Origin of the sequence: Pseudoalteromonas sp. Angola-4, assembly GCF_028599265.1 — a bacterium.
GTDB lineage: Bacteria > Pseudomonadota > Gammaproteobacteria > Enterobacterales > Alteromonadaceae > Pseudoalteromonas > Pseudoalteromonas atlantica.
This window is the reverse complement of record NZ_JAQREK010000021.1, coordinates 1-57,671: the sequence shown is the minus strand read 5'-3', so window position 1 is coordinate 57,671 and position 57,671 is coordinate 1. Positions and strand designations below refer to the sequence as shown.

Here is a 57,671-nt window from a genome sequence, read left to right as displayed (position 1 = left end):
TGACTTGTTCGTTAGGAGAAAGCTGTTTTACCTGCGTTTGCAGTTGATTAGCAAGCGATTGCGCATTACTTAACTCTTTGTTAATTGCGAAAAGCTTAAGCTGAGCCTCTAAAAATAGTAGGTGGCTGTTTTTATATGTTACAAGCTCAGTACTCTTTAAATACATTAGCAAATGGGTACTTAGCGCGGTGTATTGTTCTTGTCGAAAAAGTAGTTCTGAATATAAGGCAGCCGCTTCAAAGTGCAACTGTTTATGCTTTGTCTGTTTAGTGACATTATAAGCGTGGGTTAGTTGTTTTTGGTGTAAAAGGTAATCTAGCTTGTTGGCTTTAATATCACTAAGCAGGCTTTGGATTGATTTTATATCAGATGAAGTTAGTGAAGAGCTATTGGCAAATGTAGCACTACTTGTTAGTAAAAATAACAGGAGCACAAAAAAGCGAAACCACACTATATTGATTTTTATTATTATATTGTTCGTCATTTATTTTTACTGAATCAACACCTAAAACGATATAACTAACTATAGCATTGCTTGTAAATAACAAGTTAATACTTTATTGGGAATACACCACCACATCCTTTTGAAAGTTCAATTTCTAGTAAGTAAGTACGAAAAGCATTATTAAAATAATGATGACACCCATTTAAAACATAACTATGACACCCATCAAAATGTTAAAATAATCATGACACCCATCTAAAACTTAATAATGACACCCATCAAAACACAAATAATAAAATAATAACGACACCCATTATAATAGTTGTATAAAACACAAGCTCGGACTACGCTTTAGCTTAAATAATGAACAGGGTTGTGTTATGGCTATTGCTCGTAAGCGCCAAATAAGTTTGGCAGATACAAAATATTATCACTGTATTTCACGTTGTGTTCGCCGGGCATATTTGTGTGGTGAAGACCCTTTTACAGGACAAAATTACGCGCATAGAAGAGGGTGGGTAGAGGATAAGCTTATCAGCCTTGCAAAGGTATTTTGTATAGATGTTTGTGCATACGCAGTTATGAGTAATCATACACATATTGTGTTGTATGTAGATGATAAAAAAGCTAATAGGTTAAACGACAAAGCAATAGCAATTCGTTGGCATAAGCTTTTTAAAGGCACTGCTATCACTCATAAATTTATACGCGGTGAGAAGTTATCGGCTACCGAACATTGGTTTTTAAACGAGAGCATAAAGCAGTATCGAGAACGCTTAAGTAGTATTAGCTGGTTTATGCGAGCATTGAACGAAAATATTGCAAGGCGAGCTAACAAAGAAGATGGCTGCACAGGGCGATTTTGGGAAGGGCGATTTAAATCTCAAGCGTTACTAGATGAAGCTGGTTTGTTAGCGTGCATGGCATATGTAGATTTAAATCCAATACGCGCCAAAGCGGCTGAAACACCTGAGGATTCGCACTTTACGAGCGTAAAACAACGCATAAAATCAATTGCACTTAAAAGCAACCAGGCGTTAAAAGTTAAGCAGCCAAAACAGTTATTACGCTTTGCAGGAAAGTCTAAAAAATACATGCCAAAAGGTTTACCATTCGAATTAAAAACGTATTTAGAGTTAGTTGAATTAACAGGCAGATGTATTCGAGCTGATAAAATAGGCTTTATTGCGCATTCAGCACCTGAATTATTGATACGTTTGAATATAGCGCCAGAGAACTGGTTAAAACTTACAACCGAATTTGGCAATGTTTTTCATGGAGCAGTGGGGCGTGTAAGTTCATTAGATAGTTATTGTAAACATCAAGCTATTAAGCGAAGGCCTAGCTATTCAAATAGTAAAAAATTATTAGCCTAATAAAACTATTAGTTAAATAGTATGCCACTTAGCTTTGCTGAGCTTTTATTGTGCTTGAAGTTTCTTATTGGCCATAAGATTATGATAAAAAGCTTAAGTATATAAACTCAAACATCTCCATTACCACTCAACATCTCAAATCAACATATAAATCTAACCATATATTTCTAACTACATTGTTAATTTATAAATAATTAGAGAGGGTGTCATAGTTATGGCTTTATTACGACTAAGAAAGATTAAAGGGATGCCATATCTATCACTATCCTCATATATTTTGGACTCGAGGGCTTACCTCGTTTGTTAATTTTAAGATGGGTGTCTTAGTTATTATTTCGCTAGGGCTTTCCTAGCCTGTTAATTAATAATGGGTGTCAAAGTTATTATTTTGTATAAATCTGTATTGGTTGACATGTAGAATGAATGCTCTACCATGTTGGGTAGAGCATTCATTCTACATGGGTTAAACACTTTGCTAAAACAAGATATAGCTGCTGCGCTTGAGGTGGCCTTTAGTCAACATGGTTTTGCTGAGCCTAGTGTGGCTAAGCTGCAAAAACTCAGTGGCGTTAGTTTGCGCACCCTTTATAAATATTACCCGTCAAAGCAGGCAATGATCATTGCTGCGCTTGAGTACCGCCATAATCGCTATATTAATTTTTTACTTAAAAATGCACCTGCTCCGGGAGTTGAGGCGGTTTTGCACATGTTTGATCAACTAAAAACGTGGATGGTGCAATTTGCGCCTAATGGCTGTTTATCTATTAATGCGTTGTCGGCGTTTCCTGAAGATGAAGCTATTAGCCTTGCGGTGCAAACGCATAAAAATGACGTAAAAAAACTGCTAGGTGAGCAAGGTTTAAATTCATCGTTGGCTAGTAGCTTGTTTTTGCTGCACGAGGGAGTGTCGAGTGCATGGCCAGTTATGGGCGATGAGGCGGTTACATCAGCAAAAAACAGTATTCTTAAATTAATATAATGGAGCAACCAATGGCAAATTTACCTAGCACAATGCACGCTGTACAGCTTACCGAGCATGGCGATTTTGATGTATTAAAGTATGCAACTAACTTACCGTTGCCATCGCTTGCACAAACCGATGTACTTATAAAAGTCATGGCGGCAGGTGTTAATAACACAGATCTTAATACCCGCACGGCGTGGTACGCTAAAAAACAAAGCAGTAAAGACGATGCAAGTTGGTCTGGTGATGCATTTGTTTTTCCTCGTATTCAAGGGGCAGATGTATGCGGCGTAATTGTGGCTGTTGGTAAAAACGTAGATCAAAGCCGTATTGGTGAGCGCGTTATTGTTGAGCCATGTTTAATTAAAGCTAATGGCGAAACGCTTAATTCGCCATGGTATTTTGGCTCTGAGTGTGATGGTGGCTTTTCACAGTTTACCCGCGTTGACTCTATTCACGCTTATAAAATCAATAGTAACTATAGTGATGAAGAGCTGGCCTCTTTTCCGTGCTCATATTCTACGGCCGAAAACATGCTGTTTCGCTCAAACCCACAGCAAGGGCAAACTGTTTTAATTACAGGCGCTTCTGGTGGTGTTGGCTCAGCGGCGGTGCAATTAGCTAAAGCACGTGGCGCTTTTGTTATTGCCATTACGAGTAAAAGTAAGGCGCAGCAGCTTGAAGAGTTAGGTGCCGATAAAGTTATATTTCGTGAAGATGATTTAATTCAAGCCTTAGGTAAAAACAGTGTTGATGTAGTCATTGACCTTGTTGCCGGCGAGCAATGGCCTGCACTGCTGGAGGTATTAAAACCAAAGGGGCGTTATGCGGTGTCGGGCGCTATTGGCGGGGCATTAGTAGAGCTTGATATACGTACTCTGTACTTAAAAGATTTAACTTTTTTGGCTGTACAGTTATAGAGCCTGAGGTATTTAAAAGCTTAGTTAACTTTATTGAACAAGAAAAAATAAAGCCTATTGTGGCGCAAACATTCCCATTGAGCGAAATTGTTACGGCGCAAAAAGTGTTTGCACAAAAACAACACGTAGGAAAAATTGTACTCACCATCCCCCATAGCGAATAGCGCGTTAAACAACAAAGCCCGTTACAAAGTAAGCGGGCTTTTTAATGGTAACAAGCTTATAAGCTTTTTTTAGGCGGTAAAGCCACGTTTGCAAATATTAGCCCTGCTACAAGCGACATAAATATTAAAAAAGTTTGCTGGCCTATATGCTCTGCATAAACAAAGTCTTGGCCTTCAATAAGCGAGTTTAAGCCAATATACGTTTTACTGCCGGGTACCAGTACAATTAAGCCTTGCATGGCAACAATGGAAGCTGGGGCATTTGCAACGCGGTTAAATAAGTTACTAAACACTCCAACCGAAAGCGCACCAACAAACGTGCCTAACGTGTAGTCAAGGTACATAGCCGAACCAATACTTGTGCCATAGGCTATAAAACCTGATGCGATTGACCACCCAGCATGTTTAAGTTTGGTTCTAAATATCACTATTAAGCTGCTACAAAGTAAAAATATAGCCAGCCACGCAGTCCAGCGCGGTAGTGGCTCGGGCTGTACAAAGTCAGTTTGGCCAAATATGGCAAAGCCAATGCCTATGCCAATAAAGGCGCCAAAGTACAGTTTAAATAACAGCATAAACGAGTCCATAACCCGCGCCGTACCCGACACCAAATGCCTAGCTGCAAGTTCTGCTAAACCAAGCGCTAGCGCTAAACCAGGTATAAATACAATAATGGCTGAAAGCACCACTAACCGTATATTTATATCGGGCGAAATATACACACTTATTGCACAAGCCAGCACTGCCGATACTATAGCAACAAGGGGCTCAAGCATATGAGCAACCCGTTTTGAGCGCCCCGACCACAGTACAAACACATATACCACTAAAGTAAGTAACGCAGACCAAATAACGTCTGTCCAGCTGGTACCCATTAGCATGGCAAATGCCCCCCCCGATGTTGCAAAAGCAATACCGGTAACAAATTTATTGTACGGGTTTGGCATGTCGTAAATGGCATCAAGCTGAGCATCAACCTCTTGTAAGGTGAGCTTGTCGTCGAGCATTTGATTAACTAAGTCGTCGGTGTCGGCAAGTGAGCCTAAGTCGTGATCGCCTGGGTCTACGCGTGCCACGTGGGTGTATTCGTCTTCGTGGCCATCAGTCCAAATTACAAACGTTACCGAAGTTGGCGACATAACAAAAGACGATTTAAGTCCTAAGTAAGTGGCCACTTCCATTAAGTGTGCTTCTAGGCGGTACGCTGGGGTGCCGTACTTATGAAGCATTTTACCTAATTTAACGATAAATTTGCGTTTTTCAGTAAAGGTTGCAGTTTTCAAATCTTGTATGGACCAGTGTGTAAATAAATTAGCTAAAAGTATAGGCTAAAACGCCCATTTGTAATGGGCGCGATTTTAAACACAAATTTGTAGGAGTCTAGTCATTTTTAATCTAATTTTTTATTTTTTTCAGCAATCCATTGCGCCATATATTGCGTACTGCGCATAGTATGGTGTTTTAACATTTGTCCGGTGAAGTTTTTTTCCCTATGCGCTTTTAAATCGTTGCTTATAGAGTCAATTTTATTAATTAACGCCGCGCTTAATTTTACTTTGTCGTACAAGGTATTAAGTAGCGTATTGCCAGCTTGTTGCGCGTGTTCAAAATCGGTTTGATTGGTGTAAAGCTCAACGGCTGCATTTGCAAAGTCCTCAGTATTATTAGCCACTTTACCAGGCCATGGTAGTTCGTTGTGCATGCCCTCACTGCCTATGTCGGTAGTTACACTGGGGGTTTGCATTACCATAGCTTCTAGCAGCTTGCCTTTTATACCTGCGCCAAAACGAAGTGGGGCTAAACATACGCGTGCGCTTTGCATTACCTCATAGGCGTTGTCGGCCCAGCCTTTTATTAAAAAACCGGTTTTAGGGTTATTAAGTGCTGTTGCTTTTGGTGGCGGGTAAGAGCCATAAATATGCAGTTCTGCTTTTGGTAATTGCTTGCGAATAAGCGGCCATATTTTTTGTAAGTACAGCACGGCATCCCAGTTGGGGGCGTGTCTAAAGTTACCTATGGTCATAAAGTGCTCACGTTGTTCAAACGATTTAGTTTGCGCAGGTAAAGCAGTTAAATCGACCATAAAAGGGAGATGATGTAATAAACTGGCTTCTACGTTAAATACACTACTAAGTAATTGCATTTCAAAGCTTGAAATAATTAAGCTTAGGTCGCAGCGCAATATTGCGGCTATTTCGCGTTTTGCTATGTCTGAATGTAAATCGCTGGTGGTAAATTCTCGCTCGCCTTTGTGCGCTTCGTGGCGCGCATTACGTAGGCATTGTAAATCTTCGGTATCGAGTATTTTAATGGCATTAGGGCAATGTTTATCTACACGCCAGCCAAATTGCTCTTCCATCATAAAGCGGTCAAACATCACTATGTCTGGGTTGTACGCTTTAACGTACTCATCAAAACTTTCGCAGTTTAGGGCAATGCTTTGACTTGTTATACCAAAGTGATCTAGGTTTACCATGTGCTCGGTGCGCTGTGCTGGGGTGGCAAATTCTACTTGCCAATTTTGCGCTTTAAACGCGTTTAATAACGACATCATGTGCGTACCCGCAGCAGACGAATTTGGCTCTGGCCATACGTAACCAATTACCAGCACTTTTTTCATTACGGTGTTTCTCTAATTTGTAGGTTTACATTTACCAGTGTTTTTACTGGTGCAGTGTTTGTTTGAAGTTGTTCTTGCAGCACTAAAATACTGCGCTTAGCAAGCTCTTGCGTGTTTATATTGGCGCAAGTAAAGCGAGGTTGCATTTCGGTAATATCAGGAATATGTAAGCAGCTTACTATATTGTTTTTTAAATGCGGGGCGGCGGCTAAAACACCATGCGCAATTATATTATTAGCGCATACAACCGCGTCAATACTCGGATTATTAAGTAATGTGCTACTAAATATTTGCTTAGCATGTAATGGGGTGCTTTTTGTGCACGTAATAGCTGGCTCAGGGGTTATATTGTGTTTTTTACACGCGCTATTAAAGCCACTTAATAAACCTTGTGCAGATAAGCTTTCATCACCCACAAACAGTATGTTTTTAGGCGAATCATTTATTAGCTGCAATGTTACTACATGGCTTGCTTTAGTGTAGTCGGGTAAAACACACGGGGCTGAGCTGTATGGTACTTCGTGCATTAGGCTAATAACATTGTAGGCAGTAGCAAGGTTGTCGAGCCACTGCGCACAGGTACTAGCCACAGGGCAAATTATAAATGCAGCCACTTTGTATTCTTTTAAATTATTTATTAGCTGCGTTTGGCGCTCTACGCTGTTGTTACTACTCACAATAATGGCCTGAAAAAAAGCTTCGCTTAAAGCCTGCTCTATATTTTTAGCAAGCAATGCCATAAGTGGGTTTGTTAAATCGTCAATCACTACAACCACTAAATTAGAGCGCCCAGAGCGCATAGCTGCTGCATCGCGATTATACACATAGCCTAGCTCATCTATAGCTTGTAACACTTTTTGTTTGCTTTTATCGGCTACTTTATTGCTGTGTGTAAGCACCAGCGATACGGTCGATTTAGACACCCCCGCACGGTGAGCAACATCAAAAATAGTGACCGATTTAGCTTTGTTAGGCATGGTATTTTAAGCGCGCAGTAGTGAGTAAATAGCTGCGTAGTGTAGCGTATATAATGCGTTTAAGTCATCTTTTAGCCCTGTAATTTAAAGCTTAATACTTTATGAACAGAGCAAAACATGTTTATATACCTTTTATAATCTTAAAAATAACAAAAGGATAAAAACATGAACGCATTTAGGCTGTTAGTTGCCTTTATTTGTTGTGTTGTAATAATGCCAAACAGCTATGCTGAGCAAGGTTATCAAACACCTTCGCCTGAGCTAGCCGCTGTGGTAGATGCCAAATTAGCACCCACTAGTTTTTTATCGAGCGATGGCCAATGGCTTGCTTTATTTGAGCGTAAGCGCGTAGAGACGCTTGACGAGCTTGCTAAAGATGAGCTTAAACTTGCGGGTATAAAGCTAAACCCTGCTAACTTTTCACGCTCGCGTGTTAGCGCTAAATACAGCGCGCTTGAGCTTAAGCATGTGCAAAGCGGCACCGTTATTAATATTAATAATTTACCAAACGGTATTATTCGCTCGCCTAAATGGTCATCTAACAGTAAATATTTAGCGTTTGTTGTAGAGCAACAAAACCAAGCAAATTTATGGCTTTACAGTGTAGAGACAAAGCAAGCAAAAATGCTCTCAAGCGCAGCGCTTAACTCAGTTATTACCGCTACGCCTTACCAATGGCTGCCCGATAGCAGCGCACTGGTTGCAAATTTAGCGGTTAATATAGGTAAACCCGCGTTAAAAAACAGCAGTCAAAATGTAGTGCCTGTTATACAGCAAAGCACAGGTGAAAAAGCCCCCGCGCGTACTTATCAAAACTTATTAACCAGCCCGTTTGACGAAGCACAGTTTAAATTTTACGGCCAAGGGCAATTAGCTTACGTATCGCTTGATGGCAATACACAAGCCATTGGCAGCCCTGCATTATTTAAATCGTTTTCGGTATCGCCAGATTCAACCAATATATTAGTTGCTGCGATAAACGAGCCGTTTTCGTATCAAGTACCGTACAGCCGTTTTGCCAGCACTTGGCAAATATGGGGAATGCGCGGTTACGCATTAGCCGAACTTGTAAAACAACCGCTTGCCGATAACATTCCACAAGGCTATGACAGTGTTCGCACCGGCCGCCGCGATTTTGAATGGCGCGCGGATCAAGGCGCAGAAGTTATTTGGGCCGAAGCGCAAGATGGCGGCGACATGAAAACCGATGTTAAGCACCATGATCATATTTACAGCCTACGCGCGCCGTTTAAACGCGAGCCTAAGCTGTTTGCTAAAGTAGAGCGCCGCTATGCTGGTATAGTCTGGGGCAATCAAAATATTGCCATGCTTAGCGACTGGCGCTTTAGCGACCGCCAAGTGCGTACGTATGTTATCCAGCCACGCAATGCAGATAAAAACCGCGTGCTTTTTTCTGAGCGAAGCTATAACGATGCGTATAAAAACCCAGGTAGCTTTATATACGAGCGTAACGATTTAGGCGCCAACGTTATTAAAATTGTTGGCGGGCGTTATATGTATCTGCGCGGTAACGGCGCGTCTGAGCAAGGTAATATTCCGTTTTTAGACCAGTACGATGTAAAAACGAATAGCAGCAAGCGTTTATGGCAATCACAAGCGCCATACTACGAGCGTGTTCGTGCATTGCTTGACGACGAAGGCGAGCGCTTTATAACTGTGCGAGAGTCTAAAACCGAGCAACCTAACTTTTTTATCCGTGATTTAGATAACGATACTCTTACGCAGCTTACTAATTTTGCTCATCCGTACCCAGCATTTAAAGGGGTTACAAAAGAGCAGTTACGTTACAAACGCGATGACGGGGTTGAGCTTTCGGGCACGCTTTATTTACCACCAGGTTACGATGTAACTCAAGGCCCGTTACCCGTACTTATGTGGGCGTACCCACTTGAATACAAAGATAAAGCCGTAGCATCACAAGTGCGCGAATCGCCATACGAATTTACTTACATTGGTTATTGGGGCCCTATGCCTTACCTTGCTAAAGGTATTGCCGTATTTGACGACCCTAAAATGCCTATTGTAGGTATTGATGGCAGCGAGCCAAACGATAACTTTAGAAAGCAGCTAGTTTCAAGTGCGCAAGCTGCGGTTGATGTGCTGGTTAAAAAAGGCATTGCCGATAAAAACAACATTGCTATAGCAGGGCACTCGTACGGTGCATTTATGGTGGCAAACCTATTAGCGCATAGTGATTTATTTAAAACCGGTATTGCTCGCAGTGGTGCTTACAACCGTACCCTAACGCCGTTTGGTTTTCAGGGTGAAGAGCGTGATTTTTGGCAAGCACAAAGTGTGTACGCTAACATGTCGCCGTTTTTCCATGCTGAAAAAATTAACGAGCCAATGCTAATGATCCACGGCAAAGAAGATCCTAATTCTGGAACTTTCCCAATGCAAAGTGAGCGCATGTACGCCGCCCTAAAAGGCTTAGGTAAAGATGCTCGCTTAGTAATGCTCCCTTACGAGGCACATGGTTACCGCGCACGTAAAAGCTTATTGCATGTACTGTGGGAGCAAGAGCAGTGGCTAGATAAGTACTTATTAAGTGATTCTGTTGAAGAGCCGGTAGATGTTACTACTGAGCAAGTAGCAGAGCCAATACCGATTGCTGAACAATAGTAGATAATAGGTAACCAATAGCGCGGCTACTTTAGCCGCGTTTTTTGCTTTTAATATAGAGAGAAAAAATGATTGATGTTGCAGCGCTTGCCGTTTTTATTCCTACCTTCTTTTTTGTATCTATCACACCGGGTATGTGTATGACCCTTGCCATGACATTAGGTATGAGCATAGGTGTAAGGCGCACATTATGGATGATGATAGGTGAGCTGTTAGGGGTCGCAAGTGTTGCTATTGCTGCGGTATTAGGTGTTGCAAGCGTAATGCTAAATTACCCTAATGCGTTCGATATTTTAAAATGGGTAGGCGGTGCATACTTAATTTATATAGGTATAAATATGTGGCGCGCAAAAGGTAAAATGTCGATTGATACACATAGCCCAAGTGATGTAAGTCGCCAGTCGCTATTTACGCAAGGTTTTGTTACTGCCATTGCTAACCCAAAGGGCTGGGCGTTTATGATCTCTTTACTACCGCCTTTTATTAGCGTTGAACACGCACTCGCCCCGCAACTGTTAGTGCTTGTTTTAGTTATTATGATAAGCGAATTTATTTGCATGTTAGCGTACGCCACAGGCGGTAAAAGCCTACGTTTATTTTTAAGCCGCGGTGATAATATAAAATGGATGAACCGAATTGCAGGCAGCCTTATGGTGCTAGTAGGCATATGGCTGGCATTAGGGTAATTAAATAACAGTTGATATTGTCAATTAACTTGCTATAGTTGACTTTGTCATCTATTTTAAGAGAAATACCTGTTTAATGAATACGGCTACTTTAGTAAATTCTGCGCTCGTAGAGCCTAAAAAAACACCGATCACTTATAAAATAATGGCGATGGTAAGTATTATTGTTTTTGTAGGCGGCAGCTTAACAGGTATTATGACTTACACAAATGTAGGTATAACTGAGCATTTTTATATGGATTGGTTTACCTCGTTTTTAAGTGCGGTGTTGGTTATGGCCCCTGTGGGGTTAGCAATGACAGCCCTTATGAATGCCTTGGTGGCTAAGTTATTACCAAAAGCAAATGAGCTAAAACGTAATTTAGTGATTAGCGTTTTTATGGCGCTTACCATGGAGTCGCTAATGGCGTTTGTAACCGCTAGTAACAATATAGGTTTTGCCAATATGCGCTTATTTTATTCAGCGTGGGTAGAGGGGTTATTAGCCGCGCTACCCATTGGTTTAACATTAATGCTTGTTATGTCGGTTACTGTAAAACCTAAATTAGAGCGATTTTTAAAAAGCTAAAGTGCGCTTTTTAAAAACGTTGCCGTGCGGCTATGCTCAGATTGAGCCACATCTTCTGGTTTACCTTGAGCAACAATTAAGCCGCCTTCGTCCCCGGCTCCTGGGCCAATATCAATAACCCAATCGCTGTTACTGGCTATTTGCATATCGTGCTCAACCATAATAACGGTGTTGCCCGCATCAACTAAGCCATTTAACTGCGTCATCAACATGGCTACATCTTTTGGGTGTAGGCCGGTGGTTGGTTCATCTAAAATATACAGCGTATCGCCGCGCTGCGCACGTTGCAGCTCTGTGGCAAGTTTAATGCGCTGGGCCTCTCCGCCCGAAAGCTCAGTAGCCGGTTGCCCTAAACGTAAATAGCCAAGGCCTACTTGTAAGAGCGCATTTAGCGCACGTAAAATAGCGGGTTCATCGGCAAAAAATGTATGCGCTGACTCCACCGTTAAATTAAGCACATCGGCAATGGTTTTATCTTTATAGGTAATGTCGAGTGTTTTTTGGTTATAGCGCTTGGCGTTACACACAGGGCACGGCGAATACACGCTAGGTAAAAATAACAGCTCAATGCTTACAAAACCTACGCCTTCGCAGTTGTCGCAACGGCCTTTTTTCACATTAAACGAAAAACGACCTGCATCGTATTTACGCGCTTTTGCCTCTTTAGTATTGGCAAACAATTTACGTACGTGATCGAACAAACCAGTGTAAGTAGCAAGGTTTGAGCGAGGCGTGCGGCCAATGGCTTTTTGATCAACCGTTATTAGGCGCTTTATATGCTCAAGGCCCTCGGTAATTTTGCCATGGGTTGGTGTTTGGAGTTCTTGATCAAGCAAGTCGGCTTCATCGGTAGGCATTGGCGGCGGCGTTTTTTGTCCTAAAGCATCTTGAATAAGCTCGACTAAGGCTTGGCTTACTAAGCTTGATTTACCTGAGCCAGAAACCCCCGTAACACTTGTAATAACCCCAAGCGGAAATTCGGCACTGATGTTGTGTAAATTGTTGCGCTCAATACCACTTAGCTTAAGCCAGGCTGCTGGCGTACGTTGTGTTTGATGATTTGGCTTTGCGTTATTGTTATGCTTAAAAAGATACTGACTTGTATGTGAGTTGCTCACTTGCTCTAAGCCTTCAACTGGGCCGCTGTAAACAATATTACCGCCATGCGAACCCGCATTAGGCCCTACATCAACCACCCAATCGGCGTGGCGAATTACACTTGTATCGTGCTCCACCACAAATACTGAGTTACCAGCCGCTATTAGCTCATCTAGGGCGCTTAAAAGTGCTTGCGTATCGGCTGGGTGTAAACCTGCCGAAGGTTCATCTAGCACATACACAACACCAAATAATTTTGAGCGAATTTGCGTTGCAAGCCGCAAGCGTTGTAATTCCCCAGCTGATAACGATGGCGTAGTACGCTCAAGCGATAAATACCCTAAACCAAGCTTAGTGAGTGCTTCTACGCGTTTGATAATGTCGCTTGTGATGCGCTTTGCCACAATGGCTTTTTCGGGGTTGGCTGCGTTACTTTTAGCGGGGTTATTGGCAGCAATGCTGAGTTTTTCTGCCAGCTCGCCAAGTGTTAACTGCGAAATTTCGCCTATATCAAGGCCTGCTACTTTAACCGATAACGACTCTTTTTTAAGTTTTTTGCCTTCGCACTGCGGGCATTGTGATATTTGCATATACTGCGACACGCGCTTTTTTGTGCGTGGGCTTTGGGTACTGGCAAACGATTGTAAAACAAAGCGTTTAGCACTTATAAATGTACCCATGTAGCTGGGGCTTTCTTCATTTTTAATAGCCGCTTGGGTTTGCTCAAGCGTGTACTCGGGAAACACGGGCACTGTGGGTGTGTCGTCGGTAAATAAAATCCAATCACGGGCTTTTTTAGGCAGGGTATTCCACGGTTTATTAATATCGTAACCTAACGAGGTAAGAATACGGCTTAGGTTTTTACCTTGCCAAGCTGGCGGCCATGCTGCAATGGCGCGCTCTTTAATTGATTTAGTAGGGTCGGGCACTAACAGCTCTTCGGTTACGTTAAATACGCGGCCAATACCATGGCACTTTGGGCAGGCGCCTTGTGGTGTATTTGGCGAAAACGCATCGGCATACAGTATACCTTGCCCTTTGGGGTATTCGCCCGCGCGTGAGTAAAGCATTCGCAGCGCGTTAGAAATAGTGGTTACGCTACCGACCGATGAACGTACCGAGGGTGCGCCACGTTGTTGTTGTAATTCTACCGCGGGTGGCAGCCCTTCAATCGAATCTACATCGGGCTCATCTACTTGGTCTATTAATCTGCGCGCATAAGGCGATACCGAATCAAGATAACGATGCTGTGATTCGGCAAATAATGTTCCAAAGGCTAGCGATGATTTACCCGAGCCCGATATACCAGTAAAAACAACAAGTGAATTACGGGGCAAGTTTACATCCACATTTTTTAAGTTATGAACACGCGCACCTCGTACTTGAATGCTGTGCTCTGGGTTTAATAAAGCCGATTGCGCATTACTAACCTCATGTGAATTTTTAGGTGTGGTTGCCATGTAATTTACTCCTGTTTAATAACCATGTGTTTATTAACGTGCCGCAAAGTATTAATACTAATGGGGAGTCACTGAATGAGCGCTTAGTTAGTTTACTGAGCGTTTAATAGAGTGTTTACATAATAGGTAAAAACTGCGAGTATAAATTTCAATCAATCAAGCAAAGTCGAAATTTAAAAGGACGTTTAATTGTGGCAAAAATTGTAGTTAGCTTTTTATTTTTATTAGTACTTTGCGCCAATGTGTGTGCAGCGCAAAATAATGTACTAAACGTTGACCGAGCCATACCAAATAGCATGCACTTGTCGTTTCCAAACGATAATAATATAACGCCTAAAAAGTCTGACTTTTCTATTGCAAACTATGTACTTATGAGCAGCGAAATAGGAGAGCGCTGGGCGGTTATTACCCTTACTAATTTAGCCTCTGGTAAGCGAGAGCTTAATCAAGAACACGTATTAGCGCTGTTTGCAGATGGCAGCAGGCTAACACCAAGTGAATTTAAATTAGGCTTTAAAGGCAATCAAACACAGTCGGTAACGGTATCGTTTGCTGAGCATACGTTTCCTATTTTAAGTGTGTATACCAGTAATGATCAGTAACATGTTTTTAGATAAGTTAAATATGTAGCAATTGCTTTAGTTTATCGGCACCGGCTCTGCTGGTGCTTAGCTCAGATTTAATATTATCATTTACAATCACCATTAGCTTGCCGTTAAACCAACGCTGTATTTCTTTAATGTGGTCAACGTTAACTAAATAACTTCGATGAATTCGAACAAAATTATGTTCTGCTAAAGCAAGTTCAAGCTGATCGAGCGTATCGCTTAAATGATGAAATGTATCGCCATTCCACGCCAAACTATTGCCTTGCTCCGATTTAATAAATTTAATGTCACTTGGGGAGAGTAAAAATATCCGCTCACCGTTTTTACTAATGAGCTTATTTATGGTGTTTTTGGTTAATGTAAAGGTTTGCTCGTTGGGTTCATGATTGACTAGCGTATGGGCACGTTGTTGCTCTAGTTGCTGCTGCGCTTTAGCGAGAGCTTTTTTTAATCGAGCAATAGGAAAAGGTTTTAGTAAGTAGTCAGTTGAGGCCTGCTCAAAAGCTTCAATTGCAAATTGGTCATACGCGGTTGTATAAATAATAATGGGCTGGTAGTTAAGTAAATCAATAAGCTCTAAGCCATTGATTTCAGGCATTTGGATATCAAGTAATACCACATCAGGAGTCAGCTCATTTATTAAGGTAATGGCCTCTTTGCCATTTGTGGCCATACCCACTACTTCAACATGCTCCATTAAACTCAATTGATGGCTTAATTTTTCGCGAGCGGGAAGCTCGTCATCGGCAAATAATACGCGCATTTTAGTTACTGTATTTGGGTGGTTTTTGCTGCTCATAGTGTTAGCTCCAACGTAACCACTGCACCATTATTATTGCTCAGTAGTACCTTACTTTTACCAAGTTGTTTAACGCGTTTTAGTATGTTTTTCATTCCTACACCACTGCCATGGCCGTGTTTTATTACCTCGCTCGAAAAACCCTTACCGTTATCGCTAATTTGTATTTTAACGCCGTTAGGTAGCTCACTAAGCGTTATATTAAGTATTAACGACGTTTGTTTGGCGTTATGTTTAATGGCGTTTTCAATAATTGGTTGAATAAGTAGCGGGGGTAGCGATATGTTTTTAAGCGTATTGGGAATGTGGTAATTAACTTTGAGTTTATCGCCAAAGCGGGCTTTTTCAATATTTAGGTACTTTTCTATTATTGTAAGCTCTTGCTGTAAAGGTATTTGTTGTTGCTCTGCGGTGTCGAGGGAATACCTTAAAATATCAGCCAGTTCATGCAGTACTTCATCGGCTAAATCAGGGTTTGTATGAATATAAGCCGAAATTGTATTTAAGCTATTAAACATAAAATGTGGGTTTAGTTGGTAGCGCAATGTAGCAAGTTGCGCTTGTTTAAGCGCGTGTTTTTCGGCTGTTGCGCGTTTTTTGTTTTCAATAAAAATACTGGTAAAGTAAATACACGAGCCCCAAAGTAAGCCGTTAAAAACAACAAACACCCCCATCGATTTGTGCCCATCAAAAAGCTGTGTGAGTACTATATCAGTAAGCACATTACCAAGTGCCATAAATACAACTGCTATTAACCATTCATACGCTATTGTGTTAATGTGTTTATTGCGCAGGTAAAAAATAACCGCTGCCGCACTCCAAACAGGAACCCAGTAAAAAGTAACAAACCACACGGTAGCAGCAAGTGCACTACCCGCAGTAAAAGGCGCAGAGTTAGCAATTATCAGCCCAAGGGCATAAGCAATATCTACAACAAGTAAAATAAAAAAGCTGTATTTATAAAAAGGATGTTTGAGCATAATAGGTGCTTCTTTTTGTAAGTGATTAAACCATAACAAAAAACAGTCAAAACCCAAAGAGTTTGTGTTTTGACTGCTACTCTTTTAAAAGTAAGTTAGCTCTTTGATTTGTAGTGTATTTTTTAATGGCTCATTGCTTGCGCCTGGCATTTTACGCCACATTAGGTTTACTCCAGTTAATTGAGTGGCCGACCACGTAACTGGGCTACCAAAGCCAAATTGTTTAAATGTAGTGAAAGGAATATCAAGTGTTGTCCACTCATCGCGCGGTTTTAAAAGTACACTAAAGTGATCCCAATCTTTTACATCACTATGATAAACAGACAAAGCAAAAGGCGTGGTTGAACCTTTATACGTTAATCGAATCCCTTTAAATGATGAGGCATCAGCCGGCGATGTAAATTTTATTTCAGCGCCTGCCCACGCGCCAAAGCTGGTTGGCTGTGTAATGGTTGTATCAATAGTTAAGCTGTTTTTATGTGTGGTAAGTGTTGCCACAGACTGACCACCCATTACCGAGTCGCTCAAGGCCTGCCATGGTGTATCACCGGTAAAATCATCAATAACATGTTGCGCTTGGCTGCTTTTTATTACTTCATTACAAGCGGGGCCTTGAGGCTTTATGGCTTTGTTTTGCGCAATTAAGGCTGGGCGGTCTACTTGTATACCTGATTTGTAAACCTCTGATATGGTGTGAATGTGGTTTATATCATCAAGCGGGTTTTGCTTAAGCAGTACAAAGCTTGCCTCAAAGCCATTAGCCAGCTTGCCAATGCTCTTGGCTTTATTAATCGCTTTTGCGCCGTTAACAGTGGCTGCATTAATTATTTCACCATTTGTAAGGCCCGCTTTTTTAAGTGCATCTAACTCGTTGTGTAACCCAGTACCGTGCAGCGTGTAAGGGTTTCCGGCATCAGAGCCTGTGCCAATAGTAATATTAGCTTTATGTAACTTTTGTATATTTGCATAAGCGGTTTTACGCTCCTCCCACGCGTGCTCTTTCCATTTTGAAGGTGCAGGCACGTTGTCAAACAAACATCCTTGAAGCTTTTCGGGAATGGTTTTTAGTAACTCGCTTTGTGAGCTAATAGAATGGTTATGCTTTTCATCGCTATGGTTATGATACACCGCAAGGGTAGGAATGTAGGTTACATTATGCTGTTTCATTAGCGTAATAAACTCATCGTCAATCGCTTCGCTATTAATACCGTGCGCTAAAGCCGTTGCACCGGCCTTAATAGCGCGTTTAGCATCACCTAGTGTAGAAACATGCACAAAATACGGTAAATTAGCCGCTGCAGATCGTTTACCTAGCTCGCTTAATTGGCTATCAGTTAATGATTTACCCACACCGCCAAAGGTTTCAATAACCGCTTTAGTTACATGTGGCTTAGTGCTTATATGTTTTTTCCATAGTGCAGCTATGTCTTCATCTTTTGCAATTTCGTATGCGTGGCCGCCAAACTGCGTGCCATGCCCACCAGGGTTGGTAAACAAAGTACCCGCATAAAAAAGGTTAGGGGTTAGTTGGGCTTCTTTTAATTGCGCGGCTTCGTTTAGGGTTTGCTCAAACGAAAACAAATCAACAATGTTTGTTACGCCTAAATACAAATTAGAATTAAAGTGCGCTTTAACCGGCAAATACTGAAACTCAGTAAAGTTACTACCCGATGAACCCAAATGTACATGTAAATCAATTAAACCAGGTATTGCATATTGGTTGTTGGCGTTAATTGTTTTATCTGCGTTTTGTAGTGGGTCAGTCGCTTTAGTAATACTTACTATTTTACCCTCGTCAATATACAGCGAACTCGGCACAGAAAAGCTTTGCGAACTACTTTGGTATAAACGAATGTTGTCGACCCGCAGGTCAATGGCATACGCACTAAAGTGGCTTGCTAAACTCAGTGCTATAATTGTTTTTGTAATAATATTCATGACTATATTCCTTATCAAAATAGGTGTTTGGCGTTTTGTTGATAAGAAACTTAGCTCGCTTTTTAACCTGCTTCATTAATGTTTATCTGAATCGACATTATTAGAGGTTGAACCGACACAAAAGTAAATAAGCGTTGTGGTGGGGTGCTCAAGCTAACTAAATTAAGTTTTTAAAGGGCCGTTATGAGCGAGAAGCAGACGGTCGAGTAAACTCATTTGTGGACAAAAGTGAGTTTCACAAAATCGAGCATTAGCTACTCCTAAATAATTTTAGGTATGGACAATCGGCTTAGCTCTATTCCTTCGATCACTAGTGCGTACTACTTTTGGTGTTACCTCTATCTCAAGTTCTTTAAACAATGCAGCTAGCCAAACAACATTGCCGTATATTTCTTACGGCAATTGATCTATAATTGTGTTATTTCTATGTAAACAAACTAAATATTGAGCACATAAAAATGCTATGTAGTCTAAAGGTTAGAGGTTTCCGTAACTTCGGCGAAGAGTTTGAGATAAACCTACGCACCGATAAGTCATATGAATTTAACTCACACGCTGTAGAAAATGGCGTTGTAGGCAGTGCTGTAATGTACGGTGGTAACGGTGTGGGGAAATCGAATCTTGGGTTGGCGATTCTTGACCTTACATGTCATCTATTGGATAGCCCTAACATAATTCCATCACTGCATCTCAACTACTTAAACGCTAGTATGGATGAAGGATCGCTAGCTGAGTTCATATACACATTTGAATTTGATGGTGTAGAAGTTGTCTATCACTATGGTAAAGAAAACTGTGCTGAAACAGTTTTCGAAAATCTCTATATCGACAAAGAAAAAGTCGTTTGTATTGACCGTAGGATATCTGCGCTTGCTTCCTATAACCTTGTTGGCGCTGAGCATCTAAAGAATGATTTCACGGGTCGTAAGATATCTCCTATTAAATTCCTTGAATCAAATGCACTACTCGAACCAACCAAAGAGTCAGCAGCTTTTTTTCAATTCATCGAATTTGTCGAGGGAATGGTGTTTTTCCGTACCCTAACCAAAACGACAGAGTTTCACGGAAAGCCCCTAGAGACCAAACGAATTTCACAGCGTATTATTGAACAAGATAAACTAGAAGATTTTGAAGCCTTCCTTAATAAATCTGGAGTTGAGTGTAAGCTAATTCAGACTGGTGATGCAGGTAAGGAGCAAATCGAGTTTGATTTTGGTAATAAAAGTATAGAGTTTTCACAGATTGCTTCTACTGGTACAGTATCGCTTGGTAATTTCTACTACTGGTATCTTAAAATGTTGAATGATGAAATTACATTTGCTTACATTGACGAGTTCGATGCCTACTATCACTTTGCCCTATCCAAACGCATAGTAAAACTAGTGTCAAATACATCGTGCCAGTCGATCATCACTACTCATAACAGCACTCTGCTCTCTAACCATGTGCTCCGCCCTGACTGCTATTACATCCTAGATCAGAATTCTTTGAAGCCGCTAAACAAACTAACCGATAGAGAGCTACGCAAAGCACACAACCTAGAGAAAATGTACCGTGCAGGGGCATTTGATGAGTAGCAATGTCTTATTTGTTTTTGAAGGGGAAAAAGCAGAGCCTAACATTGCACGAAATCTAAGGAACACAATATTCGATAGAGACAACAAACTCGTAGTTCAGACTGCTTACGGCATGAGTATTTATAAGTTGTTTCGCGAAATAACAAAAGATAAATATTTTGATACCTACGAGTTCATTTACGAACAGCTAGAAAATAGGGAAAACCCAACAGATGATGATCTAGCTGTTATGGAGATAGAAGATCCGGAAAACATAAGTGAAATATACCTGTTTTTCGACTACGACTGTCATTGCTCTAACGCTGACGACAATAAAATTCATCATATGGTTGAGCTATTTAATAATGCTCAAGATAAAGGTTTGCTGTGCGTAAGTTACCCAATGGTGGAGGCTATACGCCACCAAAAAGGTAACGAAGTCGAATACCTTACTCACGAGACAACAGATCTGGCTAATTACAAGAGATGGGTAAATGCAGCACCAGAAATGGACAAACAGTTTCTAAATTGGGGGCTTTATACTCAAGATACTTGGAGTAGCATTGTCAAACAGCACTTATCAAGAGCAAACTGCTTGCTCACTGAAGTTTTAGAACTTCCAACATCACCAATTTGTATGGTAACGCTGTTTGAGAAACAAATGGAAAAACATAGACCACATAACCAAGTAGTAGTAATCAGCGGTTTTCCTCTCATGCTTTTAGAGCACTACGGTAGTGACACATATCAAATATTAGGGTTAGCCGATTAGCCACCCAAACCGGGGCGAATAGAACAAAAGGGGTCAGAGACAAAAGGGCATATCTTGACTTCATACATCAAAGTTTACCTATGACCGCTTATGGCACAGACTGTGTAAAAACTAATTTTTAATAAATTGTCTTGGGTATGTTCTTAGTTTGAAACCATTTAAGATGGTTGCGATCGATTTTTTCTCAGTATCGCAATTTTCTCCGCGCGAGCGAAACTGCTATGGCAACGCTACTCTAATTGCTTTACTTAGGCCGTTAACTCCCATAATTGTTATCATCCTTCTGAAGTTGTAAGCTAGGACATGAAGACTTATTTCTGTCCCCACGCTTTTTAAACCTCGTGTTAGTAAGTGGGTAGCTCCCATCCAGAGTTTAATTGTGCCAAAGGGGTGCTCAACAGTTTGCTTTCGATGAAGCATCAATTCAGGTTGATTCTTTAGCTTTTGAAGCATTTCTTCTGTCAGAATCTCATGCACCCACCGTCTTATTCGCCTAGGATCTTTTTTAGAGTTAGTGCACTGACTTCTTATTTTACAATCTCGACAAGCAATGTGATTGAAGTAAACATCAAGGTATTTACCTTGCTCAAATACCTGCATTCGATTTTGAAGTTCATTACCAGCGGGGCATAAGTAAATATCTTTATTTGCATCGTATTTGAAAAGTGAGCGGTTAAATATCCCTTTCTTTTCAGAGGACGATGTATCCGTCTTGGGCATGATTGGCTCTGCACCCAAATCGATAGTATCTTTTATATCGGGCTGACTGAAGTAACCTTTATCTGCTAATACCCTTATATCTTTCTTGCGCAATGCTTCTTGTGCGAGTTTCGTCATTGACGCAAGCTGGCCTCTATCTGGCACGTTGGTCACGTCATGCGCCACTATGAGGTGATGCTTGGTATCAACCGCACTTTGTACATTATAACTCACAACTCTTGTAAAACCTTGAGTTTTCATTAAACGTGAATCAGGATCAGTAGTGGATATTTGCTTATCAGGATGAGCTTCAACTTGTTCTTTAATCTCGTATAGTTTTTTTAACTGGCTGCGAAAGTCAGCTAGTCTCTCTTTTGTGGCTTTAATTTTTGTGACGTTAGCTTGCTCTTTATCGGCTTCATCAAGTAATTCAAGATAACGTTCAATGTTCTTTTCGACTCGGTCGATGTGAAATTTAACTTTGCTTGGCGTAAAATTATTGCCTTTGTTGTTGCTAGCTTTAAATTTACTACCATCGATGGCAACAACGGGTTTCTCAAACATATTCAGGCGACGACAGACTTCAACAAACGTTTTGCATACATTTTTTATACCGCCTCCGTTGTCTTTTCTAAAATCAGCAATCGTTTTAAAGTCGGGTGCCAACTTATCAAGTAGCCACATCAGTTCAATATTGCGTTGGCATTCGGTTTCTAATCGGCGGGATGATTGAATACGGTTGAGGTAACCATAAAGATAAAGCTTTAATAGTGTGGCTGGATGATACTTAGGGCGGCCTGTGGACTTTAAGGTTAATCCTTTAAACCCCAATTCAGCTAGATTTAGTTCCTCAATGAAAACATCAATCACTCTGACCGTATTATCTTCACTGACGTAGTCTTCCAACGATTCTGGAAATAACGTTGATTGGTTACGATCTTCACCGCTTATAAACTTTGACATATTGCCTCAACCCTCGACTGAATCAATAGTCTTATTATATAAATATCAGTATATTAAGTGAACTAAATGTATAGATTAATCGATCATAAGCAGCAGATACTTAGACCAAAAGGTGATCAGAGTTTTCACACAGTCTGGGCACTCTTCAGCCACTCGACAACATAAAATGTGATAATAATTGGCAAGGTATTTTACTGTGTCGGATGGCGCTTCGCTTATCCGACCTACACTTACACAAGTCGCTTATTTGGATTCACCTACTACCCAAAATAAAACGCTCATTCAACACTAATACCTTGGCTTAAAAGGTACTCCACTGCTGCATTAGTATGGGGCTTAAATGCCTTCCAACGCCCAATTGCTTTATTGTTAAGTGGTTGGCGTACTTGCACTTTACTTGCAGTAGATACCGGCGCGGTGTTTAAGTGAAAGTCTATACACTGTGCTTGCCACTCTAAATTACAAAAGCTAACTAGCTCTTTTATTTGCTGCTCGGGCTGGGCGACTAGTTCTTCGTATTTTACTAATTTTATATTGCTATGCAGGGCGCTAAAGTGCTGCATGAGTTTATAAAAGCGGCTGTAAAATTTGGCAGTGTCGAGTAAATCGAGCGAGTACGCGTAGTAGGGGTTATTTATAGTAAATAGCTGGCGGTAGTTACCAATGCAGGTGTCCATTGGGTCGCGTAGCATGCAAATAATTTTCGCGTTTGGCAGGGCTTTGGTTATTAAGTCGATATAAAAAAAGTTAAACGGGAGTTTATCTATAAAGTGCTTATGGCTGCCGGTGGTTACGCGAGTGGCGTTTAAATACGTTGTCCCAAGCTGATTAAAATCAAGCTCATACGCTTTAGTGAGTGTTTGAGTATCGAGCACATGCGGTGTTTGAGTTTGGCTTAATTTTTTAACGCTTAGGCCAAAGTCTTGTAATTCACCGGCTGATTGTACGTCGCTGTGGCTCGATAAAATACGCTCAACCAATGTGGTGCCAGAGCGGGGCATACCTAATACAAAAATAGGCTCTTGCGTTGGGCTGCCGTGTGTTAGCGCGTGTTTATGCTGCTCACTTAAATGTTTAATGTGTGCAAATAATGCGACTGAGCTTTTATGATCAAAAGGCTGTATAGCGCGTTTAGTGGCTTTTCCTTGCTCTAGGCTGTTAAACGCATCATCAAACTTGCCTATGTCTTGGTACTCTTTTGCAAGTGCGTGGCCAATGTGTAATTTTGCATCGGGGTGTGTTACTTGCTCAAACACGTTTTTTAGGCCTTCAATATGGTTATTTTGCAGCGACGCTTTGGTTAAGTCACTTAATGCAAAGTGGCTTTGGTGATGCAGCGGATTGAGAGTAATTGCGCTTTCAAAGGCAGTTTTGGCTTGTTCAAATTGGCCTAAAAATTTAGCGCTTACCCCTAAATTATAATAAAACTGTGGCTGCGGTTTATTTGCATGGTTAGCCAGCTCAATAGCGCAGTTAAAATAGTTTAGTGCCTCTTTGTGTAGGCCTGCTTGCGTAAGTGCAACACCTAGAGTGTCGGCATCAAGACTTTTTTTTATTTGCTCAACGGGTATCGCTAAAGCGGTGTTTTTGGCTTTGGTAAGCTCACCTGTTAATGCATAACACTTTGCAAGCTGCGCGGTGTATTCAATGCTTTTGCCAAGGCTAAGGGCTTTTTCTATTAGCTTTATGGCTTTATGAATTTGCCCTACGCGTAAATTAACCATGGCCAGTAAAAAGTAGCCATCGGCAAAGTCGCTTTTTTGAGTCACTAATTCAACTAACGCTTTATGAGCAAGCTCAATATTGCCTTGGTTTAAATGTTTAATAGCACTTTGATGAAGATGTTTTAAATTTGGCTGCATTGTTTAATTTTTATTGTTTAGTTGCGCGTTAATAAAGAAAAAAGGCTCAAATAAATTTGAGCCTTAAAACATTGTTTAAAAGTGACTATAAATTATATTTCAAATTTGTAGTTAAATTTAACGCCTACCGTAAGTGGGCGATTTATATAGTGGCCGTAGTTACGTTGTATGTCGGCGCCATTTGCTGATGTTATGTCTGCATCTGAACGACGTACTGATGTAAATGCATATTTGTTGAATAGGTTATCAACATAAAGAGTTGTTGACCACTCATCGGCTGTTAACTTAGCAGAAATATTACTTAAGCTGTAACCTGGCAGGGTTTCACCGTTGTCATGCAAACCTACTTTTGAAATTACATCACTTTGTGCGGTTAAACCGTAGTTAATATCAAGGGTTTTATCGCTAAATACATCTGTTTGGTAGTTTACACCCATTGAGAACTGATGCTCTGGCGAGCCCGGTAAGCGGTCGCCGTCTTCTGCGCCATCGGTGCCATCAGCATTAAATAAAAATGGGGCGTCTGAGGTTAGCTCTGCTTTAGTGTATGCGTATGTTGCGTACACGGTAAACGAGTCAGATAAAATAGCACGGGTAGATAGCTCAATACCTTTTGCGTTGGCAGAGCCTGCGTTAGATAAGTACGGTAATTGGCCTACATCTGTTGCGCCTGCAATTTGCGCATCTTCCCAATCTACATTAAATAAAGCGGCGTTAAAGTGTAATTGGCTTCTAAACCAGGTGCTTTTAAGGCCTAGCTCGTAGTTTGTTGTGGTATCTGCATCAAAAAGCCTTTCGTCAGCGTTACCACACCCTGTTTGCTGGTTTTCAGGGATAGGATCAGGGCAAACAGCTAGAAGGTTGGAACCGCCAATTCTAAAGCCTTCACTTACTGTTACATAACCCATTACTGAATTAGTAAACTGGTATTTAGCATTAAATTTGAATAAGTTACCGTTATCGCCTGCTTCGTCTTTTTCGTAAGCAACGGTGATTGCATCAGGGTCTGCATCGCCATAAAGTGTATTTGCAAGCGGGAAGTCAAATGCTGCTTGCGCCTCTACATCGTATTCGTAAAAACGTGCACCAATGGTAATATCTAATTTTTCGGTAACTTGGTAGCCAACTTCGCCGAATAGCGCAGACTCAGTGACTTTACTTTTTGTAAGCTCTAAGTATTCTAATGAGTCAGGTCTTAGCTGAGCGCCACCAAAGTTATCGATAGCGAATTGGTCAAACCCAGGCGTAAACTCTCTACTTGATGCTTCGGTTTCTGTTTTGTTGTAAAAGCCACCCACAATCCAGTTAAAGTCGCTGTCGCTTTGAGACACTAAGCGAATTTCTTGAGTGAAGGTATCTTCTTCGTCAATTTCACGTGTGTATGATGAAAACGCAGGGAACTCTTCATAACCGTAATCTAGGCGGATAAGTAAATCGGTTTGGTCACGTTGGCCGTCAGCATCAAAGCTTGAGATACCGGTTGCCGATACAAGTTCTGCAAAACCTAGGTCGGCTTTTAGCTCAAGGCTTAGTAGTTGATCTTCTTTTTCGCGCGGCTCTTCATAACGATAAGCCGACTCGTATTTACCTACAATATCGCTTAAACCGTTATCATCGTTTAGGCTGTTGTAATGAACAATTGAACGGCCTTCGCTGTCTTGGTTTTGGTAAAAGTAATTAAGTGTCCCTTCAAATGTTTCGCTTGGTTTCCAACGTACAGAAATACGGCCTGTGGTAGTTGTTTCGCCGTTAGCATCTTCAACATTTTTAATATTGTTGTTTACTTCGTCGGCGTTGCTCCAATCAGGGTCCGGTAACGATACACCTGGCTCACGCACTGTGTAAGCATAATCAATAAAGCCTGGGTCTTCGTATACGTTTAAGCTTGCACGTACTGCAAGTTCATCTTCAATAAGTGGCAGGTTTACTATAAAGCCGCCTTCGCCGCCTAACGAGTCACTTTCTTGGGTTTGAAACATATCGCCAAATATTTCTACTGTTGTAAAATCAAGCTCTGGCTCTTTAAGCATGTAACGAATTGCGCCGCCTAAAGTACCCGCACCATAAAGGGTACCTTGTGGCCCAATAAGTACTTCTACGCGCTCTATGTCGACTAAACGCATATCAACTGACACTGGAATTTCGTTAACGTATGTGGCTACGGTGCCGCCGTCTGATGATGGACCCGACGAGTTAGTGTTTAAACCACGTACTATAATTGGTGAGCCTGAGCGACCACCTTGATCGGTAATTGTTAAACCAGGTACCCAACGCGCTACATCGGCTAATTCGCCAATGTTTTGATCTTTCATTACATCGGCATCAAGTGCGGTAATGTTTAGCGGTGCATTTTGTACAGATCCGCTGCGTCTTGTTGCTGTAACTTCGATTACTTCGAGTGATTTGTTTTTAGCGGTGGTTTCTTGTTGTGCCACAGCCGAGTTAGAAAATAAAAATGCGCCAGATACAGCGCTCGAAACAGCCAAGGTTAGCAAGCTTGGTTTAAACATAAAAAGTGATCCCCAGATTCAAAATTTAACACCAGTTAATATAAGTTAATCAGTTTATCAGGGAGTTAAAGTGGTGGGAATATTAAAATTGAATTTTAATTCACTTTTTTGGAATAAATATAGCTGGTTGCACAACAAAAAATTATATAAATATGTATAACATCCAAGTAATTGGCTAATTAAGGTACAAAGAAGCATATTTTACTCGTTGAGCAAATGTAAATAGCCATTCATTTTAGTGAATGTATTAATACGGTTAAAAAACCTATAAGACCCTGTTGAATGTTTTGCTCAACGATATTTATTCTCGTTTTGACACTATAAAAGTGAAGTTTGATCCCCATTAACCCTTCATACCGTAAGCTATAGCATTTCGTACTAAAGTACGCGTATTTAAGGAATATTTATGAGCCAATTATTCTCACCTTTAAAGCTCGGTGAACTCACTTTAGACAACCGCATTATTATTGCGCCTATGTGCCAGTACTCAGCAAACCAGGGGTCTGCCAGTGATTGGCACACTATTCATTTAGGGCAATTGAGCTTAAGTGGTGCAGGGCTATTAATTTTAGAGGCCACCGCGGTAAGCCCAGAGGGGCGCATTAGTTACGCCGATTTAGGGCTTTGGAATAACGAAACCCAGCAAGCACTGGGCAAAAGCTTAAAAGCGCTTAGGCAATACAGTCCTATGCCTATTGGCATTCAGCTTGCGCATGCAGGGCGAAAAGCATCTACTGAAAAACCATGGGATGGCGGTGGTGCAATTGCACCTAGCGATGAAAACGGCTGGCAAACACTTGCGCCTTCTGCCATAGCCTACGATGACAATGCCTACCAACCAAAGGCTATGACAAAATCGGATATAACCCAGCTAATAAACGATTTCGTCAGTGCAGCAAAACGCGCTGATGAGCTAGGGCTTGATTTAATTGAGCTACATGGTGCGCATGGTTATTTGTTACACCAGTTTTTATCGCCTCTTTCAAACAAGCGTGATGATGAATACGGGGGCAGTTTGCAAAACCGTATGCGCCTTGTGCTTGAGGTGTTTAAAGCAGTAAGAGCTGAATTTGCAAGCCATAAACCGGTAGGCATTCGTATCTCTGCTACTGATTGGGTAGAAGGTGGCTGGGATTTAGCACAATCTATTGAGCTTGCTAAAGCGTTAGATAAGCTTGGCTGCGATTTTATTCACGTAAGTACAGCAGGGCTAAGCCCAGAGCAACAAATACCGGTTAAACCTAACTTTCAGGTACCATTTGCAACCGCTATTAAAGAGGTAGTAAGTATGCCGGTAATAGCCGTAGGTTTAATCACTGAGCCACAACAAGGCGAAGATATTATTAGCGAGCAGCAAGCCGATGGCGTAGCACTAGCGCGAGGTATTTTGTATAACCCGCATTGGCCTTGGCATGCTGCAGCGCAGCTTGGTGCAACCGTTAATGCGCCTAAGCAGTACTTGCGATCTAGCCCACATGGGCAGCCTTCACCTATTAAGTAACCCACATTTTTACATTTACCATGGCTACCCACTGCATTTATATGCAGTGGGTTTTATTATTTATTAATTAGAGTTATTTATGAACCAATCACGTGCACAGCCAGTGCAAATAAGTAATACCTTAGTGAGCATTATTGCTCTGTGCTGTGGCCTTATTGTGGCAAATATTTATTATGCCCAACCTATTATTGAGTTATTAGCGCCCGATGTGGGTTTAAGTGCGCACAGCGCCAGTTTTATTGTTTCGCTTACACAAATTGGCTATGCAATGGGACTGTTTTTTTTAGTGCCATTGGCTGATTTAGTCGAAAACAAACGCTTAATGCTCATTACCTTAGCCATAACATTTTTAAGTTTAATAGGCGCAGGCTTAGCGCAAAGCCCAAGTGTAATGTTGCTATTATGCTTATTGGTGGGGGCGAGCTCTGTATCGGTGCAAGTATTAATACCGCTTGCTGCGCATTTATCGTCAGATGAAAAACGCGGGCAAGTACTGGGCAATATAATGGCGGGGTTGTTACTGGGTATTTTATTAGCCAGGCCAGTTGCAAGCTTGATAGCCGATCATTTTGGTTGGCGAGCCGTATTTTACTTTGCCGCAGGCTGTATGGCATTTATAGCCAGTGTTATATATTTTGCAATACCGAGCAGACAACCGGCACACAATACAACGTACTTTAAGTTATTAAAATCGCTTAAGCAGCTAATAATACAGCAGCCAGTGCTGCGTCAGCGGGCATTGTATCAGGCGCTTATGTTTGCCTCTTTTAGCTTATTTTGGACCAGCGTACCGGTTGTATTAGCCAGAGAATATGGTTTATCGCAATCGCAAATCGCCTTATTTGCTTTAGTAGGCGCAGCTGGTGCTATTGCAGCCCCTATTGTTGGGCGTTTAGCCGACAAAGGTTACACGCATCAGTTATCGTTACTTGCCAAAGTGATTGCTGCTGCGTGCTTTTTACCCAGTATATTTGAGCTTCCGCACGGTATTATTATTTTAGCGCTTACGGGCATGTTTATTGATTTTGCTGTGCAGGCAAATATGGTGCTGGGTCAGCGGGTGGTATATTCATTAGAGCCGCAAAGCCGAGCTCGCTTAAATGCCATATACATGACCAGTATTTTTGTTGGCGGAGCGCTTGGCTCGTTAATGGCAAGCCCACTCTACGAAGCTGGTGGCTGGGAAAGCGTGGCGTTAGTGGCAGCGGGTATGCCAGTTATATCACTAGTCGGCTATTTAATGACAAGTAAAAAGTAGCGCGATACAAGTTATAGCGAATTTTGTTATTTAAAAGGCCAGCGCAGTTATGTGCTGGCCTTTTTATAGAGGCGATTATTGTTTTTTAACATTCGAAAATGAGCTACCCACCGAGGCTATAATCACCAATAAAATAGCCAACCATTGCCACAAAGTTAATAACTCGCCAAGTATAATAAACCCAGCAAGGGCGGCAAACGCAGGCTCTAAACTTAGCATAATACTAAACCCTTGAGCGGGCATATTACGCAGTGCAACCATTTCAAGTGTATAGGGCAGTGCGCTTGATAAAATAGCAATGCCAATGCCCAGCGGTATAACACTCCATGTAAATGCACTGCTTTGTAATATGCCGCCATAAGGTACAAGTACAATGGCTGCTACGGTCATGCCGAGTGCGACCGTTGCGCCGCCTGAGCTTTGTGTGCCGGTTTTTTTGCCAAATAAAATATAGGCTGCCCAGCAAGCACCGGCACCTAGAGCGAGTATTACGCCAATTGGGTCTAGGCTTTCTTGGCTGCTCATATCGGGCAGTAACAGTAAAATACCCGCAATTGCACACGCCACCCAAAATAAGTCGCGCTTAGCGCGTGAGCTAAATAACGCCACCGCTAATGGGCCGGTAAATTCAAGCGCCACACCAATTCCTAAAGGGATACGTTCAATAGCGTAATAAAATAAAATGTTCATTCCGCCTAGGCTTAAACCGTATACCACAATTGATAACCGATTCCCCTTAGCTGGTAGGTGTTTCCACGGTTTAAATATTAAACACAAAATAAGTGCAGAAAAGCCAAGCCTAAGTGCAGTAGTGCCTTCGGGGCCAATAACAGGAAATAACTGCTTAGCAAATGAGGCGCCAGATTGAATTGTGATCATTGCTAAAATAACGCACACAAGCGCGAGCAAAAAGTCTTTAGTGGATGATTGCATTGTTTTCCTTGGTAACAATCGTCTAGTTTTGCGCAGTGTATCTGTTTTTTATTGGCTAAGTAATAGCTTGTATGGCATACACATTAAATTTGGGAGGGAGTGACTAATATGTGCGATGAATTAGCGTAGCTGATTATGCATAACTAAAGGCAAACGCTGAGTGCCTCAAAATAAAAAAGCCAGCGAATAGATCGTTGGCTTATAAACGTTTAGGTCGTTTTAGTGTGTTTTGCTAGCACTTTTAACTAGGCCATCTAAAGAATAAAGGCCACGTTTTTCATCATTTTTACGTTTGATTTCTTCAAGCGCACGCGCTTCTACAGCGTCAAATAATGCATTAATTAAACGGTTAAAGTGTTTATGCATTGCGGTACGTGCGGCGCTTGCGTCGTGTGTTTGCAGCGCATTATAAATAGCGGTGTGCTCATCCATTACGCAATCGTTATTGTTTTTACACACACTGCCATAATCAGCCACAATTTGTGAATTGTTTAAACGTAAATCCCATAAATTTGCCACTGCATACTCAAGGGCTTTGTTACGTGTAGCACGCGCTATAATTTCGTGAAACTCGCGGTCTGCTTGTTCTACATATAAGCCTTTTTCCATGGCTATTAGCGTTTGCTTTAATTGAGCTAGTTCTTCATCGGTGATTGATTGTGCGGCAAGTGCGGCTATTTCACCTTCAATGAGTGCGCGAGCTTGTGTTAGCTCAAAAGCGCTGATCTCTTTTGTTTTTACAGATGTTTCTTGTTGTTCTATTACATAAACGCCTGAGCCGGTTTTAACCTCTACGCGGCCTCGTACTTCTAATGCAATAATAGCTTCACGAATTGTTGGGCGGCTTACGTCAAACATGTCGGCAAGTTCTCGCTCTGGTGGTAAACGACTCCCAGCAGAAAACTCTCCTTGGTTTATCAAAGCTTCAACTTTATCAACAATGCGCCAAAATAAGCGACGGTTTCCCATATTCTACCTTTATTACCTTAAGGAATAGCGGCTAATAGGCTCAAATAGCCTAAACCTACTGTTATTAGCAGAGGTTACCCCAAAATTCACTATTATGTCAAAATTCTAAAGTGATGTAACGGTCATATAATATTATAAATGGGTGTTAACCTATTTATGTTACCAATTTAGTATAAATTTTAATAATTGGCTAGCTTGATTGGTCATGTTTTTGTGTGCTAAGTTAACTTTGCTCATTTATATAAGCGTGCTTAGAGCAAGCTAATTTTAATGGATTGAAATGTGTGCAATCTAGGCGCGGGTTAATGGTGGTGAGAGGTGAGTAACCTAGTTCGCCTAATAACTGGCGCTGCCTTGGTTAAATGGTGAGTAGATTTATGCAAATTAAACCATTAAAAATCTACACGCTTTAATAAAGAGCCTGTGTAATTTAGCTGTACCTAATAAAAAATAAGTAAGCGCATAATTACAACTAGGCTCTTGCCTTGATTGCCCACGGATGGGGGTCAACTTTAGTCCGCTGCTGCGTTTTTATCATTAGGGTAAACTACCCCAAGCTGCTTTCTTGCGGTATCAAGTACGTTCATTACGTCGCGGGCAAGCTGATGTGTATTAACATCTGACTCTAGTTTTTGCGCGTTTATGGTTTGCATAAAGTGCGCAACTTCGTATTTCATAAAGTGCTCATCAAATTTATCAGAAATAACCTCAACCTCCCCGTTATTGGCAACAAACTCTATGTGTTTTAACTGCGACACGGCATGTATTCGTAAGCGTCCGCGCTCACCTTGTATTTCGGTGATGTTATCGCCTTGAGAAATTTTAGAGTAGCTAATAACGGCTTGTTTATCATCGTAATTTAATAATACGTCGCCTGCACCATCTACGCCTGTATCTAATAGTACCCCACTGGCACTCACGCGCTGTGGAGCGCCCCAAAGTGCTATAAGTAGGTAAAGCGGATACACACCTAAATCGAGCAAAGCGCCATTGGCAAATTCCGGTAAAAAGGTATTTGGGCGTTCGCCGTTTTTGTATTTATCGTAGCGTGATGAGTACTGACTGTATTGGCCAATAAACTTACGGGGTTTACCAATTTTACTCAGCGCATTTTTAAGTCGCGCAAAGTTTGGCAAATGCGTGGTCATCATTGCTTCCATGTAAAGGCGTTTATTGACATTAGCTGCAGTTAAAATAGCATTTAGCTCTTGGCTATTAGCGGCTGAAGGTTTTTCGCCTAGTACATGTTTGCCTGCTTCAAGGCACATTACTGCATATTGCTTGTGTAGGCTATTTGGCGCTGCAATATACACCGCATCAACATCGGGGTCTTGGCATACCTGCTCAATTGAGGTGAAAATTTTTACATCGGTATTGGGGTAATTAGATAAAAAGGCTTCGCCGCTTGATTGCTTGCGTGAGCACACACCGTATAAATTAAATGCAGGTAACGTATTTGCTGCGCTTAGTAGGGTATCACTAATAAAATTTGTACCGACAATGACAAAGTTCATGCCTGCTCCTTAGCTTAAATAATAAGAGCCGTTACTTTAACATTTTTTTTGCCCTGTATGCGCGTGGAGAATACCCAAACCAGCGTTTAACACTTGCGCATAAGGTTGCCTGTTCGTGATAGCCTAAAAGCATTGAAATAGTGCTGATAGAGTATTGTTTTTGAAGCAAGTAATGCGCCGCTAGCGCCCGGCGTGTGGTGTCTTTAAGTTTTACAAAGCTGGTGTTATGTTTAGCCAATTCACGGTGCAAGGTACGCGGGTGCATATTAAGTGCCTCGGCAATAGTTTGGTTTGAACACTGATAAATAGGCAGCATTGGCCTTATTAGTGCGCTTACTTGGGCAGGTAATGACTGACTATGTTCGTTGCGTTTAGCTAAAAAATTAAAGGCCGCGTCGGTTTTATTAAGGTTATTGTGGTTAAGCTTTATCGATAAGTCGGCTTTGTTTATTACAATGCCCGCACTGTTGCGGTGCTCTATTACTTTACAGCCAAAATAGGTTTTGTATGCGAGTGTATTAGTTGCCAGCTTTTGCGGTAAAAACACAGTGCGAGGCTTGCACTGATTATTACTTAATTTTTTAATTATGCTCATGGCTAAGCCAAGCGTGAGCTCTATGGCTTGGTTTATTTGTGGTAGGGGCTTTAGGTTAAATTCAAACGATAAAAATAAGCTCTCGTCATTATCTAATGAGTGCGTTGTTAAGCACAATGCGGGGCTGTGTAAGTGTAAATATTTAACCACCCAGCTAAGCGCTTCTTCTAAATTAGTCCCACTTTTAGCGGCTATGGCTATGTGGCCTAAAATATCAAAGTTTTGTTTATTTGCTAATTTAAGCCCAAAGCTTGGGCAGTTAAGCGTGTGGCTGCAGTACTCTAATAAATTTGCATAGCTCAAATAGGGTAAATATTGGTTTTCAAGGTTATTAAAGTCGACATTGACCTTACAGGTTTTCATTACGCTTGCTGGGTCTGCGCCAAGTTCTTTAATTAACGAGTCTATTGAATATAAAGAGGTGGCACGTATTGGGCTGCTCATACACTGGCGCTGTAAATTAAAGAAGGTGTCTAAAAATATCAAGTTTTTAGGATTTAATCTATGCACTATAGAGCGAATAGCTTGCTGCAATAAAACTGCTTATTTACAACTGCATGGATGCACAAAGCAGAAGCAGCTACCAATAAGAACTAAATAGTGATGATGCAAAGGCACCTATGAGTAACCACACGTTTGATTATATTATTATTGGCGCAGGCAGTGCAGGTTGTGTGCTGGCAGCGCGTTTATCAGAAGATCAGCATATAAGTGTGTGCCTAATAGAGTCGGGCGGTAGCGATAAGAGCGCTTTAATACAAATGCCTGCGGGTATTGCGGCCAGTGTGCCATATGGAATAAATAGTTGGCATTACAACACGGTACCGCAAAAGGCGCTTAATAACCGATGTGGCTTTGTGCCGCGGGGTAAAGTGCTTGGTGGGTCAAGCTCTACTAATGCCATGGTGTATATACGCGGTAATAACTACGATTACGATAACTGGGCACAAAATGGCAACCTTGGGTGGGACTACAAAAGTTTATTACCCTATTTTATAAAAGCCGAAAACAATAAAACGTTTAATAACGCGTTACATGGCACAAAAGGGCCATTGCATGTGCAAGAGCTGACTAAGCCAAGTGCGCTAAACTCTTGCTTTTTAAAAGCGTGTGTTGAGCAAGGAATACAGTTAAATGACGATATAAATGGCGCTGAGCAACATGGAGCACGGCTTTCGCAGGTTACGCAACATAATGGTGAGCGCTGTAGTGCTGCAAAAGCGTATTTAACACCGCACTTAAACAGGCCTAACCTTAGCGTGTTTACCCACAGCCACGTTAATAAAATTATAATCAAAAATAAGGTTGCCCACGGCGTAGAGCTTGAGCACGGCGGTAAAATTATTACATTAATGGCCAAAAAGGAGGTGCTTTTAAGCGCCGGTGCAATTAACTCTCCGCAAGTGTTAATGCTTTCAGGAATTGGCCCTAAAGCGCATTTAGCAGCGCATAACATACCACTGGAACATGCACTGGAAGGAGTAGGGGGTAATTTGCAAGATCACTTAACCGTGGTGCCTTTGTGTAAAGCAAATACAGCAAAAGGCACCTTTGGGGTAAGTGTAAAAGGCGCTGCAAGTATTATTAAAGGGTGTGCGCAGTGGTTTAGTAAACGCAGCGGAATATTAACCAGTAATTTTGCTGAGTCACATGCGTTTATTAATGTGTTGGATAATTCGCCTGCGCCGGATATTCAACTTGAGTTTGTAATTGGGTTGGTGGACGATCATAGTCGCAAAGTTCACCTTGGCCATGGCTATAGTATTCACAGTAGTATTATGCGCCCCAAAAGCCGAGGGACAATAAGGCTTGCCAATAGCAATCCACGCAGTGCGCCGCTTATCGACCCTAATTATTTAAGCCACCCTGATGATTTATCGCTTATGCTTGCAGGGCTTAAAAAAGCGCTGCGTATTATGCAAAGCCACGCCTTTGATAAAATTCGTGGCAACATGGTTTACCCGCTTGATGTAAATAACGACGACCAGCTTATTGAGTTTATTCGCCAAACTGCCGATACCGAATATCACCCTGTGGGCACCTGTAAAATGGGCACCGACAATATGGCGGTGGTTAATAGCAAACTACAAGTACACGGGATACGCAGCTTAAGGGTTATTGATGCCTCAATTATGCCTACCATAGTAACAGGTAACACAAACGCACCTGTTATTGCCATTGCTGAAAAGGCCGCTGATTTAATTAAATTGAGCTATAAAGCAGGGTTATAAGGTGCGGTTGTAAAAGTCAGTAAGCCACGCCTGCCAGTCATCTTCTAACTTTAGCATTTGTTGGTGCTTTTTAGCGTTAAGGTGTTTGTTTTCATCTTCGGTGGCAATAAAAGGGCCTACCCGACAAAGCGAGCAATGATTTTCATCTAAATACGCAGGCTTTGTAAGGTGAGTGCTTAGTTCGTCAGATTGCGCCAAGATTGCTTTAGGCGTAAACACATAAGTGATGCCACTGGTGTCTTTTACGTGTTTGTCACGGTCTACGTTTCTTATTTTGTAACCATCAAACTGGTTAATATCAAAAGGCATTTGGCCCGCGTATTTAGCCTCAAGGCCATTACTTAAGCTGCCTTCAATATTCCACTCGCGATAGGGTTTTACATCTTTTGAGGTTATGTAGCAAAGCATAGGGCCGCTTTTGTCGAGTGCGTATTTGTTAGCGTATTTAATAAATTGATGTAGTAACGCGCGATTAAGCACGTTCATGCTGGTTTTTTGAGTGTTGCTTTCAAATGCTTCGCGCCCTACAAAGGCTGGAATAAGCGGAAACTGAAAAATAACCACATCAAAGCTGTGCTGGTGCGCAGCTAATTTTTGCCAACATAAAGGGTCCGTTACATCAAAGCAATTAATAACCTCAACATGACACTTTTTTAAACTACTTAGCGCATTGTGCTGGTATTTTTGCTCTATGGTTTTGGCGCTATCATAAGTAGATGCGACTAACTTTGCCGGTTTTATATGATTAACCACCGCATTAGAGAACGATAGATCGCCATCGCCTACGGTGAGAATTCGCCAATTAGGATTTAAATACATAACTTAATTAGATTTGTGAGTGTTTTGATCTGCACTTTGAGTATTTTGCGCTGTATTAGCACCATGCAAACGATGAAACGCAAGGCGTGTTTTAAGCCCTTCAATGGCTATTTGTTTTAAAATTAAATTAAAGGTAATTAAAATAGCAAACACAATATGAATAGGGCCATGTGTAAAACCCGCCTCTGGGTTATAAAGCGTAAGCCCAAACAACATAAATAACACCACTAACAGTATTTCTATTAATTGGTTTGAGTAAAAGCTGAGCCGGCCTTCATTTTTGTGATCTTTTTTAATACTAATAGCGCAAAAAAACGGAATAACTTTAATTTTAAAAGCGGCGTTTTTTTCTACGTAGTTTTCGCCAAGCTCGTTAAGCTGCTGGCGTAATGTATCAATCATGGTGCGTCCTTAAATAGCAGTGCGCGGATGTTACACTATTACGCCTAGTAGGTTAAGCAGCGCAAGGTTATTTTGGGTAAAGGCTCATACCAATGGTGAGTATGTGACACACAAATACCACTGAGGTAAGAATAAAGCGCATTTTTTGATAATCGCGATGGTAGGTTTGCCATTGTGGTGTGGCTTTTTCAAAGATAAGAACTAACCAAAAACTAGCCCCTAACCAAGCAAGCGCCCACTCCAGCGGAATAAACGATAAAAATGGTACGGGTATAACAGGCACAACCGCTTTAATTGCATCGCTGTAGCTTTGCATCCCAGCGCGCCATAAATTGCCCGCCATAAATGCCAGTATGGCAATGCTGTAAAAAGTAAAAAACTCCAAGTTAACGCTATTACTGCCAAACATAAGCGGCCACGCTACACAGCCCAAAAAGGGTAGTAACCCCAAATAGCCAAGTTGAATATGATTAACAAATTTTTCCATTACAGCATGCCTTATGTTGTGTGTTTTTTAGCGCGGCTATTGTAGCAGTATTCTTAGCACTTACAGGTAATAAATCGTTTACGAATAGAAGAGCTAGAGAGTTCAATCTTAAAAATCGATTGTTTTAATCTAAACAATCAATTTTATTTAGTTTACCAATGGGCTTATTGTATTAATCAAGCCAACGCGAAAGGCCACACATTTTGGCTGCGTTGAGTAACTTTAAAACACTTTAAATATAAATGAGGAATACTATGAGCACTTCATTGATCAACACAAAAATTCAACCTTTTAACGCAACTGCATACCACAATGGTGACTTTGTAGAAGTGTCTGAAAAAGACGTACTAGGTAAGTGGTCAATCTTCTTCTTTTACCCTGCAGATTTCACGTTTGTATGTCCGACTGAGCTTGGCGATGTTGCTGATTACTACGAGCAGCTACAAGAAATGGGTGTAGAAGTTTACTCAGTATCAACTGATACTCACTTCACGCATAAAGCATGGCATGACACGTCAGACACTATTGGTAAAATTAAATTTCCAATGATTGGCGACCCAACTGGCCGTATTACTCGCAGCTTTGGCGTTATGATTGAAGATGACGGCCTAGCACTTCGCGGTACTTTTGTAATGAACCCAGAGGGCGAAATCAAAGTAATCGAAACGCATGACCTAGGTATTGGCCGTAGCGCTAAAGAGTTAGTACGTAAAGTTCAAGCTGCACAATACATTGCAACTCACGACGGTGAAGTTTGCCCTGCATCTTGGCAGCCAGGTGAAGACACACTTGCTCCTTCACTAGACCTAGTTGGTAAAATCTAAATACAGGTTTACCCACTTTTATGAGGGCAGGTAACTGCCCTTAAACCAACATCATTTCGTTTGTTGGTGCCTCCTATCTCAACTCGGACTCATTAGCACATGCATTAGTTGGCATGGGAGGCTTGCTGTTTAAATTTTCCTAAAAAGGGTTAAGCCATGTTAGATAACAACATTAAAAATCAATTAAAAAGCCATTTTGAATCGCTTACTCAACCTGTTGAGCTGCTTATTGCCTTGGATGACAGCAAAAAATCAGCAGAAGTAGAAAGCTTAGCAAACGATTTAGCCTCGCTAAGCGATAAGTTTACGGTAGTGAGCAACCCTGATACCAGCGCACGTCGCCCGTCTATGGTTGTACATTCACCGGTTAAAAATACCCACATTACGTTTGCTGGCGTACCTATGGGTCACGAATTTACAAGTTTAGTGTTAGCGCTTTTACACACTGGCGGACACGCAAGTAAAGCAAAAAGCGAAGACATTGAACAAATAGAATCACTCAATCAAGAACTTAATTTTGAAGTATACATAAGCTTAAGTTGCCAAACATGCCCGCAAGTAGTGCAGGCGCTAAATACAATGGCAGCAACAAATAGCAAAATTAAAGCAACAATGATTGACGGCGCACTCTTTCAAGACGAAGTAGAAGAGCGCAATATTTTAGCAGTACCCGCTGTGTACTTAAATGGCGAACCGTTTAGCCAAGGTGCATTAAGCCTGACCGACATTTTAAATAAAGTAGACACTAAAGGCGCGGCTAAACAAGCTGCAGCATTAAGCGAAAAAGACGAGTTTGATGTGTTAGTAGTAGGTGGCGGACCTGCGGGTGCCTCAGCCGCTATTTATTCTGCTCGTAAAGGGTTAAACACCGGTATAGTTGCCGATAGATTTGGTGGCCAAGTTGCCGATACGTTGGCTATCGAAAACTTTATTTCGATTAAAGCCACTGAAGGTCCAAAGCTTGTTGCTCAGCTTGAAGAGCATGTTAAAGAATACGATGTAGATGTAATGCATAACCAACGCGCAGCAGGGCTTGGTCGCGGTAGTAATGGTTATGAAATTACCCTTGAAAACGGGGCTACTTTAAAAGCTAAATCGCTTGTTTTAGCAACCGGTGCACGCTGGCGTGAAATGAACGTACCTGGTGAGCAAGAATATCGCGGCCATGGCGTAGCTTACTGCCCACACTGTGATGGTCCGCTATTTAAGGGTAAGCCTGTTGCCGTTATTGGTGGTGGTAACTCGGGTATAGAGGCGGCTATCGACTTAGCTAACATTGTAGAACATGTAACGGTACTTGAGTTTGCTGACACGCTGCGCGCTGACGAAGTACTTATCCGCAAAGCGAATAGCTTAAGCAACATCACTATTATTAAAAATGCGCAAACCACTGAAGTAGTAGGTGATGGTAAAAAAGTAATCGGACTTAATTACACTGACCGTGTAACAGGTGAGGAAAAATCATTAGCACTTGCAGGTATTTTTGTACAAATAGGTTTGATCCCTAATACCGAATGGTTAAAAGAGAGCGACCTTACACTAAGCAAGTTTGGCGAGATAGAAATTGACGCTAAAGGCGCAACCTCATTACCGGGCGTTTACGGTGCGGGTGACGCGACAAATACGCCGTTTAAGCAAATCATTATTGCAATGGGTAGTGGTGCAACAGCAAGCTTAGGGGCGTTTGATTACTTAATTCGCCATAGCGAGCAAAGCAACCAAGACCAAAATGCAGCTTAATAGGCAAACCTTCTCTTGATGTAACAGCAATAGGTACACCCAAAAGCTGTTTGTTAACCCAAGCCGCCCTCTCCAAAGGCGGCTTTTTTAATGCTTATAGCAATGCGCTTAATTATGTATTGGCATTGGTATTATTCTCCCCAACTGCACTGAATCAGAGTTACTGCGGTTTGAGTGAGAATGCACTGAACTACTTGTTATTTAGCGTGCTATGCAAGCTTTTCGGTATGTTCGAGCGCGTTAGAAAGCGCTTTTTCTATGTGCGGAAGCTTAAACGGCTTAGAGACAAACATATCCATGCCTGCTTGCTGGCAAGCTAGTTTATCTTGCGACGATGTATTAGCAGTTAGCGCTACAATGTAGGTGCTTTCGCTAGGGCAAATACGTTGCGCTCTCAGCGTTTTAGTGGCTTCAAAACCATCCAGGATTGGCATAATGCAATCCATAAAAATAAGGTCGTAATGCTTTTGCTTACACTTAAAAATAGCGTCTTGGCCATCAATGGCGCAGTCGGCTTTTACGTTTAACTTATCAAGAGAGGCATCAAGCACACGGCGGTTTATATCGTTGTCATCAACAATAAGTACACTGAGCGAGTGGCTGTTTAACTCAATTTTTGATTGAATGTCGTCTATTATTTGCTCTTTACCAAGCTCTAGCGGAATATTAATACTAAACGTTGAGCCTTTTTGTAGTTCACTCGTCACCTTTATTGTGCCGCCCATGTATTCTACAAGCTCTTTTATAATTGCTAGGCCAAGCCCTGTGCCCCCTTTATTATTTTTAGCGTCAACCTCTTGTGTAAACGGCGAAAATAAAGACTCTAAAAAGGCAGGGGTCATTCCGCGACCAGTGTCAGAAACAGTGATACCAAGAGATAACGCATCGTTATTATTTATGAGGTGTGTTTTAAGTTTTACATGGCCTTGCTCGGTAAATTTTAATGCGTTACTTAATAAGTTAGAGGTAATTTGGCTAAGGCGTGTACTGTCGCAAAAGGCCCAGCAGCTATCATCAATTGTATTATCTATGATTAATTCAACATGGGTTTCTTTAAATAACGGGGTATATAAAGAGGCTAAATCACTAAATATGGTTTTAAGCAGTACGTCGGTTGGCTCTAGTTTTAATTCACCATGATTAATTTTAGAAAAATCGAGTACTTCGTTGATAATGTTTAGTAAAATATCAGCGCTGCGTAGCGCTATTTTTATTTTTTCGTCTCGTTTTTCAGTGTCTTTTTCATCTATTAGGGTGGTGAGCATGCCGGTTATGCCATTTAGGGGGGTGCGTAACTCGTGGCTAATTTTAGCAAATAGCATACTTCTATCTTCTAACATATGCTCTGCTTCGGCTTTTTTCTTTTTTAGCGCTTCTCTAAGTAAGATTGATTCGGTAATGTCTTGAAATGTACCAAATAGCCTTATGCAATTACCTTCGTGAAACTCGGCTTCTCCAAAAGTCGAAATCCAAATTTCTTGGTTTTGTGCAGTGATAACCTCAAGCTCTAAATCCCACTTTTCACCTTTGTTTATGGCGTTTTCTACTGCTTGGTCTATGGCTTCTCTGCTGGCGCCCTCTTTGTAAAACTCAATCGCGTTATCAACTATTGGCTGATAGTCATCGGCTACCTGATGAATGCGTTTAGTTTGATTACTCCAATAAACTTTGTTCTCGATTAAATCGACCTCCCAAGTGCCGATATTCGCGATGTTTTCGAGCTTTGACAGGGTGTAGCTATTTTTTAAAAGTTGCTCTTTGGTGTCTATTTTTGCAAATTCAGATCCTAACCACTGAGCAAATAGCTCAATGTAATCGTAGGCTTCGTCGCTAAATGCAGGTGACTCGTTAGGCGATGAAAAGTTAACAGTGCCAAAGGTTTTATCGGCTACTTTTATAGGTGCGCCAATGTAGGACTCAAGTTGAAAATTTATGTAACAAGGGTGAGTTGCAATCGTACTTTGTGAGGCTTTATGAAATGAAAGCGCCGAGCCCGCAGATAACGTATGGACGCAATAGGTGCCATCTAGCTCAAATTGTGTACCGGGTAATAAGGCGTTATCGGGTGTTAGAGCATGTAATACTGTGTACGTATTAGCATCAATTTTACTAATTATTGCTACATCAAGGCTGAACACTTCTAGGCCAAACGCGAGTAGGTTTTTAATTTTAGAATTAAAATCCAGAGTTTGGTCTGAGACTATATCGTGAAAACGCCTTAAAAAGTTCACCGCAATTACCTTAATTGTATTTTATATCGTTATGCGTATCGGCAGATAGGCACATTTATTTATATGTTTTTAACAGTTTATACCAACAGGCGTAAACCGTTGAGCAATATATTGAGTAATGGGTGTTAGGCTATCAACACGCGAACTTAATTGTTTTGCTCAATTAGCAAACTTTTCCCATTAATAGGTAGAATTAGGCGTGTATTCTGGGTTTATGTCGCCGCCTACTTCTTCTGGGTCTACATCGTTTATAAGTAACACTTCGCGCACGGCTTCAATATGATCAAGCACTGTTTGATAGCGCTCGCCATATTCGTACTTTGTTACTTCAATTGCTTGCGGCATGTAAGTAAATGCAATTTTTAGTGCGTGTAACGCCTCTGGATTGATTTTATCGCTCATAAATTTCTCTCATTTTATCAATGTATAGTGCTTTGTTTTACAGCTGCTAAAAGAGCCTGCCTAGGGGCAATTAGCTTTTTGCATATGCCCTAACAAAATAACAATAATTATAGAGTTTGTTGACTGTTAAAGTTAAAAATTTGCCTGTTTAGCCGTTATTTTAATTCACTAAGCAGTTAATCACTGATCAGCATGATAACGCAGTTGTTTTGGGATTATTTAAAAACATTTTTAGCTCATCATATTTGCCTACCTAAATACCAAGTATGCTCAAAAAATGTAATTTTATAAATAAACAGGCATTGATTATGCGAATAAAAGGGAGCTTGTTAGCTTATTAAGTAACGATAATATGTTGCATAAATTTACAAATGCGCAATATAATGCAAATAGTTGTTATTTGCATGTGTAGGTGTGCGCGCCTGCTATTTATTAAATGAGCTAAAAATGAATAATAAAAAAACCTTTAGCGCTACAAAGCGTCGCCATTTAATGGCGTGCGTATTGGCATTGGTAACCGCTACGGTGATGATAACCGGGATGACTACCTATTTGCCCTTACAAATGAGTGAACAAATTTTACTGCCTATTTTACTGTTTCCAATTATTTGGGTTGGGCTTTTTATATATGCCTACATTAGCGAAAAAGCATGGCAGCCATTTTTACTCATGATCACTTTGTGTTTAGTGCATGGAATTTTAAGTTATTTTGCATTAATGCAGGGGCAAGGATGAAATCAATTACTTTAAAAAAGCTATTTTTATTACATAGTTGGGTGGGCGTAGTAACCGCCGTTTTATTGTTTGTTGTGGCATTTACCGGCGCGTTAGCAGTACTTGCAAGGCCTGAGCTAAAAATTTGGGCCAACCAATCACTGCAGCAAACTCAACATATTCCTAATAGTGAAATAAGCACATTAGTTAATACATACCACGCTCAAGTGCCCAAAGAGTTTGGTGAAAACATTCATGTGTTTATGCCAACAGGGCATAATTTTCACTTACTGGCTTTAGTATTTGAATCACACCATGGTGATGAAAATTACCAGCAAGAAGTACTTCGGGCATTTGAATTTGACCCAGCAAGCTTAGCGTTGGTAAATACCTACTATGGCCCAAGTAAGCAATATTATGCCAATAGAAAAACAGATGCAGCCAGCTACATTGGTGAGTTTCACGCTGACTTACATTTAGGGCGACCTATAGGGCTTATTTTAACTGGGTTTTTAGGTTTAACATTATTAGTAAGTACGGTAACTGGCTTATTTATACATCGTAAATTAATTAAAGAGCTGTTCACCTTAAGGTGGCTTAAAGGCTTTGATGTAACCATAAGTGACGGCCACAAAGTAATGGGCATTTGGGGCAGTATTTTTAATATTGTAATTGGCTTTAGCGGCGCATTTTTAGGGCTCGCAACCGTAATTTTACTACCTGCAGCAGCCTTTGTTAGCTTTGGAGGCGACCAAGATAAGTTGATAGAAACTTTTACAGCTATTCCTGAGCCAATAATTAGTTATGTAAATCAGCCAACTAACATAACCGCTATTTTAAGTGATGCGCAGCAACGCTACCCACATGCAGTTATTTTAGATGCCACGGTAATGGCGCATAACGATGCTAACGCACAAGTGTATTTACGCCTTTTAGGAGGCGAAGCCGTGGCTTCTCAGTTGTTGCATTACAATGGGCAAGGGGAGTACATCACTTCAATGAGTAGTTTTGGCGATATAGCCGGGGTATCAATTAAAATTATTGCAATACTCTTCCCACTCCATTTTGGTAATTTTGCTGGCTTATTTGTCAAATTACTTTGGGTAATGCTTGGCTTAGCATGTGCTTTAATGCCACTTTCAGGCATGATGATGTGGTTAGCAAAGCGTACCAGAGGCAGCACACCAACACTTAGCGCTGACGCGTATGCAAGGTGGAACCGCTTTATTATAGGCAGTTGCGGTGGTTTAGTGCTTGCTTGCTTGTTGTGTGTTATTCCCTGTGCAAGTACTTTTAAACTATGCCGTGGCTGGCGCTGAGCACAATGCTTACTTTGGGCCGGTATTTTTTTACGCGTGGTTAGTATGGCTAGTAATTGCAGCATTTTGGCAAAACTATAAAAACTACTTTAGAGCAACCTTGTTGCTTTGCGCCTTATTCTTAATAAGTGTTTTACCACTTAATAGTGTAGTGGGCGTTAATAATGTTATTAACGCAAACAGTACCCTAGTGACATTTACAGATATTAGCTTTTTAATTGTTGGACTGGCGTTTTTATGGGGATACTTAAAAACAAAACCTAATGCCATAGCACTTGCAGAGGTAAAAGCAGCATGAGCACCGTTATGATAGTTGTTGCGCTAGCGTGTTTACTGGCCGCTTTATTATTAATGAGAAGTAAGCACTACAAAGTAGCCTATAAGTGGCTGTATTGTTGGGCTTTAATAGCTATTGCCTTAGCGTTTTTTATAAATGTTTACGCTGTGCTAGCGGGCATTGTATGCACCATTGCAGCGTTTACTGTAATGGGCATACTGGTTGCGCTTTCTAAAGGGAAACAACACACTTAGCTTAAAAAGGCTTTGGCTGTATCAATTCCCATTTTGTACCCATCGTTAAGGTGTTTAACATTTTTGGTTGTGCGGCCCACTCTAAATTGGGGCGGTGGAGCAATAATATTGATTTTGCAATCTTCAGGCGGGTTATTAATAAAATCTATGCTGCTGTTATAAACATGCGCTCTGTTAATCGTGCTTTTTATTAAAGCAGGGTAGTTTTTATAAAGTTTTTTAGTTAACCACTGCGATTTACTTGGCTTTTTTCTATAGCCTAGTGGCTGAGAAAGCACCACGGTTATTTCTTGAGCGCCCATTTCGTATGCTTTTATTACGGGAATAGAGTCTGCTACGCCGCCATCGGTCATCGCAATATCATTAATTATAGGGTAGTTACGATACGCAATTGGAATCGCGCACGATGCCTTAAGTTGCTCTACCATCACATCACTACTTGCTTTAAGGTAATGGGGCTGCCCTGTGGTGATAGCTGTAGAGACGATATAAAATTCGTGAGCCGCCTTTGCAAAGGCTTCTGTATTGAGGGGGATTTCTTTAATGGTTGCTTGCCACAGCCAATCTAAATCAAATAAGTGGCCGCCTTTGATAAAGCGCGCTAAGTTAATAAATTCAGGCCGACACGAAAAGTCGGTAATAACATGGTAATTTCGTTTAGGTTGTTGGCATAAATAAGCGGCTATATTGGTAGCGCCAGCAGAAACCCCAAAGTAATTAGTAAAAGGTTGATAGCGCTGCGCTAAAAACTCATCCAGCACGCCGGCGGCAAAAATACCGCGCATTGCACCTCCCTCAACCACTAAAGAATGTTTATTGTTATTATTAATCATACTATTGCCTCCCTGTTGATGATATTACCAACTAACCAGGTAAAGCGCGATAAAATGCTGAAATAATTATACCCATTTGCCACATTACTTTATTCACTTAAGGGATTAAACTTGGCGCTAACGGCGCTAAAAATTTTGATATAAACAGACCAATAAAGAAGCTTTTATCCTGTAATCAATGTGGTTTAGTATTTAAAACTAAATCACTTAATTAAGCTATTTGGTATTAGTGCACTGTTTGGCTTAGAAAAAAGCGTTTAGCTGCTAATGTGTTTTGTTTAATCGTAAGTGTTGGGGATTTCTGATAAAGTATTTATTAATACAAGGCTTTGTTAATATTTAAGAATCGTTATTTATGACTGACTCAAGTGTAACCGTATTTAGTAACGTGCAAAATAAGTTAGGTGAAAGCCCGCTTTGGCACCCTTTGCTTGAAACGCTATTTTGGGTAGATATAGAAAAAAACCTGCTGCTAAGTAAGTGTTTAACAAAGCCTGACTCACTAACACAAGTTGAAATGCAAGATACGGTTTCGGCTTTAGCGTGGCTTGATAAAGCACACCTTATTATTGGTACCAGTACGGGTATTTATAAATACCATATAGCTTCTGGGGTGCGCCAAACGCTTACATTTTTAGAAAATACCCAGTCCACACGGCGCTCTAACGATGGTCGAGCCGACCCTTGGGGTGGTTTTTGGCTAAGCACTATGGATAAAAACGCCCGCTCAGGCGAAGGTAAGATTTACCGTTTTTATCAAAATTCGCTTAATTGCGTGGTGCAAGGTTTAACCATTCCCAACGGGTTATGTTTTGATAAAGCGCGCTCACGTGCTTATTACTGCGACTCAAAAGCCAGCTGTATTTTTACTTTAAATGTAAACCCAGATAGCGGTGAGCCTATATTACCCGCCCAAGTTTTTTATCAATTTAAAAATACCAAAGTAGACCCAGATGGCTGTGTGATTGATGCCCTTGGCAACTTATGGCTTGCGGTATGGGATATGGGCTGCGTTATGTGTTTATCGCCAGATGGGGAGGTTTTAAACACACTGCCACTTGCTGCAACAAAACCTACAAGCGTTGCGTTTGGTGGCAATAACGCACAGTGGCTATTTGTAACTTCTGCAGATGACAGTAATGTAAAAACCAACCAGTCATTACAAGGTAATGTATTTAAAATAACAGGCATAAAAAACGGGCAGCTAGAGCCGCCCGTTACTTTATAATAGATTTAGTTATGTAAATTGGCATACCTTATTACGGCCTGTTTCTTTTGCGGTATAGAGTGCTTGATCGGCTTTACTTATAAAGCACTGTGGCGTGCTATTTTTATCAGGTGTGGCTGAATAAAAACCGATACTTAATGTTAAGTACTCACTTACGGTAGAATTATTGTGTTTTATGCCTGCCGCGTTAATTGCTTGTTGAATTAAGCGGGTAAATTGTTGGCAGTCTTGCTCATTAGTTGCCGGTAAAATGACGGTAAACTCTTCACCGCCATAGCGCGCGGCTAAATCGCCTTCGCGTCGGCATTGCGACTTAAGCGCAGCTGCCACCTTAACTAAGGCTTCATCGCCTTGTTGATGGCCGTAGCTGTCGTTGTAATTTTTAAAAAAATCTATATCGCACATAATTAAGCTAACGGGCTGCTTAGCACGTGCGCAGCGTTTAATTTCGCTCTCTAGTGCTTTGTCAAAACAACGTCTATTTGCAATTGTGGTGAGGCTGTCAGTATTTACAAGGTGGTTAAGCTTTTGATTTGCGGTAATTAGCTGTTGTTGAATATGCTGAAGCTCTTGCTTGTAGTTTAAGTTTTTAAACGCATTAGCGATTATTTCACCTACTAGTTTTAACCTAATTAAGTCTAAGTCTGTCCACTCACGTTTTTGCTTTACACAATCACAACCAATAAAGCCTACTAGCTCCTTATCGTAGCGAAGGCCAATACACAGTACCGATTGAATACCTTCACGCTCAAGTTCTTGTTTTTCTTTAGCCGCTTTTGCTGGGAGGCTGGCAACATCATTTACTTTAAATAAATGTGTTGTGCCCATTAAATTAGCAAAGTAGGGGAGAGAGTTTTTTGGTATGTGCTGTAGTTGATCTTTAAATGGCTGAATCCCTTGGTTAACCCACTCATGGGTGTTACGCATTGACTTACCATCGTCAGAAAATTTAAATAAGTAGCTCCTATCGGCATGGCATACAGTGCCAATGGCTTTAAGCGCAAACTCTATATGAGTATCAATATCGTCAATTTGAATATCTATTAAGTCGGTAGAAATTTTTGAAATAATTTTATCAAAGTTATATTGCGCATCTTCGTTGTGTTCAATTATCTCAAACGTAGCAATGTATAAGTGACTATTTAGCGAGGCAAGTTTGGCGTTTAGTAATAGGCCGTGTGTTTGTTTTTGTAAAAATACGTGGCAGTTAGTATTTATAACTAAGTATTTTTCAAACAATTGCGCAACAGTAAATTGTTTTTTACTTTCTGGACTACTTAACGTGAGGTGCTTAAAGTCTGCATCTTTTAATGTTGGCTGTGAGGGTAAATCAAATATACTCTGCGCTTGAGTGTTTGCTTTATAGGCTTGTGTTTTAGCATCATAAAGTACAACGGCAAACGGAATAAGCTTTATAGTACTCCACATATCTTCGATTGGTTTTAAGCCCACTCATTGCTCCAGTTGATTTTACATACAATTTAATTGTTCCTACTATGTTATTTAGTACAACTTTAGCTATTTTGCTAAGTTTTTAGTGCGTTTAAGAGGGCTTCGTATTACAATTGCTACTGTATATCATTACCCTTTTCTACTCTAAGCCACCTGACGGCTTATTTGCATTTTAAGTATAGGTTTTTCAAGCATTTCATGACAGAAATCACTACACACCAGGCGTCTCGTCGTCGGTTACTTATCGCTTTAGCGATAACATGTTCATTTATGGTAATTCAGGTAATTGGCGCTTATTACGCTAATTCGCTTGCTGTACTTGCCGATGCAGGGCACTTATTTGTGCATAATAGCTCGCTATTTATTGCCCTTATTGCCTCAAGCTTAGCAATTCATTTTGCTAAAACCTATAACGATGGCTATCAACGCGCTGAGCTCATTGGTGGTTTAATTAATGGTTTACTGTATTTGGCAATAAGCTCCGTAATTTTATATGAAGGTGTAGAGAGAATTTCCCATCATAACGATGGCCATGATTTAGCAATAAACAGCTTTTTAATGTCGAGTATTGCCTCTGTAGGGTTTTTATTTCATGGTGCTGCAGCGTGGGTACTTTATAAAGGCCGCAAAGCAAGCATTAATGTGTACGCTGTATTTTTACATTCGTTTTTTGACATTATATCGACCATTTCTACATTTATAGCTGGCGTACTTATTTATTTTACGGGCTGGAGCATTATTGATATTTTATCGAGCATGCTAATTGCCTCGTTTGTGTTATTTACCGGCGGTAAAGTGATCACGAGCTGTATTAAGGGGCTGTTCTTTAATAACGCTAAGTTGCCTAAAGTGAAGGATATTGAGCAGTCAATTACCGATTTAGAGCATGTGCATAACGTACATAATGTGACGGTGTCGCGCAAAGACAGCGATATTATTGTCGGCGCTCACGTGGTGTTAAAAGAGCATTGTACAATTGAAAAGCACGATGAAGCCTGCCGCTTAAAAATAGAAAAACTCCTCGCTGCGCGTTTTAATGTTAAAAGCAGCGTACTGCAAATAGAAAGCCACGAATGCCAGCATATTCATAGCTAACTTTTTATTAAAGTGTGAATATGCTCATGTGTTTCGGGGTTTTGTAATTGCTCTGCACGCATTGGTTTTGCAAAATAATAACCTTGTAAAACATGACAACCTAACCCTTCTAAAAAGGCTTTTTGTTGCTTAGTTTCAACGCCTTCGGCTATGCAATAAAGCTCCAAGTTTTGAGCTAAAGTGTAAATGGTTTTGATGATCGACTCATCACTTTTATCAATCCCAATGCTGTTAACAAAGCTTTGATCTATTTTAATGACATCAATAGGGAACTGGCTCAAATAAGTAAGTGATGAGTAGCCGGTGCCAAAATCATCGAGTAACAGCTTAAAACCAGCCGATTTTAACTTTTGTAGTTGCTTTGCGGCTTTTTGCTTGTCTTCTAGCAGTATGTTTTCTGTTATTTCTAGGCGCAGTTGTACTGGGCTCATTTGATGCTGTTTTAATATATTGGTCAGCTTGGTTGCTATATTCGTCCTTAAAATGTGCTTTGGCGACAAGTTAAGTGAAATATAAAATAATGGGTTGCTGGCCAATGTAGGGGCTAGCTCAGTTAGCGCGCGCTCTAAAGCTTGCTCAGTTAATGCTTCTATCAGGCCTGTTTCTTCAGCAATAGGGATAAATAATGCCGGCGAGACAAATTGGCCGTTATTTTCCCAGCGCATAAGTAACTCAACTCCATTTATTGTTTGTGCGTGCGTGTCTATTATGGGTTGGTAGTGATTAAATAATAGATTATCTTTCGCGGCGTCTTTTAAATCGTTTTCGAGGATGAGCTTTTGCTTTATTTGCTCGTTCATCGAGTCGTTAAAAAACTTAAACCCGTTTCGGCCAGCTTGCTTTGCATGCATCATGGCTACATCGGCGTTTCTGATCAGTAAATCGGTCGAGCTGGCATCAAATGGGTATAAAGCCACGCCAATACTGGCTGATATATTAATAGAAAAATCTTCGATAATGACCTTATTGGCAAGTTCTGAGCTAATACTTTTGACTATGTTATTAAGTGCGGCTATGTCTTCTACGTTATCAATAAGCACTAAAAATTCGTCACCGCTTTGGCGGCCTAGCGTGGCATTACTTGGCAACATAGCGCTTACTCTTTGGGTGATATTACACAGTAGTTGATCTCCCACTGCGTGGCCAAATGTGTCGTTTACCGGTTTAAATTTGTCTAAATCTATAAATAGTAAAGCGCTTTGAGTGAGCTGCTGGTGAGCTTTTTTAATCGATTTACCAATTTTTTGATGCATTAAACTGCGGTTAGGTAATTGTGTTAGGGGATCGAAATTGGCTAAATAGCGCAGCTCGTCTTCTGCCTTTTTTTGCTCGGTTAAATCCGAAATAACAATCACATAGTAACTTATGCTATGTGTATCTTTAGCAATTGCAGTGGCACTTATATGTATGGGGTGGTGCGGGTTAGTTGCAGTTTTAATAACGGCATCAGTTCGCCAATTTTGTTTTGCTGTTAAGCTTTTTAATGTGTTGGCATAGCTTTTACATTGCGCTTTACCTATTGCATTAACAAATACTTTTAAGCTAAGCGGATGTTTATGAGTTTGCGAAAAGGTTTTTATAAAACTGTTATTTGCAGAAACCGGCACCAAGTTATTATCTAAAATAAGCAGCCAGTCGTTTATTTGCCCAAACGCCTCACCTAAAATGTTGGCTTGCTGCTCATTGGCACGTTGCTCAGTTATGTTGGTATATATGCCAGATACAGATATCGGTTTATTTGTTTGTTCGTCATAAATAATTTGCCCTAAATCTTGATACCACAACCAATGGCCAAGCTTATGCTTTAACCGATAAGTTGCTTGCCAGTGCTCATGCTTTTTTTGTTTGGTAAAATTTAACCAGTGCGAAATAACCCGTGGTTTGTCTTCAGGGTGAATTAAAGTTAAATAATGTTTTAATGGAATACGGTTGGGCAAATTAGTATACCCAAGCTCACTCCCCCGGTTTGTATTTACCGAATCGTCGCTGTAATGGTAATCCCAAATGCCACTTTTATTGTTACTAAGCGCAAGCTCGGTTTGTTTTTGCGAGTGTATAGTCGCTTTTTGCGCATTAGCTATGGCTAGTTGTCTGCTTCTGTATTGCCAAAACAGTAAACACAGCACAGTTATAATAATTAAAATATAAGCCGCATACGCATAAGGAGACTTCCAAGGCGCGTATGCCACATTAAAATTTAACAGCGCCGGCTTTGATTCAGTCGCACTATTAAAGTTATACGCGCTGGCCTTTAATTGATAATTACCTGGTGGGAGCTTTGTAAAAAATATTTTGTTTGCTTTTAAATCATCATACTCTAGCGAAGTAGGTCCTTGAAGCGTAATCTTGTAACGTGTTTCCGCGCTATTTTGAAAATCAAAATTAGAAAAGCTGACCTCCAAACCCATATCCTCATGTGTTAATTGCAATGCAGAGGTGGCAAACTGATTTGGCTGATAGTCTAAATCGCGCGACATTAAAGTAATATCGGTTATTGAGGTTGTTGTTTGCGTGCTTTGCTGTAAAAACTCAGCGGGGTTAAACGAAATCGCACCATAACTGCTGCCAAACATTACAGTGTTATTTTTAAGCGTAATTGCCCCTAAAGTGCTAAATAAATTAACCGATAAACCATCTTTAACCGTAAAAACTCGCAGCCTTAACGTATCGGTATTTAAGCGGTACAAACCATTTTTACTGCTAAACCATAAATAACCATACTCATCGCTAATAAGTGAATAAATAGACTGCGTTTTTAAGGCGTTACTTACGTTAAAGTGGTGCTTTTTTTCAAAGCTCTGCGCATCAATACCCACTAGGCCTTCGCTGGTTGTTGCTAACCATAAAATGTTATTTTTATCGGTTAACCAGTTTTCTACTGTATGGTAATTTTGGCTGTCTTTTTTGCTGGTTTTATAAATAGTGGTAAGAGTGTTTGTTTGCTCGTTAAACCGGTAAAAGTGGGTAGTTGTACTTAATACAAATTCATTTGGGTAATCATCAAAAGGTCGATGAAAAGTATAGGCCTCTAAAGGGTTTACATGTTGTTTTAACCCGTTAATTTCGCGCGTTAAGCCTGTTTTGCCATTGTACACATAAAAACTGTGATCATTATAAAAAGCGAATGTGTCGGGGGCTACCTCAGACAAACCATAAATAACCGCACCTTCAGACAGTGCGTTATTTAAATCTTTTTTTGCAACGGCAGTGCCTGTTTCTTTGTCAAATAAAATTAAACTGTAGTACCCCGTTAGCCATAAATATCGCGAAGTGGAATCTAAATGCGCTTTATTAATTGCAAAAATAGCGTATTCACCATAAACCGCTTTAGGGTCTTGTGAGGTTAGGTAGTAGGTTGCTTTGTTTTTAGCATTTACATGGGCAAGGCCATTATCGGTGCCGTACCACATAGTTAAATCATCGTCTTGGTAAATACTGTTTATATAGTTGTTTTCGGGTAGGGTGGTTTTGTTAAAGCGCCGTGTGTTTATTGACCAAGTAAGCACGCCTTGAGTGCGCGACGCCAGCCAAAACACGCCACTTGAGTCGACCATTAAATCGTTAATAGTATTTTCGGTAATATTAAATTTACTTTGATCAAAGCTAAGAATTAACTCAGTGGTGCCCTTTTCTCGGTTAAATTCGAACAAGCCATGCTCTGTGGCAATAAATTCGCCATAGGGTGTATTGCTGTAATCCCAAATATTGTAATCAGCAATCACGCTTTTAGTGCTTTTATCTGCAGCTGCTCCTGCTGAGCTATTTAAACTTAACGCGTACATGCCCTCAACGGTGCCAACTAATAATCCTAGCGCGGGGTCTACAGATAAAAACTTAACATTACTGTTATCGACTGTTTGTTTATCGGGAGTATGTAAATTAAGAGGGGTTAATGACTCTGTTTTTAGGTCGTAGCTAAATAAACCCGTTTGTGTGCCTATAAATAGCGTATTTTTGTAATATTTTAACGCGCGCACCACGCTGTTTTCATTGCCTATAGTAAACTCTAAAGTAAGTGAATTTGTTTTAGAGTTAAGTGAATACACGTTGTTTAAAATGGCAAGGTAAAAGGTATCTTGGTGCTGGGCTATCGCTTCAATAGAAGCGAAACTAGCTGTATTACCTGCAAGATTGCCCGAAAATATATTACGAGTAGTTAACGTTTTTGGGTTAACTAAATAGGCACCGGCAAGCTCAGTAGAAACAATTATATTGCCTGCATGCGTTTTAAATAGTGTAGTGATGAAGTTTTCGTTAAGAGTAAATCCGCCATCAAAAGGGGTTATCGTGTAGCCGTCAAATCGATTAAGCCCTTGCGCTGTAGCTATCCAAATATAGCCTAAATCATCTTGCAAAATTTTAGTTACGTAATTTTGGGATAAACCTTCATCGGTAGATATTCGTTGTAGTTGTTGAGCATAATTTGTGGAGGCAGATACGCTAGTAATACAAAGAAAACATACAGTGGTGAAGAGAAAAAACAAAATACTCAATCGCACTAATAAACTCGCTCTAGGGCAGGGGATATACATATAAAAGTTAAATATAGCACATTTTTTAAAATGTGGATTACAACTTATAACAACTAAATTAAAGCACTAATTTAGTTATTTATAACCATTTAAGCTACGCTTACTAATTATAATTACTTAAAAACGGGGTGTTATGGTTAGTCACAAAAATTTGTCTGCAGATAACAGCGTGTTATTAGTGATAGATATTCAAGATAAGCTATCTCCCGCTATTATCGAATTTTCTGATTTACTAGAGTGGGCAATAAAAATTGCCAAAGTAAGCGGCCTTTTTAAAATTCCTAGCATAGTGACTGAGCAATATCCTCAAGGGCTTGGTGGTACACACAGCCTTTTAAAAAACACCCTTATAAACGCACAGACTGTTGAAAAAACACATTTTAGTGCGTGTAATGAGCCTGCATTTAATGCTGTGTTTACAAAGCTTACGCGTTCACAAATTATAGTAATAGGCACAGAGGCGCATGTATGTGTTTTACAAACCTGCTTAGATTTAATAGCCCAAGGATTTGAGGTGCATGTAGCGGCAGATGCTGTGGGGTCACGTAATACGATGCATAAATCGCTAGCTCTAGAGCAGTTACAACAGGCAGGGGCAATAATTACAAGCGTAGAAAGTATCATTTTTCAGTGGACAAAAAACGCAGCATTACCTGAGTTTAAAGCGGTTTTATCAATTATTAAGTAAAGTTGGCAGGCTAGGCTATATTGATAATTAAATGTGGTCGTAATTATTAGCTAATACGTACAACCTCTGATTTTGTTTAAAAAAATTTTAATAATTAAAGGTATTTATGAATAGTGTAAGTCGTTTATTCACCATAATATTTATTTTTTTGTTTGTAGAGTCTATCGCCCTAGGCTTGTACTTTGGGACACTTACACAAGCATTTATAGTCGGCCTACCTTTAAGTTTAATGCCTATATGGTTACTTAAAACTCAGAAAAATAACCCAATCACAGGTCATGTTGTTGCTGCGGCAATTATGATGTTTTCTTTTTTGCACATACAACAAGCCTTTGGGTTAATAGAAATACACTTCGAAATATTCATCTTAATGGCCATGTTGATTATGTTTGTACAGTGGCAGGTGTTTATTACGGCCATTATTTTTGTGGCCGTTCATCATTTAAGCTTTTACTTTTTACAAACACAAAACACCGGTTTTTATGTATTTGACCCTGACAGACTGGCGTTTACTACGGTGCTTATACATGCCGGCTATGCAATAGTAGAAGTGTTTGTAGCAGGCTATATTGCTAAAACACTACAACAAGAGCGCAGAGCTGGCGTGTCTTTAACCAAAGCGACCGAAGCCATTATGCAAGACCCTGAGCATATACAGCTTTCGCTTAGGGCCGATGATAAAAATAGCAATGCAGTAGCGGGCTTTAATACTTTATTGGGTTATTTATCAGATGTAATTAGGCAAGTGCAAACGCAGTCTCTTTCACTGCAGCAAAATTCACAGCAATTAATAAACGTACACGATGAGCTAGCAAGCGGGGCAGAGCAAAGAAAGCAACAAACTAATGATATAGCAGACTCTGGTGCTCAAGTTGCACAGGGCTTTAGCTTAGTTGAGCATGAAAGCGAAGTATTAAAGCAGCAGGTAGATAACATTACTCAAGCTGCAAATAGCGCCTTAAATGACGTTATGCAAACAGACACTAAAAGCACGGAGCTACTTAATTTACTTAATCATACAGAAGAGCAAATAAATCATTTAGTGGCCGCTGGCGATGTAATATCAGGGTTGTTGAATGAAATATCAGGCATTGCAGAGCAAACTAACTTACTTGCGCTTAACGCAGCCATTGAAGCCGCAAGAGCGGGTGAGCATGGCCGCGGGTTTGCAGTTGTAGCCGATGAAGTCAGAACGCTTGCTACAAGCAGTAAAGCCACGACAGATAAAATTGCTTTAACATTAAAAGATTTAGTTACAAACAGTAAAACGTCAACTCAATCTATGAGCCAGTGTGTCGATTTTGTTGTTGATTTAACGCATATCAGCACCACCATGAAAGAAAACATAAGCGCCATGAGTGAGCAAATAAAAGCCGTCAGCCAAAGTACTCACTCTGTAGCGCAAGTTGTTGCTGAGCAAGCTGTAAACACAAAACAAATAGCTTCTAGCACAGAACAAATGCAGCAAAGCCAATATCAAGATACCAAAGTGGTAGAAAAACTAACCGCTAAAGTACAAATGATCGACGTAAGTATTGCGGTATTAGAGCAAAGCATTGCTAAATTTAAGTAATTCATCCATTAAAACGAGTGCAGTGATTGCTCTGTGGTTAGTATTGACGGTTTCTGGTTTAGTTTATTATCAATATAATCAGTTGCGCGTTTTTGACAGCTATGGCGTGCTTGAACAACCAGGGTGGTTTACTAAATTTAAACAACACATAGGGTTTACAGCTGCAAAGCATAATTCGTTGATTATCGTTACTGACCCTGACTGTGGCTGCACCAAGCAAGCCCAGCCTCATTTAAAACAGTTGGCTGCGTTTTCTAAAGCGCATGATTTTACGCTTATCAATATTGAGCAAACAGCCTCTTTACAAATACTGCTCCCTGCTACACCGGCTGCCGTGGTGATTAACGATAAAGGTGACTTTGTTTATGCCGGCCCACTTTCTCAAGGGCTTGGCTGCGCGCAGGGCAGTGGTTTTGTTGAAACGGTTATAAATAATCTTGTAGCTGGATTTAACAGCGAACTGTTACTTAATAAAACCAGTGGTTGTTACTGCACTGCTTAATATTAGTGAATAATGAATCGCTTCCTAGATTTTCAATTTCAAAAACGTATTTCATTATTGACTCAAGGTAATGCTTAATGACAGACAAATTTAATAAAGTATACAGTGTGAGTGTCGAGCTTGATGAGTTTCTCTTACTTAATGAAACGGGGGCGAACAAACAATTCAATTGACCGAGGGCCAGTTGTTAATGTTCGACGGTATGAGCATGAGAGACAATTGGAGAGAGTTGGGCGTTGATTGGTTGCTAGAGCCTAGTACAGCTCACCAAAATTTAAAAAAACCTGATATAGCCGGTTTGTGTGCCTCAACAATTGTAGTATCCCCTAAATATTCACCGCTATTCTTAAACGATTTTAGCAACAATGTTGAGCTGCTTGAATGCAATTTAAAAGGTGAGAAGTGGTTTGCATTTAATGTTGTAGGCTTTGACAAAGCCCTTAGTGAAGAACACTCCATCCGAAATATTAAAAATGGCACTACACTGGAATCACCTCTACAGCTCAAACTGAATAATATGTCAGACACAGCTAACAATAAGTTTAGCAATCTGCTAATCTAGGAGGTAGTGTTTAGAAATCTGTGTCATTTCAGTATTATTAAGAAAACAGGAGTGACACATGACTCAATCTTTCGACTTCAACAAAGCATTAGCTGAACTGCAAGCTGGTAAAGGTCTTACTGGCGCAG

46 protein-coding genes and 1 pseudogene (1 of these 47 running past the window's edge) are annotated in these 57,671 nt (G+C 40.7%); 24 read left to right on the top strand and 23 right to left on the bottom strand.

Going from position 1 to position 57,671, the window contains the following annotated elements:
* On the bottom strand, nt 1–484 hold the start of the coding sequence (locus PSH48_RS18370) for a tetratricopeptide repeat protein (RefSeq protein ID WP_273612069.1). Its footprint begins 890 nt before the window's first position; the window shows 484 of its 1,374 coding nt (coding positions 1–484); it begins with the start codon at nt 482–484; the stop codon falls past the left edge of the window.
* A 341-nt stretch (nt 485–825) separates the two neighbouring features.
* On the opposite strand from PSH48_RS18370, the gene PSH48_RS18365 reads away from it, so the two are divergent.
* From PSH48_RS18365 to PSH48_RS18355, 3 genes and pseudogenes are all read left to right on the top strand, one after another.
* A complete protein-coding gene (locus PSH48_RS18365) occupies nt 826–1,821 on the top strand; it encodes a transposase (RefSeq protein ID WP_273612068.1) in 996 nt (331 codons plus the stop codon).
* 472 nt (nt 1,822–2,293) lie between these two features.
* A complete protein-coding gene (locus tag PSH48_RS18360) occupies nt 2,294–2,800 on the top strand; it encodes a TetR/AcrR family transcriptional regulator (RefSeq protein ID WP_273612067.1) in 507 nt (168 codons plus the stop codon).
* 11 nt (nt 2,801–2,811) lie between these two features.
* A pseudogene (locus PSH48_RS18355) lies at nt 2,812–3,869 on the top strand (alcohol dehydrogenase family protein).
* A 56-nt stretch (nt 3,870–3,925) separates the two neighbouring features.
* Here the strand turns inward: PSH48_RS18355 and PSH48_RS18350 are convergent.
* The 3 genes from PSH48_RS18350 to PSH48_RS18340 form a co-directional block, all read right to left on the bottom strand.
* On the bottom strand, nt 3,926–5,152 hold the full coding sequence (locus tag PSH48_RS18350) for a threonine/serine ThrE exporter family protein (protein WP_029773039.1): 1,227 nt from the start codon (nt 5,150–5,152) through the stop codon (nt 3,926–3,928).
* Between the two features lie 107 nt (nt 5,153–5,259).
* Complete coding sequence (locus PSH48_RS18345) at nt 5,260–6,489, bottom strand: glycosyltransferase (protein ID WP_273612066.1); 1,230 nt, start codon at nt 6,487–6,489, stop codon at nt 5,260–5,262.
* The gene (locus PSH48_RS18340) at nt 6,489–7,466 is read right to left on the bottom strand and encodes a LacI family DNA-binding transcriptional regulator (RefSeq protein WP_273589433.1); all 978 of its coding nucleotides are present in this window, start codon (nt 7,464–7,466) and stop codon (nt 6,489–6,491) included. The genes PSH48_RS18345 and PSH48_RS18340 overlap by 1 nt, the downstream gene beginning before the upstream one ends.
* Before the next feature lie 165 nt (nt 7,467–7,631).
* Between PSH48_RS18340 and PSH48_RS18335 the strand changes: the two genes are divergently transcribed.
* The 3 genes from PSH48_RS18335 to PSH48_RS18325 all read left to right on the top strand — a co-directional run bounded on the left by PSH48_RS18335 (nt 7,632) and on the right by PSH48_RS18325 (nt 11,363).
* Nucleotides 7,632–10,109, top strand: a complete 2,478-nt coding sequence (locus PSH48_RS18335; protein WP_273612065.1) for a S9 family peptidase — start codon at nt 7,632–7,634, stop codon at nt 10,107–10,109.
* A 68-nt stretch (nt 10,110–10,177) separates the two neighbouring features.
* Complete coding sequence (locus tag PSH48_RS18330) at nt 10,178–10,795, top strand: LysE family translocator (protein WP_024032743.1); 618 nt, start codon at nt 10,178–10,180, stop codon at nt 10,793–10,795.
* A 76-nt stretch (nt 10,796–10,871) separates the two neighbouring features.
* A complete protein-coding gene (locus tag PSH48_RS18325; RefSeq protein ID WP_273612064.1) occupies nt 10,872–11,363 on the top strand; it encodes a DUF2798 domain-containing protein in 492 nt (163 codons plus the stop codon).
* Here PSH48_RS18325 and uvrA read toward each other — a convergent pair.
* A complete protein-coding gene (gene uvrA, locus PSH48_RS18320) occupies nt 11,360–13,921 on the bottom strand; it encodes an excinuclease ABC subunit UvrA (protein ID WP_273612063.1) in 2,562 nt (853 codons plus the stop codon). The two genes, PSH48_RS18325 and uvrA, sit on opposite strands and share 4 nt — an antisense overlap.
* A 191-nt stretch (nt 13,922–14,112) precedes the next feature.
* Here uvrA and PSH48_RS18315 point away from each other — a divergent pair, with 191 nt between their 5' ends.
* Nucleotides 14,113–14,523 (top strand): hypothetical protein, encoded by a 411-nt coding sequence (locus tag PSH48_RS18315; protein WP_273612062.1) that lies wholly within the window; start codon nt 14,113–14,115, stop codon nt 14,521–14,523.
* Nucleotides 14,524–14,539: 16 nt separating this feature from the next.
* Here PSH48_RS18315 and PSH48_RS18310 read toward each other — a convergent pair whose 3' ends face one another.
* The 3 genes from PSH48_RS18310 to PSH48_RS18300 are packed head-to-tail and all read right to left on the bottom strand — an operon-like array spanning nt 14,540 to nt 18,246.
* On the bottom strand, nt 14,540–15,328 hold the full coding sequence (locus PSH48_RS18310; protein WP_273612061.1) for a LytR/AlgR family response regulator transcription factor: 789 nt from the start codon (nt 15,326–15,328) through the stop codon (nt 14,540–14,542).
* Nucleotides 15,325–16,365, bottom strand: coding sequence for a sensor histidine kinase (locus PSH48_RS18305; RefSeq protein ID WP_337946972.1), 1,041 nt, complete (start codon nt 16,363–16,365; stop codon nt 15,325–15,327). Before PSH48_RS18305 ends, PSH48_RS18310 begins: the two co-directional genes overlap by 4 nt.
* A 27-nt stretch (nt 16,366–16,392) precedes the next feature.
* Nucleotides 16,393–18,246 (bottom strand): CIA30 family protein, encoded by a 1,854-nt coding sequence (locus PSH48_RS18300; protein ID WP_273612059.1) that lies wholly within the window; start codon nt 18,244–18,246, stop codon nt 16,393–16,395.
* Between the two features lie 458 nt (nt 18,247–18,704).
* On the opposite strand from PSH48_RS18300, the gene PSH48_RS18295 reads away from it, so the two are divergent.
* Together PSH48_RS18295 and PSH48_RS18290 are read left to right on the top strand one after the other, a co-directional pair.
* Nucleotides 18,705–19,823, top strand: coding sequence for an AAA family ATPase (locus PSH48_RS18295; protein ID WP_273612058.1), 1,119 nt, complete (start codon nt 18,705–18,707; stop codon nt 19,821–19,823).
* On the top strand, nt 19,816–20,574 hold the full coding sequence (locus tag PSH48_RS18290) for a hypothetical protein (RefSeq protein WP_273612057.1): 759 nt from the start codon (nt 19,816–19,818) through the stop codon (nt 20,572–20,574). The genes PSH48_RS18295 and PSH48_RS18290 overlap by 8 nt, the downstream gene beginning before the upstream one ends.
* A 219-nt stretch (nt 20,575–20,793) precedes the next feature.
* On the opposite strand, the gene PSH48_RS18285 is transcribed toward PSH48_RS18290, so the two are convergent.
* From PSH48_RS18285 to PSH48_RS18275, 3 genes are all read right to left on the bottom strand, one after another.
* Entirely contained in the window at nt 20,794–22,236 is a 1,443-nt protein-coding gene (locus PSH48_RS18285) for an IS1182 family transposase (protein ID WP_273612056.1), read from the bottom strand.
* Nucleotides 22,237–22,514: 278 nt separating this feature from the next.
* Nucleotides 22,515–24,098 (bottom strand): tetratricopeptide repeat-containing sulfotransferase family protein, encoded by a 1,584-nt coding sequence (locus PSH48_RS18280; protein ID WP_273612055.1) that lies wholly within the window; start codon nt 24,096–24,098, stop codon nt 22,515–22,517.
* A 92-nt stretch (nt 24,099–24,190) separates the two neighbouring features.
* Nucleotides 24,191–26,608 (bottom strand): TonB-dependent receptor, encoded by a 2,418-nt coding sequence (locus tag PSH48_RS18275; protein ID WP_273612054.1) that lies wholly within the window; start codon nt 26,606–26,608, stop codon nt 24,191–24,193.
* Between the two features lie 406 nt (nt 26,609–27,014).
* Here PSH48_RS18275 and PSH48_RS18270 point away from each other — a divergent pair, with 406 nt between their 5' ends.
* Nucleotides 27,015–28,109, top strand: coding sequence for an NADH:flavin oxidoreductase/NADH oxidase (locus PSH48_RS18270; protein ID WP_273612053.1), 1,095 nt, complete (start codon nt 27,015–27,017; stop codon nt 28,107–28,109).
* A 79-nt stretch (nt 28,110–28,188) separates the two neighbouring features.
* Nucleotides 28,189–29,367, top strand: coding sequence for an MFS transporter (locus PSH48_RS18265; RefSeq protein ID WP_024032731.1), 1,179 nt, complete (start codon nt 28,189–28,191; stop codon nt 29,365–29,367).
* A 75-nt stretch (nt 29,368–29,442) separates the two neighbouring features.
* Here PSH48_RS18265 and PSH48_RS18260 read toward each other — a convergent pair whose 3' ends face one another.
* From PSH48_RS18260 to PSH48_RS18245, 4 genes are all read right to left on the bottom strand, one after another.
* On the bottom strand, nt 29,443–30,300 hold the full coding sequence (locus PSH48_RS18260) for an EamA family transporter (protein WP_273612052.1): 858 nt from the start codon (nt 30,298–30,300) through the stop codon (nt 29,443–29,445).
* A gap of 219 nt (nt 30,301–30,519) precedes the next feature.
* Nucleotides 30,520–31,269 carry a FadR/GntR family transcriptional regulator gene (locus tag PSH48_RS18255; RefSeq protein ID WP_004587131.1) on the bottom strand — a complete coding sequence of 250 codons (750 nt, stop codon included), beginning with the start codon at nt 31,267–31,269 and terminating at the stop codon, nt 30,520–30,522.
* Nucleotides 31,270–31,781: 512 nt separating this feature from the next.
* Complete coding sequence (locus PSH48_RS18250) at nt 31,782–32,783, bottom strand: Gfo/Idh/MocA family protein (protein WP_273612051.1); 1,002 nt, start codon at nt 32,781–32,783, stop codon at nt 31,782–31,784.
* A 31-nt stretch (nt 32,784–32,814) separates the two neighbouring features.
* Nucleotides 32,815–33,822, bottom strand: coding sequence for an AraC family transcriptional regulator (locus tag PSH48_RS18245; protein WP_273612050.1), 1,008 nt, complete (start codon nt 33,820–33,822; stop codon nt 32,815–32,817).
* 176 nt (nt 33,823–33,998) lie between these two features.
* Here PSH48_RS18245 and PSH48_RS18240 point away from each other — a divergent pair, with 176 nt between their 5' ends.
* Complete coding sequence (locus PSH48_RS18240) at nt 33,999–35,609, top strand: GMC family oxidoreductase (RefSeq protein ID WP_273612049.1); 1,611 nt, start codon at nt 33,999–34,001, stop codon at nt 35,607–35,609.
* Here PSH48_RS18240 and PSH48_RS18235 read toward each other — a convergent pair.
* The 3 genes from PSH48_RS18235 to PSH48_RS18225 all read right to left on the bottom strand — a co-directional run bounded on the left by PSH48_RS18235 (nt 35,604) and on the right by PSH48_RS18225 (nt 37,317).
* Complete coding sequence (locus PSH48_RS18235) at nt 35,604–36,428, bottom strand: class I SAM-dependent methyltransferase (protein WP_096042841.1); 825 nt, start codon at nt 36,426–36,428, stop codon at nt 35,604–35,606. The two genes, PSH48_RS18240 and PSH48_RS18235, sit on opposite strands and share 6 nt — an antisense overlap.
* A 3-nt stretch (nt 36,429–36,431) precedes the next feature.
* Nucleotides 36,432–36,830 carry a hypothetical protein gene (locus tag PSH48_RS18230; protein WP_029774450.1) on the bottom strand — a complete coding sequence of 133 codons (399 nt, stop codon included), beginning with the start codon at nt 36,828–36,830 and terminating at the stop codon, nt 36,432–36,434.
* A gap of 67 nt (nt 36,831–36,897) precedes the next feature.
* On the bottom strand, nt 36,898–37,317 hold the full coding sequence (locus PSH48_RS18225) for a DUF3429 domain-containing protein (protein WP_054981772.1): 420 nt from the start codon (nt 37,315–37,317) through the stop codon (nt 36,898–36,900).
* A 254-nt stretch (nt 37,318–37,571) separates the two neighbouring features.
* On the opposite strand from PSH48_RS18225, the gene ahpC reads away from it, so the two are divergent.
* Nucleotides 37,572–38,141 carry an alkyl hydroperoxide reductase subunit C gene (ahpC, locus tag PSH48_RS18220; RefSeq protein WP_004587118.1) on the top strand — a complete coding sequence of 190 codons (570 nt, stop codon included), beginning with the start codon at nt 37,572–37,574 and terminating at the stop codon, nt 38,139–38,141.
* A gap of 156 nt (nt 38,142–38,297) precedes the next feature.
* Nucleotides 38,298–39,881 carry an alkyl hydroperoxide reductase subunit F gene (gene ahpF, locus PSH48_RS18215; protein WP_273612048.1) on the top strand — a complete coding sequence of 528 codons (1,584 nt, stop codon included), beginning with the start codon at nt 38,298–38,300 and terminating at the stop codon, nt 39,879–39,881.
* Nucleotides 39,882–40,090: 209 nt separating this feature from the next.
* On the opposite strand, the gene PSH48_RS18210 is transcribed toward ahpF, so the two are convergent.
* Nucleotides 40,091–42,112: a hybrid sensor histidine kinase/response regulator gene (locus PSH48_RS18210; protein WP_273612047.1), complete on the bottom strand. Its 2,022-nt coding sequence runs from the start codon at nt 42,110–42,112 to the stop codon at nt 40,091–40,093.
* 180 nt (nt 42,113–42,292) lie between these two features.
* Nucleotides 42,293–42,514: a hypothetical protein gene (locus tag PSH48_RS18205; protein WP_055014458.1), complete on the bottom strand. Its 222-nt coding sequence runs from the start codon at nt 42,512–42,514 to the stop codon at nt 42,293–42,295.
* 447 nt (nt 42,515–42,961) lie between these two features.
* Between PSH48_RS18205 and PSH48_RS18200 the strand changes: the two genes are divergently transcribed.
* Genes PSH48_RS18200 through PSH48_RS18185 form a run of 4 tightly spaced genes read left to right on the top strand, consistent with a single transcriptional unit; the run spans nt 42,962 to nt 45,078 of the window.
* Complete coding sequence (locus PSH48_RS18200; protein WP_029774445.1) at nt 42,962–43,249, top strand: hypothetical protein; 288 nt, start codon at nt 42,962–42,964, stop codon at nt 43,247–43,249.
* Nucleotides 43,246–44,547, top strand: coding sequence for a PepSY-associated TM helix domain-containing protein (locus PSH48_RS18195; protein WP_273612046.1), 1,302 nt, complete (start codon nt 43,246–43,248; stop codon nt 44,545–44,547). Before PSH48_RS18200 ends, PSH48_RS18195 begins: the two co-directional genes overlap by 4 nt.
* Nucleotides 44,510–44,845, top strand: coding sequence for a hypothetical protein (locus PSH48_RS18190; RefSeq protein WP_273612045.1), 336 nt, complete (start codon nt 44,510–44,512; stop codon nt 44,843–44,845). Before PSH48_RS18195 ends, PSH48_RS18190 begins: the two co-directional genes overlap by 38 nt.
* On the top strand, nt 44,842–45,078 hold the full coding sequence (locus tag PSH48_RS18185) for a hypothetical protein (RefSeq protein ID WP_273612044.1): 237 nt from the start codon (nt 44,842–44,844) through the stop codon (nt 45,076–45,078). Before PSH48_RS18190 ends, PSH48_RS18185 begins: the two co-directional genes overlap by 4 nt.
* On the opposite strand, the gene PSH48_RS18180 is transcribed toward PSH48_RS18185, so the two are convergent.
* A complete protein-coding gene (locus PSH48_RS18180) occupies nt 45,075–45,911 on the bottom strand; it encodes a patatin-like phospholipase family protein (protein WP_273612043.1) in 837 nt (278 codons plus the stop codon). The two genes, PSH48_RS18185 and PSH48_RS18180, sit on opposite strands and share 4 nt — an antisense overlap.
* Before the next feature lie 355 nt (nt 45,912–46,266).
* Between PSH48_RS18180 and PSH48_RS18175 the strand changes: the two genes are divergently transcribed.
* Complete coding sequence (locus PSH48_RS18175; RefSeq protein ID WP_273612042.1) at nt 46,267–47,139, top strand: SMP-30/gluconolactonase/LRE family protein; 873 nt, start codon at nt 46,267–46,269, stop codon at nt 47,137–47,139.
* 9 nt (nt 47,140–47,148) lie between these two features.
* On the opposite strand, the gene PSH48_RS18170 is transcribed toward PSH48_RS18175, so the two are convergent.
* Nucleotides 47,149–48,591: a sensor domain-containing diguanylate cyclase gene (locus PSH48_RS18170; protein WP_273612041.1), complete on the bottom strand. Its 1,443-nt coding sequence runs from the start codon at nt 48,589–48,591 to the stop codon at nt 47,149–47,151.
* Between the two features lie 198 nt (nt 48,592–48,789).
* On the opposite strand from PSH48_RS18170, the gene PSH48_RS18165 reads away from it, so the two are divergent.
* Nucleotides 48,790–49,686 carry a cation diffusion facilitator family transporter gene (locus PSH48_RS18165; protein WP_029774437.1) on the top strand — a complete coding sequence of 299 codons (897 nt, stop codon included), beginning with the start codon at nt 48,790–48,792 and terminating at the stop codon, nt 49,684–49,686.
* On the opposite strand, the gene PSH48_RS18160 is transcribed toward PSH48_RS18165, so the two are convergent.
* A complete protein-coding gene (locus PSH48_RS18160) occupies nt 49,683–54,218 on the bottom strand; it encodes an EAL domain-containing protein (protein ID WP_337946971.1) in 4,536 nt (1,511 codons plus the stop codon). The genes PSH48_RS18165 and PSH48_RS18160 overlap by 4 nt on opposite strands.
* A gap of 133 nt (nt 54,219–54,351) precedes the next feature.
* Here PSH48_RS18160 and PSH48_RS18155 point away from each other — a divergent pair, with 133 nt between their 5' ends.
* The 4 genes from PSH48_RS18155 (at nt 54,352) to PSH48_RS18140 (ending at nt 57,543) form a co-directional block, all read left to right on the top strand.
* The gene (locus PSH48_RS18155; protein WP_273612039.1) at nt 54,352–54,906 is read left to right on the top strand and encodes a hydrolase; all 555 of its coding nucleotides are present in this window, start codon (nt 54,352–54,354) and stop codon (nt 54,904–54,906) included.
* 106 nt (nt 54,907–55,012) lie between these two features.
* Nucleotides 55,013–56,479, top strand: a complete 1,467-nt coding sequence (locus PSH48_RS18150) for a methyl-accepting chemotaxis protein (RefSeq protein WP_064387029.1) — start codon at nt 55,013–55,015, stop codon at nt 56,477–56,479.
* Nucleotides 56,463–56,981, top strand: coding sequence for a DUF6436 domain-containing protein (locus tag PSH48_RS18145; RefSeq protein WP_273612038.1), 519 nt, complete (start codon nt 56,463–56,465; stop codon nt 56,979–56,981). The genes PSH48_RS18150 and PSH48_RS18145 overlap by 17 nt, the downstream gene beginning before the upstream one ends.
* Before the next feature lie 208 nt (nt 56,982–57,189).
* Complete coding sequence (locus PSH48_RS18140) at nt 57,190–57,543, top strand: hypothetical protein (protein WP_240452972.1); 354 nt, start codon at nt 57,190–57,192, stop codon at nt 57,541–57,543.
* Nucleotides 57,544–57,671: the final 128 nt, after the last annotated feature.

Bases quoted from the DNA above. Each gene is read 5' to 3' on its own strand.
- PSH48_RS18180 (WP_273612043.1), bottom strand. From the start codon at position 45,911: ATGATTAATAATAACAATAAACATTCTTTAGTGGTTGAGGGAGGTGCA.
- PSH48_RS18185 (WP_273612044.1), top strand. From the start codon at position 44,842: ATGAGCACCGTTATGATAGTTGTTGCGCTAGCGTGTTTACTGGCCGCT.
- PSH48_RS18265 (WP_024032731.1), top strand. From the start codon at position 28,189: ATGAACCAATCACGTGCACAGCCAGTGCAAATAAGTAATACCTTAGTG.
- PSH48_RS18165 (WP_029774437.1), top strand. From the start codon at position 48,790: ATGACAGAAATCACTACACACCAGGCGTCTCGTCGTCGGTTACTTATC.
- PSH48_RS18205 (WP_055014458.1), bottom strand. From the start codon at position 42,514: ATGAGCGATAAAATCAATCCAGAGGCGTTACACGCACTAAAAATTGCA.
- PSH48_RS18260 (WP_273612052.1), bottom strand. From the start codon at position 30,300: ATGCAATCATCCACTAAAGACTTTTTGCTCGCGCTTGTGTGCGTTATT.
- PSH48_RS18255 (WP_004587131.1), bottom strand. From the start codon at position 31,269: ATGGGAAACCGTCGCTTATTTTGGCGCATTGTTGATAAAGTTGAAGCT.
- ahpC (WP_004587118.1), top strand. From the start codon at position 37,572: ATGAGCACTTCATTGATCAACACAAAAATTCAACCTTTTAACGCAACT.
- PSH48_RS18280 (WP_273612055.1), bottom strand. From the start codon at position 24,098: ATGCAGCCAAATTTAAAACATCTTCATCAAAGTGCTATTAAACATTTA.
- PSH48_RS18250 (WP_273612051.1), bottom strand. From the start codon at position 32,783: ATGAACTTTGTCATTGTCGGTACAAATTTTATTAGTGATACCCTACTA.
- PSH48_RS18140 (WP_240452972.1), top strand. From the start codon at position 57,190: ATGAGAGACAATTGGAGAGAGTTGGGCGTTGATTGGTTGCTAGAGCCT.
- PSH48_RS18235 (WP_096042841.1), bottom strand. From the start codon at position 36,428: ATGTATTTAAATCCTAATTGGCGAATTCTCACCGTAGGCGATGGCGAT.
- PSH48_RS18300 (WP_273612059.1), bottom strand. From the start codon at position 18,246: ATGAATATTATTACAAAAACAATTATAGCACTGAGTTTAGCAAGCCAC.
- PSH48_RS18195 (WP_273612046.1), top strand. From the start codon at position 43,246: ATGAAATCAATTACTTTAAAAAAGCTATTTTTATTACATAGTTGGGTG.
- PSH48_RS18245 (WP_273612050.1), bottom strand. From the start codon at position 33,822: ATGAGCAGCCCAATACGTGCCACCTCTTTATATTCAATAGACTCGTTA.
- PSH48_RS18150 (WP_064387029.1), top strand. From the start codon at position 55,013: ATGAATAGTGTAAGTCGTTTATTCACCATAATATTTATTTTTTTGTTT.
- PSH48_RS18335 (WP_273612065.1), top strand. From the start codon at position 7,632: ATGAACGCATTTAGGCTGTTAGTTGCCTTTATTTGTTGTGTTGTAATA.
- PSH48_RS18230 (WP_029774450.1), bottom strand. From the start codon at position 36,830: ATGATTGATACATTACGCCAGCAGCTTAACGAGCTTGGCGAAAACTAC.
- PSH48_RS18270 (WP_273612053.1), top strand. From the start codon at position 27,015: ATGAGCCAATTATTCTCACCTTTAAAGCTCGGTGAACTCACTTTAGAC.
- PSH48_RS18340 (WP_273589433.1), bottom strand. From the start codon at position 7,466: ATGCCTAACAAAGCTAAATCGGTCACTATTTTTGATGTTGCTCACCGT.
- PSH48_RS18325 (WP_273612064.1), top strand. From the start codon at position 10,872: ATGAATACGGCTACTTTAGTAAATTCTGCGCTCGTAGAGCCTAAAAAA.
- PSH48_RS18240 (WP_273612049.1), top strand. From the start codon at position 33,999: ATGAGTAACCACACGTTTGATTATATTATTATTGGCGCAGGCAGTGCA.
- PSH48_RS18175 (WP_273612042.1), top strand. From the start codon at position 46,267: ATGACTGACTCAAGTGTAACCGTATTTAGTAACGTGCAAAATAAGTTA.
- PSH48_RS18365 (WP_273612068.1), top strand. From the start codon at position 826: ATGGCTATTGCTCGTAAGCGCCAAATAAGTTTGGCAGATACAAAATAT.
- ahpF (WP_273612048.1), top strand. From the start codon at position 38,298: ATGTTAGATAACAACATTAAAAATCAATTAAAAAGCCATTTTGAATCG.
- PSH48_RS18200 (WP_029774445.1), top strand. From the start codon at position 42,962: ATGAATAATAAAAAAACCTTTAGCGCTACAAAGCGTCGCCATTTAATG.
- PSH48_RS18345 (WP_273612066.1), bottom strand. From the start codon at position 6,489: ATGAAAAAAGTGCTGGTAATTGGTTACGTATGGCCAGAGCCAAATTCG.
- PSH48_RS18160 (WP_337946971.1), bottom strand. From the start codon at position 54,218: ATGTATATCCCCTGCCCTAGAGCGAGTTTATTAGTGCGATTGAGTATT.
- PSH48_RS18155 (WP_273612039.1), top strand. From the start codon at position 54,352: ATGGTTAGTCACAAAAATTTGTCTGCAGATAACAGCGTGTTATTAGTG.
- PSH48_RS18310 (WP_273612061.1), bottom strand. From the start codon at position 15,328: ATGAGCAGCAAAAACCACCCAAATACAGTAACTAAAATGCGCGTATTA.
- PSH48_RS18285 (WP_273612056.1), bottom strand. From the start codon at position 22,236: ATGTCAAAGTTTATAAGCGGTGAAGATCGTAACCAATCAACGTTATTT.
- PSH48_RS18290 (WP_273612057.1), top strand. From the start codon at position 19,816: ATGAGTAGCAATGTCTTATTTGTTTTTGAAGGGGAAAAAGCAGAGCCT.
- PSH48_RS18275 (WP_273612054.1), bottom strand. From the start codon at position 26,608: ATGTTTAAACCAAGCTTGCTAACCTTGGCTGTTTCGAGCGCTGTATCT.
- PSH48_RS18330 (WP_024032743.1), top strand. From the start codon at position 10,178: ATGATTGATGTTGCAGCGCTTGCCGTTTTTATTCCTACCTTCTTTTTT.
- PSH48_RS18225 (WP_054981772.1), bottom strand. From the start codon at position 37,317: ATGGAAAAATTTGTTAATCATATTCAACTTGGCTATTTGGGGTTACTA.
- PSH48_RS18295 (WP_273612058.1), top strand. From the start codon at position 18,705: ATGCTATGTAGTCTAAAGGTTAGAGGTTTCCGTAACTTCGGCGAAGAG.
- uvrA (WP_273612063.1), bottom strand. From the start codon at position 13,921: ATGGCAACCACACCTAAAAATTCACATGAGGTTAGTAATGCGCAATCG.